This window comes from Bacillus sp. REN3 (genome assembly GCF_017912555.1).
GTDB lineage: Bacteria > Bacillota > Bacilli > Bacillales > Cytobacillaceae > Mesobacillus.
The window spans coordinates 57,672-107,125 of the sequence record NZ_JAERSD010000016.1; the positions used below are offsets into that span (position 1 = coordinate 57,672).

The 49,454-nt window shown below is 46.6% G+C and carries 48 protein-coding genes, 1 other RNA gene and 2 other annotated features (1 of these 51 only partly in view); of the genes, 44 read left to right on the plus strand and 5 right to left on the minus strand.

Annotated elements, in window-relative coordinates:
- The 19 genes from JJQ88_RS14415 to pheA form a co-directional block, all read left to right on the plus strand.
- On the plus strand, nucleotides 1-45 hold the end of the coding sequence (locus JJQ88_RS14415) for a hypothetical protein (protein WP_210366747.1). 765 nt of this gene lie to the left of the window's left edge; the window shows 45 of its 810 coding nt (coding positions 766-810); its start codon lies beyond the left edge, outside the window; its stop codon occupies nucleotides 43-45.
- Between the two features lie 119 nt (nucleotides 46-164).
- Entirely contained in the window at nucleotides 165-1,184 is a 1,020-nt protein-coding gene (locus JJQ88_RS14420) for an SPOR domain-containing protein (RefSeq protein ID WP_210366748.1), read from the plus strand.
- 168 nt (nucleotides 1,185-1,352) lie between these two features.
- Nucleotides 1,353-1,925: a Maf family protein gene (locus JJQ88_RS14425; RefSeq protein ID WP_210366749.1), complete on the plus strand. Its 573-nt coding sequence runs from the start codon at nucleotides 1,353-1,355 to the stop codon at nucleotides 1,923-1,925.
- An 85-nt stretch (nucleotides 1,926-2,010) separates the two neighbouring features.
- Complete coding sequence (gene radC / locus JJQ88_RS14430; RefSeq protein WP_210366792.1) at nucleotides 2,011-2,682, plus strand: RadC family protein; 672 nt, start codon at nucleotides 2,011-2,013, stop codon at nucleotides 2,680-2,682.
- A gap of 159 nt (nucleotides 2,683-2,841) precedes the next feature.
- Nucleotides 2,842-3,864, plus strand: a complete 1,023-nt coding sequence (locus JJQ88_RS14435) for a rod shape-determining protein (RefSeq protein ID WP_210366750.1) — start codon at nucleotides 2,842-2,844, stop codon at nucleotides 3,862-3,864.
- Between the two features lie 64 nt (nucleotides 3,865-3,928).
- Entirely contained in the window at nucleotides 3,929-4,810 is an 882-nt protein-coding gene (mreC, locus tag JJQ88_RS14440) for a rod shape-determining protein MreC (RefSeq protein ID WP_210366751.1), read from the plus strand.
- Nucleotides 4,807-5,328, plus strand: a complete 522-nt coding sequence (gene mreD / locus JJQ88_RS14445) for a rod shape-determining protein MreD (protein WP_210366752.1) — start codon at nucleotides 4,807-4,809, stop codon at nucleotides 5,326-5,328. The genes mreC and mreD overlap by 4 nt, the downstream gene beginning before the upstream one ends.
- Nucleotides 5,329-5,643: 315 nt before the next feature.
- Nucleotides 5,644-6,324: a septum site-determining protein MinC gene (gene minC, locus JJQ88_RS14450; RefSeq protein WP_210366753.1), complete on the plus strand. Its 681-nt coding sequence runs from the start codon at nucleotides 5,644-5,646 to the stop codon at nucleotides 6,322-6,324.
- Nucleotide 6,325: 1 nt separating this feature from the next.
- Nucleotides 6,326-7,129 carry a septum site-determining protein MinD gene (gene minD, locus JJQ88_RS14455; RefSeq protein ID WP_210366754.1) on the plus strand — a complete coding sequence of 268 codons (804 nt, stop codon included), beginning with the start codon at nucleotides 6,326-6,328 and terminating at the stop codon, nucleotides 7,127-7,129.
- Between the two features lie 154 nt (nucleotides 7,130-7,283).
- Entirely contained in the window at nucleotides 7,284-8,060 is a 777-nt protein-coding gene (locus JJQ88_RS14460) for a M23 family metallopeptidase (RefSeq protein ID WP_210366755.1), read from the plus strand.
- Nucleotides 8,053-8,925: a M50 family metallopeptidase gene (locus JJQ88_RS14465; RefSeq protein WP_210366756.1), complete on the plus strand. Its 873-nt coding sequence runs from the start codon at nucleotides 8,053-8,055 to the stop codon at nucleotides 8,923-8,925. Before JJQ88_RS14460 ends, JJQ88_RS14465 begins: the two co-directional genes overlap by 8 nt.
- A gap of 196 nt (nucleotides 8,926-9,121) precedes the next feature.
- Complete coding sequence (locus JJQ88_RS14470) at nucleotides 9,122-10,597, plus strand: Rne/Rng family ribonuclease (RefSeq protein ID WP_210366757.1); 1,476 nt, start codon at nucleotides 9,122-9,124, stop codon at nucleotides 10,595-10,597.
- Between the two features lie 76 nt (nucleotides 10,598-10,673).
- Nucleotides 10,674-10,751: a sequence feature (ribosomal protein L21 leader region), on the plus strand.
- 15 nt (nucleotides 10,752-10,766) lie between these two features.
- The gene (gene rplU, locus JJQ88_RS14475) at nucleotides 10,767-11,075 is read left to right on the plus strand and encodes a 50S ribosomal protein L21 (protein ID WP_023627147.1); all 309 of its coding nucleotides are present in this window, start codon (nucleotides 10,767-10,769) and stop codon (nucleotides 11,073-11,075) included.
- A gap of 14 nt (nucleotides 11,076-11,089) precedes the next feature.
- Nucleotides 11,090-11,422: a ribosomal-processing cysteine protease Prp gene (locus JJQ88_RS14480; RefSeq protein WP_210366758.1), complete on the plus strand. Its 333-nt coding sequence runs from the start codon at nucleotides 11,090-11,092 to the stop codon at nucleotides 11,420-11,422.
- Between the two features lie 12 nt (nucleotides 11,423-11,434).
- Entirely contained in the window at nucleotides 11,435-11,725 is a 291-nt protein-coding gene (rpmA, locus tag JJQ88_RS14485) for a 50S ribosomal protein L27 (protein WP_079509900.1), read from the plus strand.
- A gap of 142 nt (nucleotides 11,726-11,867) precedes the next feature.
- A complete protein-coding gene (locus JJQ88_RS14490; RefSeq protein ID WP_210366759.1) occupies nucleotides 11,868-12,407 on the plus strand; it encodes a sporulation initiation phosphotransferase B in 540 nt (179 codons plus the stop codon).
- Between the two features lie 94 nt (nucleotides 12,408-12,501).
- Nucleotides 12,502-13,794: a GTPase ObgE gene (obgE, locus tag JJQ88_RS14495; protein WP_210366760.1), complete on the plus strand. Its 1,293-nt coding sequence runs from the start codon at nucleotides 12,502-12,504 to the stop codon at nucleotides 13,792-13,794.
- Between the two features lie 309 nt (nucleotides 13,795-14,103).
- On the plus strand, nucleotides 14,104-14,559 hold the full coding sequence (locus tag JJQ88_RS14500; RefSeq protein ID WP_210366761.1) for an ACT domain-containing protein: 456 nt from the start codon (nucleotides 14,104-14,106) through the stop codon (nucleotides 14,557-14,559).
- A gap of 58 nt (nucleotides 14,560-14,617) precedes the next feature.
- Nucleotides 14,618-15,460, plus strand: coding sequence for a prephenate dehydratase (gene pheA, locus JJQ88_RS14505; protein ID WP_210366762.1), 843 nt, complete (start codon nucleotides 14,618-14,620; stop codon nucleotides 15,458-15,460).
- A 175-nt stretch (nucleotides 15,461-15,635) separates the two neighbouring features.
- Here the strand turns inward: pheA and JJQ88_RS14510 are convergent, their stop codons facing one another.
- Together JJQ88_RS14510 and JJQ88_RS14515 are read right to left on the minus strand one after the other, a co-directional pair.
- Entirely contained in the window at nucleotides 15,636-16,178 is a 543-nt protein-coding gene (locus JJQ88_RS14510; RefSeq protein ID WP_210366763.1) for a transcription repressor NadR, read from the minus strand.
- Nucleotides 16,179-16,239: 61 nt separating this feature from the next.
- On the minus strand, nucleotides 16,240-17,373 hold the full coding sequence (locus tag JJQ88_RS14515; protein WP_210366764.1) for an IscS subfamily cysteine desulfurase: 1,134 nt from the start codon (nucleotides 17,371-17,373) through the stop codon (nucleotides 16,240-16,242).
- 418 nt (nucleotides 17,374-17,791) lie between these two features.
- Here JJQ88_RS14515 and nadC point away from each other — a divergent pair, with 418 nt between their 5' ends.
- The 12 genes from nadC (at nucleotide 17,792) to yajC (ending at nucleotide 29,104) form a co-directional block, all read left to right on the plus strand.
- Nucleotides 17,792-18,628 carry a carboxylating nicotinate-nucleotide diphosphorylase gene (gene nadC, locus JJQ88_RS14520; RefSeq protein WP_210366765.1) on the plus strand — a complete coding sequence of 279 codons (837 nt, stop codon included), beginning with the start codon at nucleotides 17,792-17,794 and terminating at the stop codon, nucleotides 18,626-18,628.
- Nucleotides 18,629-18,642: 14 nt separating this feature from the next.
- A complete protein-coding gene (nadA, locus tag JJQ88_RS14525; RefSeq protein ID WP_210366766.1) occupies nucleotides 18,643-19,749 on the plus strand; it encodes a quinolinate synthase NadA in 1,107 nt (368 codons plus the stop codon).
- A 178-nt stretch (nucleotides 19,750-19,927) separates the two neighbouring features.
- Nucleotides 19,928-21,778 (plus strand): SafA/ExsA family spore coat assembly protein, encoded by a 1,851-nt coding sequence (safA, locus tag JJQ88_RS14530; RefSeq protein WP_349237141.1) that lies wholly within the window; start codon nucleotides 19,928-19,930, stop codon nucleotides 21,776-21,778.
- Nucleotides 21,768-22,742: a phosphotransferase gene (locus JJQ88_RS14535; RefSeq protein ID WP_210366767.1), complete on the plus strand. Its 975-nt coding sequence runs from the start codon at nucleotides 21,768-21,770 to the stop codon at nucleotides 22,740-22,742. The genes safA and JJQ88_RS14535 overlap by 11 nt, the downstream gene beginning before the upstream one ends.
- Nucleotides 22,743-22,848: 106 nt before the next feature.
- Nucleotides 22,849-23,529: a YhcN/YlaJ family sporulation lipoprotein gene (locus JJQ88_RS14540; RefSeq protein ID WP_210366768.1), complete on the plus strand. Its 681-nt coding sequence runs from the start codon at nucleotides 22,849-22,851 to the stop codon at nucleotides 23,527-23,529.
- A 307-nt stretch (nucleotides 23,530-23,836) separates the two neighbouring features.
- On the plus strand, nucleotides 23,837-24,382 hold the full coding sequence (locus JJQ88_RS14545) for an intercompartmental signaling factor BofC (protein ID WP_246861198.1): 546 nt from the start codon (nucleotides 23,837-23,839) through the stop codon (nucleotides 24,380-24,382).
- A 135-nt stretch (nucleotides 24,383-24,517) separates the two neighbouring features.
- On the plus strand, nucleotides 24,518-25,120 hold the full coding sequence (gene ruvA, locus JJQ88_RS14550) for a Holliday junction branch migration protein RuvA (protein WP_210366769.1): 603 nt from the start codon (nucleotides 24,518-24,520) through the stop codon (nucleotides 25,118-25,120).
- Between the two features lie 217 nt (nucleotides 25,121-25,337).
- Entirely contained in the window at nucleotides 25,338-26,339 is a 1,002-nt protein-coding gene (gene ruvB / locus JJQ88_RS14555) for a Holliday junction branch migration DNA helicase RuvB (RefSeq protein WP_210366770.1), read from the plus strand.
- Complete coding sequence (locus tag JJQ88_RS14560) at nucleotides 26,336-26,542, plus strand: DUF2905 domain-containing protein (RefSeq protein ID WP_210366771.1); 207 nt, start codon at nucleotides 26,336-26,338, stop codon at nucleotides 26,540-26,542. The genes ruvB and JJQ88_RS14560 overlap by 4 nt, the downstream gene beginning before the upstream one ends.
- Before the next feature lie 33 nt (nucleotides 26,543-26,575).
- The gene (gene queA, locus JJQ88_RS14565) at nucleotides 26,576-27,604 is read left to right on the plus strand and encodes a tRNA preQ1(34) S-adenosylmethionine ribosyltransferase-isomerase QueA (RefSeq protein ID WP_210366772.1); all 1,029 of its coding nucleotides are present in this window, start codon (nucleotides 26,576-26,578) and stop codon (nucleotides 27,602-27,604) included.
- A gap of 38 nt (nucleotides 27,605-27,642) precedes the next feature.
- Nucleotides 27,643-28,782: a tRNA guanosine(34) transglycosylase Tgt gene (tgt, locus tag JJQ88_RS14570; protein ID WP_210366773.1), complete on the plus strand. Its 1,140-nt coding sequence runs from the start codon at nucleotides 27,643-27,645 to the stop codon at nucleotides 28,780-28,782.
- Nucleotides 28,783-28,819: 37 nt separating this feature from the next.
- A complete protein-coding gene (yajC, locus tag JJQ88_RS14575; protein WP_210366774.1) occupies nucleotides 28,820-29,104 on the plus strand; it encodes a preprotein translocase subunit YajC in 285 nt (94 codons plus the stop codon).
- A gap of 159 nt (nucleotides 29,105-29,263) precedes the next feature.
- Here the strand turns inward: yajC and JJQ88_RS14580 are convergent, their stop codons facing one another.
- Entirely contained in the window at nucleotides 29,264-29,650 is a 387-nt protein-coding gene (locus JJQ88_RS14580) for a TIGR04086 family membrane protein (protein WP_210366775.1), read from the minus strand.
- 185 nt (nucleotides 29,651-29,835) lie between these two features.
- Between JJQ88_RS14580 and JJQ88_RS14585 the strand changes: the two genes are divergently transcribed.
- Entirely contained in the window at nucleotides 29,836-30,489 is a 654-nt protein-coding gene (locus tag JJQ88_RS14585; RefSeq protein ID WP_210366776.1) for a DUF421 domain-containing protein, read from the plus strand.
- A 25-nt stretch (nucleotides 30,490-30,514) separates the two neighbouring features.
- Here JJQ88_RS14585 and spoVB read toward each other — a convergent pair whose 3' ends face one another.
- Nucleotides 30,515-32,077, minus strand: a complete 1,563-nt coding sequence (gene spoVB / locus JJQ88_RS14590) for a stage V sporulation protein B (protein ID WP_210366777.1) — start codon at nucleotides 32,075-32,077, stop codon at nucleotides 30,515-30,517.
- Between the two features lie 124 nt (nucleotides 32,078-32,201).
- On the opposite strand from spoVB, the gene JJQ88_RS14595 reads away from it, so the two are divergent.
- From JJQ88_RS14595 to dtd, 8 genes are all read left to right on the plus strand, one after another.
- Nucleotides 32,202-32,498 (plus strand): post-transcriptional regulator, encoded by a 297-nt coding sequence (locus JJQ88_RS14595; protein ID WP_210366778.1) that lies wholly within the window; start codon nucleotides 32,202-32,204, stop codon nucleotides 32,496-32,498.
- A gap of 114 nt (nucleotides 32,499-32,612) precedes the next feature.
- A complete protein-coding gene (gene secDF, locus JJQ88_RS14600) occupies nucleotides 32,613-34,877 on the plus strand; it encodes a protein translocase subunit SecDF (protein WP_210366779.1) in 2,265 nt (754 codons plus the stop codon).
- A gap of 131 nt (nucleotides 34,878-35,008) precedes the next feature.
- Nucleotides 35,009-35,932: a cation diffusion facilitator family transporter gene (locus JJQ88_RS14605; protein ID WP_210366780.1), complete on the plus strand. Its 924-nt coding sequence runs from the start codon at nucleotides 35,009-35,011 to the stop codon at nucleotides 35,930-35,932.
- A gap of 18 nt (nucleotides 35,933-35,950) precedes the next feature.
- Nucleotides 35,951-36,262 carry a LapA family protein gene (locus JJQ88_RS14610; protein ID WP_210366781.1) on the plus strand — a complete coding sequence of 104 codons (312 nt, stop codon included), beginning with the start codon at nucleotides 35,951-35,953 and terminating at the stop codon, nucleotides 36,260-36,262.
- A 473-nt stretch (nucleotides 36,263-36,735) separates the two neighbouring features.
- Nucleotides 36,736-39,102: a single-stranded-DNA-specific exonuclease RecJ gene (gene recJ / locus JJQ88_RS14615; RefSeq protein ID WP_210366782.1), complete on the plus strand. Its 2,367-nt coding sequence runs from the start codon at nucleotides 36,736-36,738 to the stop codon at nucleotides 39,100-39,102.
- On the plus strand, nucleotides 39,093-39,605 hold the full coding sequence (locus JJQ88_RS14620; protein ID WP_210366783.1) for an adenine phosphoribosyltransferase: 513 nt from the start codon (nucleotides 39,093-39,095) through the stop codon (nucleotides 39,603-39,605). The genes recJ and JJQ88_RS14620 overlap by 10 nt, the downstream gene beginning before the upstream one ends.
- A 579-nt stretch (nucleotides 39,606-40,184) precedes the next feature.
- On the plus strand, nucleotides 40,185-42,377 hold the full coding sequence (locus tag JJQ88_RS14625) for a RelA/SpoT family protein (protein WP_210366784.1): 2,193 nt from the start codon (nucleotides 40,185-40,187) through the stop codon (nucleotides 42,375-42,377).
- A 12-nt stretch (nucleotides 42,378-42,389) separates the two neighbouring features.
- Entirely contained in the window at nucleotides 42,390-42,827 is a 438-nt protein-coding gene (gene dtd / locus JJQ88_RS14630) for a D-aminoacyl-tRNA deacylase (protein ID WP_210366785.1), read from the plus strand.
- 72 nt (nucleotides 42,828-42,899) lie between these two features.
- Here dtd and JJQ88_RS14635 read toward each other — a convergent pair whose 3' ends face one another.
- Entirely contained in the window at nucleotides 42,900-44,660 is a 1,761-nt protein-coding gene (locus JJQ88_RS14635; RefSeq protein WP_246861199.1) for an N-acetylmuramoyl-L-alanine amidase family protein, read from the minus strand.
- 187 nt (nucleotides 44,661-44,847) lie between these two features.
- Between JJQ88_RS14635 and JJQ88_RS14640 the strand changes: the two genes are divergently transcribed.
- From JJQ88_RS14640 to ssrS, 4 genes are all read left to right on the plus strand, one after another.
- On the plus strand, nucleotides 44,848-45,024 hold the full coding sequence (locus tag JJQ88_RS14640) for a hypothetical protein (protein ID WP_210366786.1): 177 nt from the start codon (nucleotides 44,848-44,850) through the stop codon (nucleotides 45,022-45,024).
- A 61-nt stretch (nucleotides 45,025-45,085) separates the two neighbouring features.
- Nucleotides 45,086-45,326 (plus strand) — a binding site (T-box leader).
- A 318-nt stretch (nucleotides 45,327-45,644) separates the two neighbouring features.
- Nucleotides 45,645-46,931: a histidine--tRNA ligase gene (hisS, locus tag JJQ88_RS14645; RefSeq protein WP_210366796.1), complete on the plus strand. Its 1,287-nt coding sequence runs from the start codon at nucleotides 45,645-45,647 to the stop codon at nucleotides 46,929-46,931.
- Nucleotides 46,931-48,706, plus strand: coding sequence for an aspartate--tRNA ligase (gene aspS / locus JJQ88_RS14650; protein WP_210366787.1), 1,776 nt, complete (start codon nucleotides 46,931-46,933; stop codon nucleotides 48,704-48,706). The genes hisS and aspS overlap by 1 nt, the downstream gene beginning before the upstream one ends.
- A 62-nt stretch (nucleotides 48,707-48,768) precedes the next feature.
- A non-coding RNA gene (gene ssrS / locus JJQ88_RS14655) (6S RNA) lies at nucleotides 48,769-48,956 on the plus strand.
- Nucleotides 48,957-49,454: the final 498 nt, after the last annotated feature.

A 49,454-nucleotide genomic window follows, 5' to 3' on the forward strand; every position in this document is an offset into this window, starting at 1 on the left:
CCCGCTGAAATAGAACGGTCTTTCGATGAAGAGGAAGATGAGTAATCTTCAAGTGAAAAAATTGACGAAATCATTCTATAACAAGACGACAAAAGTCTTGTTATTTTTTTTTGGCCATGTGATAGGATGAAGCAAGACTAGATCGGCAGGAGGAGGGATGTACGTTGGACAAGCAGGGAAAGACGATCACCATCAAAATAAATGGCAAGGACCGCCTGTTAAAAACAGATAGGCATGTCGAAAAGGAGAAGAACGGCGGGGAACTATTAGGAAACAGAGATGAAACATTGCTGGAAACGGCAGCTGCAAAGGAAACAGCAGAGGACAGCTTTGATTGGATTCTGCCGGATCCAGTTGCAGGGGAACCTCCGAAGGAATATAAAATTGCCCCAAAGCCGGCCAAGAAACTGAAGGGAAAAGTTGCGATATCTGTCTGGAATAAGAAAGGCAGCCAAAGCAAGCATTTCTATACAAGGATATTCCTTACCGTCTTTTTTGCGATTTTGCTGGGCTCCGCTTTTGGGGTCACGATCCTCAAGCTGGTCACCTCCGAGGAACCGAGTGCCCTGCAGGGAGCTTTTGAACCTGCAGAAAAAAACACCGAAAATCCTCCAGCTGGAAGTGAATCGCTAGATTTAGCCAGCCTAAAAGCCTTTATTGTCCAGAATGGTGTGTTCACAACAGAGGGTGCGGCCAAAGCAAGGCTTGACTTGCTAAGGGAGAAAGGCGTGGGCGCGCAAATTTTTACATTTGGGGGCCAATATGCGATTTATATGGGGATAGCCGGATCGATTGAGGAAGCCAAAAAAAACAGCGAGGAAATCCAAGCGAAAGGGATTGAAGTATTCGCGAAGCCTGTTGAGGTTGCAGGAGGGAAAGTTTCCAGTCTTAATGAAAGTGAAGCGGATTTCCTCCGGAAGGCGCCTGAAATCTATTCAATCTTAACAGCCGGGATTGTTGGGACAGCGGAGGATCTGAAAAAGGTAAAGGACTATCATTCGATGGTTGCCGCCATTGCCGATAAAGATATCAAGGATAAAAATATCCGGAAGGCAAAAGCCGGCATTGAAAATGCAAGCAAGGCATTCATTGCATATCAGTCAACCAAGGATGAAAAGCTACTTTCTGAATCAAGGAACGGGCTGTTGTCATTTCTTTCTGCCTATCAGGCAATCGGGAATTGACCCTTTGAATGTAAAAATATTTTCCGGGAAATTGTACAAATTAGGATGGTCTGCCAATCGTGAGGCGGACCATGTTTTTTGTCGACAAATCATTGTTTGCGGGGAGGAAGTCTGTTACGATTAGCTTGTATCTCCCTAAGATGCAAATCGATTTAGAAAGGTGATCATATGCAGCGCCTCATTTTAGCCTCTTCTTCTCCACGGCGAAAAGAACTTCTGGAAACACTCCGCTTACCATTTGAAATTTCCAGCAGCGATGCAGACGAAAGTTTCAGCGATGAGCTTACGCCAGCTGAAGCAGTGATGGAGCTTGCTTCAAGGAAAGCCAGGGCGGTAGCTGGAAACTATCCTGATTGTTTCATCATCGGTTCGGATACAGTTGTCGTCCACGGCGGCACGATTCTTGGGAAACCTTCAGATGAACAGGAAGCAGCTTCCATGCTAAGAAAGCTGTCCGGGAACACACACGCTGTCTATACTGGGGTTTCCATCCACTCCCCCTGGAAGGAAGAACGGTTTTACGAAAAAACAGATGTGACGTTCTGGGAATTGTCAGATGAAGAAATCGACACCTATATAAAGAGCGGTGAACCATTTGATAAAGCAGGCGGCTACGGAATCCAGGGTTTTGGAAGCATGCTTGTCAAGCATATCAGTGGTGATTACTTCACAGTTGTTGGACTTCCTGTATCAAGACTTATCAGGGAGCTCAAGAAAATGGGTTTCATCCTTCCTTATTGATTTAGATTGCCACAGAAACTTCTTCTACACTTCCCTCGTCATAAATATATGACCGGGAGGAATTCATTTGGTTTCAAATCCATTGATGATAAAAGATTATCCACAAAATGAGCGGCCAAGGGAACGTTTTATCCAAAATGGCCCCCAGAGCCTGTCAAATCATGAGTTGCTTGCCCTGCTGCTTGGGACAGGCACACGTGAAGAATCCGTCCTGCAGCTGGCCAACCGGATGCTTTCCCAGTTCGAGGGACTGCGGCTGTTAAAGGATGCTACACTTGAAGAACTGACCCAAATTAAAGGTGTGGGCAAAGCGAAGGCAATCCATGTCCTCGCAGCAGTGGAAATCGGCAGGCGCATTGCCAGCCATACACTTGAAGAACGCTATGTGATCCGTTCCCCTGAAGATGGAGCGAAATATTTGATGAACGATATGCGTTTCCTGACACAGGAGCATTTCGTCTGTCTTTATTTAAACACGAAAAACCAAATCCTCCATAAGCAGACGATTTTTATCGGCAGCCTCAATGCTTCGATTGTCCACCCGCGCGAGGTATACAAGGAAGCTGTTCGCCGTTCGGCAGCTTCGCTCATCTGCGTCCATAACCATCCTTCAGGAGACCCGTCTCCAAGCAGGGAGGATATCGAGGTCACCAAACGCCTGGCAGAGTCAGGAAAGATAGTCGGCATTGAACTGCTCGACCACTTAATCATCGGCGAAAACAAATATGTTAGTTTGAAGGAAAAAGGGTATGTATGATACTAGGATTTTGTTGAACCTTAAGATATAATATATTTTATGGTTTTTGCTGGCTTTTTGAAGAAATGTCAAAAAAATCTGGTATGACAATCATTCTTATTTTCTTAAATAGATTGCTTGTTCTTTAATTGATTTATGCTGAGAAAGGGAGATACAACAATGTTTGGAATTGGGACTAGAGACCTCGGAATCGATCTGGGGACAGCTAATACACTTGTATATGTAAAAGGAAAAGGAATCGTTCTAAGGGAGCCGTCGGTCGTGGCTCTTCAGACTGATACTAAAAGTATCGTTGCTGTCGGAAATGACGCGAAAAACATGATCGGACGGACACCAGGCAATGTCGTTGCTTTAAGGCCAATGAAGGATGGGGTCATTGCCGATTATGAAACAACAGCGACAATGATGAAATATTATATTAAGCAGGCGACCAAAAGCAAAGGCTTGTTTGCGGGCAAGCCTTATGTCATGATTTGCGTGCCTTCAGGAATCACGGCTGTCGAAGAGCGTGCGGTTATCGACGCGACTCGCCAGGCGGGGGCAAAGGATGCCTTCACGATCGAGGAACCATTTGCGGCCGCCATAGGGGCAAACCTGCCTGTATGGGAGCCGACAGGCAGCATGGTTGTAGATATTGGCGGAGGGACGACAGAGGTTGCGATCATCTCGCTTGGAGGCATCGTGACTTCCCAATCGGTACGCGTCGCGGGTGACGACATGGATGACGCGATCACCAATTATATCCGCAAGACATACAACCTTATGATCGGAGAAAGGACCGCGGAAACAATCAAGGTTGAAGTCGGTTCTGCTGGCGCTGCAGAGGGAATCGAAAATATGGAAATCCGCGGCCGCGACCTGCTGACCGGACTTCCGAAAACGATTGAAATCACGGCTGCGGAAATCGCGAAAGCCCTGCATGATACAGTGTATGCCATTATCGATGCTGTCAAATTGACGCTTGAGAAAACACCACCCGAACTCGCTTCAGATATCATGGACCGCGGCATCGTCCTAACTGGAGGGGGAGCTTTGCTGCGCAACCTGGACAAGGTAATCAGTGAAGAGACAAAAATGCCCGTATTGATCGCAGACGATCCGCTTGATTGTGTCGCTATCGGAACAGGAAAGGCATTGGATCACATCGATCTATTCAAAAATAAGGCAAAAGAATCAAGATAAAAGGAGTAGGGAATGGCGCGCCCATTTCCCTTCTTCTCGTTACTAATACGGAGAGGTGTAGATCATGCCACAGTTTTTTTTGAATAAACGCCTGTTAATGCTGCTCGTAAGCATTATAGTCCTCGTGGCATTGATTGGTTTTTCTTTAAGGGAAAGGGAAGAATTGACCTGGCCAGAGCAGTTTGTCAAAGACTCTACAAGCTGGGTGCAATCCCTTGTATCCAGGCCAGCACACTACGTGGCCGGCTGGTTTGAGAATCTTCAAGACTTGCAAAATACATATCAAGAAAATAAAGAACTGAAAAAACGGTTGGATGATATGGCCCGACTTGAAGCGAAAGTATATTCCCTTGAAAGAGACAACGAGGAGCTTCAGGAAATCCTGGATAAGAAAGAGTCCCTTTCAAAATATGAACCAAAGCAGGCAATCGTCGTTGCCCGCAACCCGGAGCGATGGAATGAACTGATTGTCATCAACAAAGGAAAAGCGAATGGCATTGAGAAGAATATGGCCGTCGTCACGTCGCGGGGACTGATTGGAAAAGTCAAAAGCACGACCCCGTTTTCTTCCACTGTTCAGCTTGTAAGCGCCCTGGATCCGGCAAACAGGATTTCTGCCATCCTCCAGGGTGAGAAAAAACTTCATGGGACGATTGAGGGCTACGATAAGGAGAAAGAACTGTTATTGATGAAAGGACTTCCTTATGACGCCAAGGTTAAAAAAGGGGAAAATGTCGTGACTTCAGGAATGGGCGGTGTTTTCCCTAAAGATTTGCCAATCGGGAAGGTTGTGAAGGTTGTTCCGGATGAATTCGGCCTGAACCAGACAGCCTATGTGAAACCTGAAGCGGACCTGTATGATCTGGAGCATGTAATGGTTGTGAAAAAGGTCATGGATTCTGTTGAATTCCCTGATGAGTCGGATGGAGAGGAGGAAGGGAAATGACCCGTTTCCTCCTCCCTGCTCTATTCGTGTTCCTGTTTATCCTCGAGAGCCTTTTTGTGGAATTTCTCCCTGCAGAGCTTTTCAATAGTGATCGTATTCTGGTCCCCCACTTCCTGATGGCTGGAATACTTTTTCTGACAGCATATGTGGGGCAAAAGCAGGGAATTCTTTATGGACTTATCTTTGGTCTGCTCTTTGATCTTGTCTATACAGAAATAATCGGGATCTATCTTGTCCTGTTTCCTTTGATCGCTTATCTATTCGCTTATATGATGAAGATGCTCCAAACGAACATTCTGATTGTCTCTTTACTCTCCCTGATCGGCATTGCATTGCTTGAAATCAGCGCTTATCAGTTTATGCACTTGATCAAAGTGACGGATCTGGAGTTTGCAGTGTTTTTAAAAATCAGGATGTATCCGACCTTGATTTTAAATCTTGCCTTCATCATCCTGGCTGCCTATCCATTCAAAAGGCAGTTCGAGAATGCTGCCGAAAGATTGCGCAATGCGCAATGACCAAGAAATTTCTTGGTCCTCACCAATCTAATTAAAGGAATCTGATACATGCTTGTCGAATTTCTTTTAGCGGGGATCATGGACCAGCTTCTCTATGCAGAATATTGTCAAGTTGCAGTTCCTGGGCCCACATGGATAGCCATGCCTTCGGAAGGAAAGGGCGAATGGCTTCCGTAGGTTCCTTTCAGCCTTTCGGTTATGGACCGGGCAAGACGGACCTTTCGTTGTTTTTAGAAGGGAGGATGCCGTTTTCCACCGAGAAGGCGTCTGGCTTTAACAGGTGCCTGCACTTTTCTTACGAGGTGAACATCCAGTATGAAGAAAATACAAAATGTGACAATTAAAGGGACAAAGGATGGTTTGACGCTCCATTTGGACGATACTTGTTCCTATGAAGATTTGAAAAAAGAGCTGGACAGAAAGCTTTCCAATTCAACACGGGTGAACGACGATCAGCAGCTACTGTCCGTCAAAGTGAAGGCGGGGAATCGCTACCTTAGTGATGAGCAGCAGGAAGAACTGAAGGAACTGATCCGGCAAAAGCGCAACTTGATTGTCGAGGATCTTGAAACGAACGTGATGACCAAGGCTGAAGCCGAGCGGATGATACAGGAGTCGGAAATCGTCACAGTAGCACGCGTCATCCGTTCGGGACAGGTACTTGAAATTGTCGGGGATTTACTTCTTATCGGCGATGTGAATCCCGGAGGAACAGTCAAGGCGACAGGGAATATCTTCATTATGGGTGCGTTGAAAGGGATTGCCCATGCTGGATGCGAGGGAAATGCGGATGCAGTGATTGCGGCATCCATGATGAAACCATCCCAGCTCCGGATCAACGACTGTATCAATCGTGCGCCAGATCAGCCGCAGGATGATGAGAACAGGATCATGGAGTGTGCGTACATATCGGATAACCAGCAGATTGTTGTTGATAGATTGCAAGTTTTGATGAAGAAAAGACCTAATTTAACGAGATTTGAAGGAGGCCGCTAACATGGGAGAAGCGATCGTCATTACATCCGGAAAAGGCGGAGTTGGAAAAACGACAACTTCTGCCAATATAGGTACGGCTTTGGCACTCCAAGGAAAAAGGGTCTGCCTCGTCGATACTGACATTGGCTTGCGCAACCTGGACGTCGTCATGGGGCTTGAAAACCGTATTATATATGATTTAGTGGATGTCATCGAAGGCAGGTGCAAGATCCATCAGGCGCTGGTGAAAGATAAACGCTTTGATGATCACTTGTATCTGCTGCCTGCCGCACAGACAAGCGACAAGACCGCTGTGCAGCCGGAACAAATGAAGGATTTGGTCAATCAGCTGAAGCAGGATTATGACTATATCATCATCGACTGCCCGGCCGGAATCGAACAGGGATATAAAAATGCGGTGGCAGGGGCGGATAAGGCAATCGTGGTGACGACTCCTGAAGTTTCAGCTGTCAGGGATGCTGACAGGATCATCGGATTGCTGGAGAAGGAAGAAAACGTAGAGTCCCCTAAGCTTGTCATCAATCGGATCCGCAGCCATATGATGAAAAATGGCGATATGCTTGATGTCGATGAAATCACAACCCATCTTTCAATCGATTTGATCGGGATCGTTGCCGATGACGACGAAGTCATCAGGGCATCAAACCATGGCGAACCAATTGCCCTCAATCCAAACAGCAAAGCAGCGATTGCCTATCGGAACATTGCAAGGAGAATCCTTGGCGAGTCAGTTCCGCTGCAGCAGCTTGAAAATGAAAGCAAAAGTGTATTCTCCAGGATAAAGAAATTCTTTGGAGTCAGATAATAACCGCGCCTGCCCCTGAACGCATCGGGGCAGGCATTTTTTTGTTTGCCCTTGGAGACAGTTGCCTTTTGCTTCCCTTATTTCAGCATATTCGCAATGGACAGGTCATACACTTGTACTAACTGAGAGTACAAGGGGATTGGTGGGGGATGCGATGAACTCGAGAACTGAGGAAATGCGGAAAAGGATGTTGAAGAGGAAGAAAGAAAGAGAGCGGATGGAGAAGTTGAACGATCGGCGTTTTCTCTTTTCCGAGGAAGAGCGCCACGGCTTTGAACGGCTGCCGTCCTATGATTCAGGGCCAGGAGACGGGGGGCATCCACTATTCCAGAAGGAAATTTTTCTTTTCAAGATACTGGCTTCAGCCTGCCTTGTTTTGATTGTTGCGATTTTGTTCCGCAGCCCTGCCGAAAAAGCTGTAACAATCCAGGGCCATATCAAACAGGCAATGGGGCAGGAATTCCAGTTTGCGGCAGTATCAGACTGGTACGAAAAACAATTCGGCAAACCGCTCGCCCTGCTGCCGGCCAAAAAGGACGCTTCTGAGGATAAACATCAAGTGGAAGATGATAATCAATACGCTCTGCCTGCCTCCGGGAAAATCCTTGAGGACTTTGGCGATAATGGTCAGCGTATCATGATTGAAACCGGGAAGGGCGCTTCTGTCGAGGCAATGGATGAAGGTCTAGTCCATTTCGTCGGCAAGAAAGAAGGTTTCGGGAAGACTGTCATTGTCCAGCATGCTGACAAAAGCGAGACATGGTACGGGAACCTTGACGGCGTAGAAGTGAGCCTGTATGAATATATTGCGAAGGGCGCAAAAGTTGGGACGGCAATGGATCGCGCGGATGGAACGAAAGGTTCCTTCTATTTTGCGATTAAAAAAGGAAATGACTTCATTGACCCGGTACAGGTGATCAAATTTGAATAAGGCAGCCGGGCTTTTACGGAAAATACAAATCCATCCTTTACTATGGGTTGCCATCGCCCTTGCTGTCGCTACGGCGCATTTTATTGAACTATTGATGATGCTGCTGATTATTTTTGTCCATGAGCTGGGGCATGGTGCAGCGGCTTCTTTTTTTTCCTGGCGAATAAAGAACATCGCCCTCCTTCCTTTTGGCGGGGTGGCTGAAATGGATGAGCATGGAAACAGGCCGGTCAAGGAGGAACTTGTTGTCGTATTATCGGGCCCGCTTCAGCACCTCTGGATGATAGCTGCGGCTTATATTTTGATGCTTGCCGGCAGTTTTCCGGAAAAATGGGCTACTCTGTTCATTGAATATAATCTGATGGTCCTTTTTTTTAATCTGCTTCCAATCTGGCCGCTCGATGGCGGAAAGCTCGTTTTTATCCTCTTATCGATGAATGAGCCATTCCCGGCAGCCCATCTGCGTACCATTTATTTTTCGGCCGGCGCTCTGGCTATTTTTTCTGCCATCCTCCTCTATTTGGCCCCATTGACCTTGAATGCCTGGATCATCATCATCTTCCTTGCCATCTCACTCTATTACGAATGGAGACAGCGCCGATTCATTTTCATGCGCTTCTTGATGGAAAGGCATTACGGAAAGCAAGCAGACTTCCGCCAGCTCAAGCCATTGAACGTCGACGAGAACGAAACCGTCGGGAAGGTGCTGGAGAAATTCCAGCGGGGATACAAGCACCCGGTCATCGTCAGGAAGGACAATGGCCATGAAACGGTCATGGATGAGAACGAATTGCTCCATGCTTTCTTTACAGAGAAAATGATGTCAGCCAGAATAGGAGATTTGCTTTACACCTATTCTCCGTAGGATAATAACGGGAGCGGGGTATCGAATTCACCCGCACCGTCTTTTTTATTTGCTTTGGTTTTTCATTTTTTACATAGGCTTTAAAAGAGCATGGGATGGGAAATAATCGATTGTTTAAAGTGCAGACGCCATAAAGAAAACAGCAATTATTGTTAGATGAAGCATTTCCGATTTCAACACTAGCAAGGAGAAGAGTATGGAACAGTTAATCATCAATACGGTATCGCGCGAACGGCGATTCGCCCTTTTGAAGGATGGGCTTCTCGAACGGATTTATATTGAACAGCCAGGGCATCAATCACTTGTAGGGAATATTTACCTTGGGGTTGTGGAACGGGTAATCCCTGGGATGAACGCTGCATTCGTCGACATTGGCGAAGAAATGAGCGGATTTCTTTCAATAGACAAGCTGCCGGGATTTGTGCTGTCCAGAGACGGGCAAAAAGGATCTGGATCGATTTCATCCTTCCTTCATCAAGGAGAAAGGGTGCTTGTCCAAGTCGAGAAGGACGCAGCCGGCACGAAAGGGGCAAGGCTTACAGCGGTTATTGAAATACAAGGCCATAATCTGGTTTACATGCCCAATGGAAAATACATCGCAGTTTCGAAGAAAGCTGAATCGCATGAAGTTAGGGATAAGTGGAGGCAGTTTGCAAAAACACTGAAAACAGCAGAGGAAGGCCTGATTTTCAGGACGGAAAGCCTGAGTCAAACTGAAGAAAAGATCAAAGCGGAACTTGAGCAGCACCGCGAAACTTACAAGCACCTGCAGCAGAACAGCAGCTCCATGAAAAAACCAGGGGTCCTTTACAGGAGAGATGCCTTTTTTGAAGAGGCGTTGGCTGTCATTGCAACTCTTGACCAAGGAACAATCGTCACGGACAGCCTGGACTCCAAGAAAAAAATTGATACCTTTGCAGGAAGCATGGATGCAGACCTTGTGGCAAGTGTATACAACGGAAAGGAAAATATCTTCTCTGCCTATCAGATCGAACATGAGATTGATAAACTTGGCAAACGGATTGTCTGGCTCGATAAAGGCGCTTACCTTGTCATAGACGAAGCCGAAGCCCTGACAGTCATTGATGTGAATACCGGAAAATTCTCGGGAAAGAACAGCCTGGAAGAAACGGTCCTGAAGACGAATATCAGCGCTGCAGCCGAAGCTGCGCGCCAAATAAGGCTAAGGGATCTAGCTGGCATCATCCTCATCGATTTTATCGATATGAAGGCCAGTAAAAGCCGTAACAATGTATTGGATGCATTGCGTAAAGAACTTCAAAGTGACGGGCGCAGGACGAGAATTGTAGGTTTTACCGACCTGGGTATCCTTCAGCTGACAAGAAAGAAAACGAAGCTGTCGATTTCGGAAGCGCTGACCGAAAGGTGCGGAACGTGCGGCGGTACGGGACGCGTTCTTGGCGCTGAAACCATGGCATACCGGCTTGAGCGGAGCTTATGGGAATACAGGAATTCGGATTACGAAGCTGTTTTGGTCGCAGCATCGAAAGACGTGATCGGCCATTTTTCAGGAGAAGGCGGCATCCATAAAACCCGGCTTGAAGACGTACTTGGTTTCAAGATTTGCTTCAGGGTGACAGAGACGGTGAAGCCCAGCTATGAAATCCTGAAATTCGGCGCTTTCAGTGAAATGCCGGAAGGCTCATGCTGAGGGAAAGAAACGTCGATAATTCGGTTGACACCTTTGGTCGGCGTGTGGTAGTATTTTAATGTTATTGTTTGTAGCACCCGTGCTACAACCGCTCACGACAGGTAGTAAGTGTTGCTTCGGCAGCCGCCTGCTGATGGCGAGTCTGAGTCTTTAGAGGAGGTGCAATGGAATGTACGCAATTATCGAAACTGGCGGCAAGCAAGTGAAGGTAGAAGAGGGACAAGCGATCTACATCGAAAAGCTGAACGCTGCCGAAGGCGAAACTGTAACTTTTGATAAGGTTCTTTTTGTAGGTGGCGATAACGTGAAGGTGGGCAGCCCTGTAGTTGAAGGCGCCACTGTAACAGCTAAAGTCGAAAAGAATGGCCGTCAGAAGAAAATCATCGTTTTCAAGTACAAAGCGAAGAAAAACAATCGTAAAAAGCAAGGTCATCGTCAGCCTTACACTAAAGTTGTGATCGAAAAGATCAACGCTTAATAAGGCGGATCGCTATGATTCGAGCAACGATCAACCGTACAAAATCCGGCAGCATCCGTTCGTTTACAATCAGCGGCCACGCTGGATTCGCCGCCCATGGGAGCGATATTGTCTGTGCAGGAGCATCAGCTGTATCGTTTGGGGCAGTGAACTCGATCATTTCATTGACAGGAATCACTCCTGAAATTGAGCAGGGAGCAGACGGTTTTCTCCGCTGTGTCATACCGGACAATCTGCCTGAGGAAACACACGAGAAAGTCCAATTGCTTCTTGAAGGCATGGTCGTTTCATTGCAAACGATGGAGAGAGATTACGGAAAGCACATAAAATTAACCTTCAAACAGTAGGAGGTGGAACAAATGTTAAGATTGGATCTTCAGTTTTTCGCATCCAAAAAGGGAGTAGGTTCTACTAAGAACGGACGTGACTCAATCGCTAAGCGTCTTGGCGCAAAGCGTGCGGACGGTCAATTCGTAACTGGTGGTTCTATCCTTTACCGTCAGCGCGGAACTAAAATCTACCCAGGTGTAAACGTGGGTAAAGGTGGAGACGACACTCTTTTCGCTAAGGTGGACGGCGTAGTTAAGTTCGAACGCTTAGGCCGCGACCGTAAGCAAGTAAGTGTTTATCCTGCAGCTCAAGAAGCGTAAGCCTTAAGAGAAGCCCTAACCACTGCGGTTAGGGCTTTCTTGTCTTTGTCAGCGGAAACTTAGTCTTCCATATTAAATGCACACGTTTGTAAGGCTTTTTGTTATACTTGAAGCAAGCAGTCTTACGAGTAGGAGTTTGGTTATGAAAAAAGAGTGGGATACAATCGAAGTTTTGCGCCATGCACGCCATGATTGGATGAATAAGCTTCAATTAATTAAAGGCAATTTATCTCTGGATAAAGTGGATCGGGCTAAAGATGTCATTGAAGAAATCATCATGGAAGCCAGGCAGGAAGCAAAGCTATCCAACTTACATCTTCCTCAATTCGCCTCTACGCTTTTAACCTGCAATTGGGAGAATCATTTTTTTCAGCTGGAATATGAAGTCATGGACTCCCAGACCTTCCACCGATTGGATGATCAGCAGCTCGTGCGCTGGACAAGGCTCTTGTTTGAAACACTGGATGCTTCAATCGAGCCATTCCAAGAAAATCATCTTTCAGTCACGATTGATCCACATGAAAAAGGAATCGTGTTCTTTTTTGATTTTAGCGGTATAATAAACGATAAAAATCGGATAGAAAGCTTTTTAGCGGAACCTTACGGAAAGGGCATGGAGATCCGTTCCGATGGGATAATCGATGGAGAGCTGACAATAGAAGTTTCCGTGGTTCCTCTCTAGGGAATCATGGGAATATGCTTGGAAGTATGACTGAAGCTTCCCGATATTCCAGACCAAAATACTTAACAACAATTTGACAGGTGGGAGTGACATAATGTTTGTCGATCAGGTGAAAATTTATGTGAAAGGCGGCGATGGAGGCGATGGGATGGTCGCTTTCCGCCGTGAAAAATACGTGCCAAAAGGCGGTCCGGCCGGCGGTGACGGAGGGAACGGCGCGAATGTTGTCTTCCAGGTGGATGAAGGGCTCCGTACCCTGATGGATTTCAGGTACCAGCGTCATTTCAAGGCGCTCCGCGGGGAACACGGGATGTCGAAGAACCAGCATGGGAAGAACGCCAAGGATATGATTGTAAAAGTTCCTCCAGGCACGGTCGTTACTGATGCAGATACCGGTCAGGTCATCGCTGATTTGACAGAGAATGGACAGCAGGCCGTCATCGCAAAAGGAGGACGGGGCGGACGCGGAAATTCGCGCTTTGCGACCCCGGCGAACCCTGCGCCGGAGCTTTCTGAAAAAGGGGAGCCAGGGCAGGAAAGGGAAATCACCATGGAATTGAAGCTCCTTGCCGACGTCGGGCTTGTCGGTTTCCCAAGCGTGGGAAAATCCACGCTGCTATCGGTTGTTTCGGCGGCGCGGCCCAAAATTGCGGAATACCACTTTACGACGATCGTTCCAAATTTAGGAATGGTTGAGACAGAAGATGGAAGGAGCTTCGTGCTCGCTGACCTCCCAGGCCTGATAGAAGGCGCTCATTCAGGGGTCGGCCTTGGACATCAGTTCTTGCGCCATATTGAACGGACCCGTGTCATCGTCCATGTCATTGATATGGCTGCAACAGAGGGGCGGGACCCATATGAGGATTATGTCACCATCAATAACGAGTTGAAGGAATATAATCTCCGGTTGACCGAAAGGCCGCAAATTATTGTTGCCAATAAAATGGACATGCCGGATGCTGAAGGGAACCTCAAGGATTTCAAAGAAAAACTGGAGGATGATTATCCAATCTTCCCGATTTCGGCATTGACAAGGGAAGGCCTTCGTGAACTGGTCTTCGTGATTGCCGATCTCCTGGAACAAACTCCGGAATTCCCGCTGATCGAGGAAGTGGAGGAAGAATCGGATGTGAATCGTGTGATGTACAAGCATGAAGCGGAGGAAAAAGGCTTTGCCATCTCACGTGATCCTGACGGCTCGTTTGTCATTTCTGGTGACAGTATTGAAAGGCTGTTCAAAATGACGGATTTTTCAAGAGAAGAATCTGTCAGAAGGTTTGCCCGCCAGATGCGAGGCATGGGGGTCGATGAAGCCCTCCGCGAAAAAGGAGCGACAGACGGCGCTACCGTCAAAATTCTTGACTATGAGTTTGAGTTTGTTGAATAAGCCAGTCAAGGTGTTTTCGATTTTTTGCGTAAATAATTTTTTTACTAAGATTACTGTCTAGCTCCGGCGCCTGGACTAAATGTCCATAAGCTGACCTACTTAAAGCGGCAAGGGAGTTGCTTCTCAGTCGACTGTCTGCACCAGTCGGAACGTCAGGAGCAGCTTTCCCTGACCGTTGCAGCAGACAGGGAAAGCCCGGCATCGGAGGCACCATGCGGCCGAAAAACGGCTGCTTGAGACGTGTCAATCCTGTTCGACGATCATTTTCATTTTCATAAGGCGCTTGCGCTTTTCATATGGGGTGTGGATATGAAGCAGAATCAAATGGATAAGAAATTTTTCCTTGTGAGGGAAGATGTCTTGCCGGAAGCAATGAAGAAAACGCTTGAAGCAAAAGAGATGATCGAACGAGGGAAAGCGGATTCTGTATGGGACGCGGTCCAGCGAGTCGATCTCAGCAGAAGCGCATTTTACAAATACCGCGATACTGTCTTTCCATTCCATACTGTGGTGAAGGAACGGATCATCACGCTTTTCTTCCAGCTTGAGGACAGGTCCGGTACATTATCGGAACTGCTGGCCACTGTTGCCTATTCCGGCTGCAATGTGCTTACTATCCACCAGACAATCCCATTGCAGGGCAGGGCAAATGTGACCTTAAGCTTGAATGTGACGGAAATGAAAGTGGAGATGGATGAATTGCTTGGAAAACTAAGAAGGCTCGAATTCGTTGAAAAGGTGGAAGTGCTTGGATCGGGTGCCTGATGATTTTCCAGTGATCATTAGAGAGAAAAATGCGGTTGGCTGAAGGGGAGGATTTAGCTTGAAAATAGGATTTCTTGGTCCAAACGGGACTTTTACCGATCTGGCTGCCCGCCATCTGTTCAAGGATGAAGAAAGGATTCCTTATGTAAGCATACCGGCTTGCATGGACGCGGCAGCGGAGGGTGAGATCGATGCGGCGATCGTTCCGCTTGAGAATTCGATTGAAGGATCTGTGAACATTACGATTGATTATTTAGTCCACGAAGCCGTACTGGAAATAGCAAGTGAAGCAGTTGTCCCAATCAAGCAGCACTTACTTGTCCATCCGGAAAATATGGACTCCTGGCAGGAAGCTGAACTGATATGCAGTCATTCCCACGCACTCGCACAATGCCATAAATTTTTGCACAAACACTTTAAGACGGTACCAGTTGAAAGTATGGCTTCAACTGCAGCCGCAGCAAAATATGTGAAGGATCATCCTGGCGTGAAGGCGGCTGCGATCGCCAACAGCCTGGCAGCTGATGAGTACGGGCTTGCAAAGGCAGTCGAGGATATCCATGATTTCGGTTATAACCATACCGTTTTTGCCATCCTTACAAGGCCGGGCAGGGAGTTAAGTTTTGGGAATTCCGAGGAATATAAAACGACGTTGATGATCACGCTTCCTTCAGACCGTGCTGGCGCGCTCCATCAGGTACTATCGGCTTTTTCCTGGAGAAAGCTTAATCTTTCCAAAATAGAATCAAGACCGATGAAGACTGGACTGGGTAAATATTTCTTCATCATCGATATTAACTTCAAATTGGATGAGGTACTTATCCCAGGCGCTATTGCGGAACTGGAGGCGCTAGGGTGCAGCGTAACACTTCTCGGCAGCTACCCAACATATCATATTTAAAAACAGGATCCATCGCATGATGGATCCTGTTTTATTCGTACCTGAGAAAGTAAAGGGCGGACGTTTCCGCCATACTGACTGGGAAGAAGGATAAAGAGCCGGGAATTTTTGATAGGATCGTTCCGGAACTGACCGCTTGCCTTTTGCGTGCCACTCGCAAAACCTTCAGGTTCCCTTATTTATCGTTATCGACGAGGAAGTTTGCTTTCCTTAATGCTTCTTCCGCTTCATCCAGCACTCTTTCCGATGAAGCTGAAAGGGTGTGCAGGTGGATGCCATCAGTAAGCTCTGATAGGTAGGCAGCGTTGGTGGAGCGGATTTTTTCCATGAACTTTTTTACTTCATAGCGGTTCGATACCATGATCGAAGCAGTCAGGTCGCCATAAACCGGATGTTCGATCTTTACGTCCATGACCGTGGCTCCATGGTCGACTAGAAGATTCAATTCTTCTTCCGTCTCTTCAGGTGCATGGGCACACGCAATCGTTCTCTGGGCTCCTGCAGGATTGGACGAATACATATACAGGTACCCCTGACTGGTAGCGATGATCGGTTCGTTCCTCGCTTTCAAAAGCGTAATATCACCGACAATCACCTGTCTGCTGACATTTGTTTCAGAAGCCAGCTCGCTGCCAGTAATCGGTTCTTTACTCTCCCGGAGACGCTTCAAGATATAGGATCTCCGTTCATCCCCGAGAATTTTAGTGGGTTCGCTCATAAATCCGATCCTCTCCTTATAACTCTTCATTCGCAAATTCTATCATAAAAACGAATAAAAGTTAAACAGCAGGATGGGGCAACCGAAGTTCGGAAAGCGTGATGGCAAGGTTTCTGGCATCCTCCATGCTTGTTTCTTTTCCGAAAGAAATCCTGATAAATTCTTTCGCCTCCTTTCCTTGGATTCCCATTGCCATCATCGTATTAGAAGGTTCATGCATCCCGGTATGGCAGGCTGTCCCCGTAGAAATGGCGAACCCCTTACGGTTACATTCCAGGAGGATGTACTGGCCTTCGATTCCCTTGAGAGATAGTCCGACAATCCCTGGCAGCTGGCCGCTGCCTTCCGATCCGAAAAAATTTACCCTTGCATCAGATATTGTTTCAATGAGTGAGTTTCGCATTGTTTCCATCCGCCTAGCTTCCTCATGCATGTTCTGAACGGATTTTTGCGCGGCGACAGTCATGGCAGCGATTCCTGGTATATTGACAGTCCCAGGCCGAAACCCTTTTTCATGGACGGTTCCTGGTAAAAATGGACTCCAAGCGAGCATTGGGTTTACATAAGCAACTCCAGTTCCTTTCGGCCCGTAAAATTTATGGCCAGAAATCGACAGCGCGTCAACAGACCTGGCAATTTGGCCGAGTGGAACCTTTCCGAAGGTCTGGACGCAATCTGAATGGAGCAGGATATTCTCACTGCGGCAAAACGAACTGATTTCCGCAATTGGCTGGATGGTCCCGATTTCCGGATTCCCATGCTGGATGGTGATGAGGATTGTGTCAATGCGTACGGCATCGATTACGCTGACAAGTTCGATTTGCCCGTTCCTGTTCATAGGAAGGTAAGTGATCTCCCAGCCTTCCATTTCTAATTTTTTCATCAGATTCAGGATTGACGAATGCTCGGCTGCACTTGTAATGATATGTTTTCCCGCTTTTTTGGCGGCTGGAAGAAGAGCCATGATTCCAAGGAAGTTCGCTTCAGAGCCTCCACTTGTAAAATAAACTCCCGCCTTTTCTATCCCCAGCATCCTGGCGAAATCTTCCCGGCAGCTCTCCAAAATGTTTGCTGCAATGCTTCCTGCATCATGGAGACTATGGCTGTTTCCATAGTATTTAGTAGCTGTTTTGATATACACCTCAGCAGCCTCCTGATCGAGCGGTGTAGTAGCTGCGTAATCAAAATACTTCATCGGCTGCCTCCTCTTTTTAAAATTTGTCGGTTTAAAAAGTTCTTGTCAACAGTGTAGAACTATGTAAACATATATGTCAAGACACCTGTTAACCCGAGAGGTGACAAAGCCATGAAACAGGCTGAAGTATTATCTATCGGCGATGGTGCTGCAGGGCGAACACAGCCGGATCATGCCCAAACGGGGATTTGGAAAGGCGAAATGGGAACCATGCAGTGCGGATCTTCCCTAAGTTGAGTTTCCGTCGTTGTTTTCAAATTGATTTAGAATATTTGAAGCTGAGAAAGCAAATCTTTCTTCATATTCACCGATAAGGGAATTTCTGTGTCCGCTTTCCGACCGTCAGCCAGCTTTGCTTGGATAATGGAATCGGTAAAAAACATCATCCACAACAGGAAGAAAATAAAGGGTGGGACAAATGAATACAATCAAACTGCGTTTGTTACTAGAACAGTTTTTTCTTGAAGATCTTGGAGACCGTGATGTTACGAGTGATCTTATTTTCTCTGAAAATGATAAAGGTATTCTCACGCTGATTGCCAAGGAAGAGGGCATTTTTTGCGGTGAAGAAGTAATCGCTGCTGGCTTTAAGCTGATGGATGAAGAAAGCAATGTGGAAATGGCAGTGAGAGATGGAGAAAAAGTGGCTATGGGCCAAGAACTTGGCTTGGTTTCGGGGAAGGTTTCTGGCCTGCTGAAAGCAGAGAGGGTTGTTCTAAATCTTGTCCAGCGAATGAGCGGAATCGCGACAATGACAAATAGAGCAATTATCGCCATAGGAGGCGGAAAAACAAAAATTTGCGATACGCGCAAAACGACACCAGGATTGAGGATGCTGGAAAAATACGCTGTCCGCTGTGGGGGCGGATATAACCATCGTTATGGACTATATGATGCAGTCATGCTCAAAGACAACCATATTTCTTTTGCGGGATCAATTGCGGAGGCTATCCAGAAGGTGAAATCCCAGCTTGGCCATATGGTGAAAATCGAGGTGGAAATTGAAACAAAAGAACAGTTGGCAGAAGCAATCGAAGCGAAAGTGGATGTCATCATGTTCGACAACAGGACACCCGAAGAAATAAAAGACTGGATTACCTTTGTACCTTCAGGTATCATGACCGAGGCTTCGGGAGGAATCACTCTTGAAAACCTTGCAGGCTACAGGGATTGCGGTGTCGATTTCATTTCCCTCGGTTTTCTTACCCATTCCGTAAAAACATTGGATATCAGCGCAAAAATCCTTGCAAAATAGAAAGGAGATAAACAATGAACCTTTTGGAAGCACTTGAATCAAAAGCGATGCTCCTTCCGGGAAAATATCGGGAAATGCCGGTCGAAGAGCTGGAGGAGCGGATCAGCGCCATAAAGAAAAAGTTAGGCAGAAAACTTTTCATTCCCGGGCATCACTATCAAAAGAATGAAGTCATCCAGTTCGCGGATGCGACAGGTGATTCGCTTAAGCTTGCCCAGTTAGCGGCCGAGAACCGTGAAGCCGAGCACATCGTATTCTGCGGTGTCCACTTCATGGCGGAAACGGCGGATATTCTAACGGATGAAAATCAAAAAGTCTATTTGCCGGATATGAGGGCGGGCTGTTCGATGGCAGACATGGCAGATATCCAGCAAACAGAACGATGCTGGGAACTCCTTCAACGGGAGTTCGGCGATACGATCATGCCATTGACCTATGTGAATTCGACAGCAGCCATAAAAGCCTTTGTCGGGGCAAATGGAGGAGCGACAGTCACCTCCTCGAACGCTGAGAAATTGGTGAGATGGGCTTTTACCAAAAAAGACAGGCTGCTATTCTTACCGGATCAGCATCTTGGAAGGAATACAGCTTTCAATATAGGCATCAGCCTCGATGAAATGGCGGTCTACAATCCAGTCACCAATATGCTTGAGTTCGATGGGCCACTTGATAAAGTGAAAGTCATCCTCTGGAAGGGGCACTGCTCTGTCCATGAAAATTTCACTGTCGAAAACGTCTCAGAGGTTCGAAGCAAATACCCTGGGATGAAAATCATTGTCCATCCTGAATGCAGGCACGAGGTTGTGGAGCTTTCGGATGAAGCAGGTTCCACAAATTACATTATTGAGGCCATCAAGGCTGCATCACCAGGTTCCGGATGGGCCGTCGGAACGGAAATGAACCTTGTGAACCGTTTGATTTCACAGCATCCTGACAAACATATCATTTCACTCAACTCACATATGTGCCCCTGTTTGACCATGAACAGGATCGATATCCAGCACCTTGCCTGGTGCCTTGATTCGATTATGGATGGCCATGACCGCAATATTATTTCAGTTGACGGCCAAACAGCCCAAAATGCCAGGCTTGCTCTTGAAAGGATGCTTGGCCAAACGTGACCTTCAAGAATCCTCCTCTATCCATCAGAGGAGGATTTTTTTATATTGGAAAAGCTTAATCTTTCTTATTGGAACATAATTATATAAAGAAAAGCATAAGTTTTTTTGAAGATTGATGGCAATTTGCCCACACCCACATACAATATATGGACTTATGCCATAGTAGGAGGGAATCAGAGTGAAAATCCATATCGTACAGAAAGGGGATACTCTTTGGAAGATCGCCAAGAAGTACGGCGTGAACTTTGAAGAGCTGAAAAAGATGAATTCCCAGCTCAGCAACCCTGATTTGATTATGCCCGGTATGAAAATAAAAGTTCCGACTGGCGGAGGGACCATAAAGAAAGAAGCCCCTCAGGGAAAAATCAATTTGGGTGGTAAAAAGGAAATGCCGATTACTGAACATCCTTTTGCCAAAGAGAAGCCTAAGCCTCTTCCTGAAAAGGAAGCAGTAGCGCCTAAACAGGAAGCGCCAAAACCGGTGCCTGTACAGGAGCAGCCTAAAAAAACAATGCCAAAACAAGAAATGCCAAAACCGGTTAAGAAGGAAGAGGCTGTCAAGCCATACACTCCTAAAATGCCGAAACCTATCATGCCAGAAATCGACATCCATAATTATTATATGATGAACATGGCGAACATGCAGCAGCCAGCCCAAACCCCGCCTAAGCCAAAGCTCCCGCCTAAACCAGACAATATCTTCCCGGAAATCAAACCAGTGAAGCCGGAAGTGAAACCCGAGGCCAAACAGCAAACAAAATCACAGGCAAAAGCCGAAATAAAACCTAAATCGGAAATCAAATCCGATATAAAAATCGAGAAAAATGATTTCATGGAAGAGTCGCCATCCATGATTCCATTTATCCAAGGAGGTTACCATCAGCCCATGATACCTTATCCTCACAATTGTTATCCAGGTGTTCCTGCCATGCCAGGATCGGTTTATCCTGGCGGACAGCAGATGATGCCATACCCTCAAGTACAAGGTGCAATGGATTTCCCAGGCCAATATCCGGGCATGATCCACGGAATGAGTGAAATGGAATCCTCATCCTACGCCCAGCAAATGCATGCCCCATTAAGTCCAGCAATGGGTGAAAACATGCCAGCGAATATCCAGCCACAGGTCTCGCCGGAAATGACAGGTCCCACTTATTATGGAGTTCCAATCTCTCCAGTATTGCCAGGGTCGGGCTATTGCCCTCCAATGGGGCATATGCCATACAGCCACCATCAGCAGCAAATGGGTTATATGCCTCAGGCAGGCGGCATGATGGACAATAAAATGCCGCAAGTAGGCGGGATGATGGAGGATGAATCATCAGAAATGATGCCGCAGATGCCGCAGATGCCGCAGATGCCTCATGTGGGGGGCATGATGGAAAATATGCCGCAGATGCCTCATGTGGGGGGCATGATGGAAAATATGCCGCAGATGCCGCATGTCGGGGGCATGGCAGGAAATATGCCGCAAATGCCGCATGTCGGTGGCATGATGGAAAACATGCCGCAGATGCCGCATGTCGGGGGCATGGCAGGAAATATGCCGCAAATGCCGCATGTCGGTGGCATGATGGAAAACATGCCGCAGATGCCGCATGTCGGTGGCATGGCAGGAAATATGCCGCAAATGCCGCATGTCGGTGGGATGATGGAAAACATGCCGCAGATGCCTCATATGGGGGCAATGGCAGGAAATATGCCGCAGATGCCCCATGTCGGTGGGATGATGGGGAAAATGCCGCATGTCGGGGGCATGACAGAAAATATGCCGCATATGCAATATGTGGGAGGTATGCAGCAGCCTCCGATCATGCCGATGCAACCTGTTCAGGGTATGGGCACAGGATGCGGCTGCGGTGGACCAATGGGTCCGATGTGGGGCCATCATTGGGGCGTTCCATACGGATGGAGGGATCCGGCATTCCAGAATTCTCTGAATTTTGGTTATCAACAGCAGTTCTTGAACCCGTATGGTCCTCCAGGTGAAGATCTGCCAGGCTACAATGATGAGAGCAATGAATATTAACTTCATTAAAAGCGGAGACGATTTGTTCCAAAATCGTCTCTTCGTTTATTTATCAAAGGAACTTGACAGGAAAATTGATCAAATCGTTCCACTGAGAGAAAATGTCTTCTTGATTCATGCCGGATGTTCACGCTTTGTCTTGAAAGGCTTCCGTGATTTGCGGAAGCTTAAGGTACAGGAAGCTTTTACCTTTTCTCTTCATCATTCAGGCTTCAGGAAAACTTATCGCTTCTATCCAATCGGGAAAATATTGTATTTTCGTGGTATGTACTATGGCTGTATAGAATTTATTGAACCCGATATCATTTCCTTCCATTATTCATGTGAAACTGACAGGCTTGAGGGGGTAAACCTGTTGGATAATTTCCATGCCATCTCGAAACGGCTTGCCCCGGCTTATGATTCTTTGCTGCCGAAGGCGGATACAGTAGGGAAATGGAAAGAACGGAAAGAAGAATTTGTCGCTAACAAAGAAACCATCCAACGTTTTGCCGGCAAGAAAATCTTCGCTGAATACGAGAGATGGGGCGATTCAGCACTGGCTGGATTAATGAATAACGAACGAAAGATTGATGAAAAAGAAACGACTGTGCTGCATGGGGATGTGGCGCACCATAATTTTTTGCGGGCTACTACTGGGGAACTTTACCTAATTGATTTTGATTTGATCAGCATTGGTTCACCTTTTCATGATTTGCTACAATATGCTAATCGAATTCTGCCGTTCATCAGCTGGAAACTGGAATCGCTGGAAGAACTCGGGACTTTTGTGCATTGGTTGGAGAATGATGCTTTTTTGTATGGGCTTCTATATCCTTCCGATGTATTCAGGGAATGGAACAGGGCGCTTCGAGGGAACAGGAATTTGGATGAACATACGATCACAAGACTTGTCGAGCTGACTGTAGGCCAATTTCAGCAGAGAAAGCAATTCATTGAAAATGTGAAGTCATTCGTCGAATAACTGTGCGGAAGATTGGGCTTATCTGTCAGAATGAAAAAATAACTCCAACCGCAAGCTATTAAAGAGCATCCAAAATGCTCAAACAGCTACGGATGGGGGTCTTGCATTGGATAAAAAATTTTTGATGCTTCCCTTTGCTTCTATCCTGGTCGCTGCTATGGCCGGCTGCACAGGCAACCAGGGAGCGGAACAGCCTTTGGGTTATTATTCGAATGATAAAGGAAATGAAGTGGACGTCATGGATGATCGGGAAGGCCCTGTTACCGAAATGATGGATCACTCATTCGGGAAGGAAGCCCGTGTTTCCGAGGAGCGCAAGAGAGCGATGCTCCAGTCACGAGATGAAAATGGAAACCCGCCAAATCCAACAGTACCAAGGTCAGATCATGACCATAATTTTTTTCAGCGTGATAATCGATACAGCCGCGGAGATGTCAATTATCACGGCCATTTGAATGAGAACAGGGACAATCCCAGGATTTACAAAAATACAGAGGAAGACAAGCAAGACGCCAAAAGGGTAGAACAGGCAGTAGAAGCAATCGATAATGTCGATAAGGTCCGTTCAGTCATGTACGGGCGGGAAGTGGAAATTGCCGTGGACCTGAAAGATAAGTCCCTTGAAAAAAAGACCAAAAAGGAAATCGAAAAGGCGGTTACGCCGATGATTGAAGGCAGGGAACTGCGAATTTCCACTGATGAAGGCACATTCAGCCGATCAAGGGATATTGATTATAACAGGAAGAATGGCAATCCGCGAGAAAGCATCAATCTAAACGGGAAATAAAGGCAAAGCACCGGCTTTGCCTTTATTTTTTCATGTGCTGAAGGAAGCACGGACAAGGAGTTGCGTGTCCGCTCCGTGCAAACCCACCATGATCAGCCAATCAATCTGAGGGCCAAAGAGCAGCTTTTCATACAGACTGTAGCCGGTACTGTCATCATACTTAAACAGTTTCTAATTTTCCACTGTATCAGGCTTATTTGCGCCATCATAAATCGAAGGATAAATAAGATTATTTTGGCTAAACTATGAATGTATAAGACATGGCTGGCAAGGGTTAGCCGTGTTTGAAAAGGAGAGGTGGACAGCGATGGGTTCAATGCAACGATCGTTTTCAATCAGCATGGCAGCACTGTTGCTTATAAGTGTTTTTAGCTTTTGGCTGGCAAGGAACACAGAACCTGCTTTTGCTGAGAAGCCTGAAGGGAACGTCCAGGAAATCAATGAACCTCTTGAGATCACCATCACTTTACAAAGGGCGTACCTCGATGGTGAAATGAGTGAGGAAAAAGTCAAAGAAAAGATTTGGTCGATGGAAGATTTTTGGGCAAAATATGACGATTGGCAGCTTGTTGATCTGGATAACGGGAAAGCAGTATTCAGGATGGAGATTGATGATATTTCCCCACTGCTCAAGGGTAATGGCTATTTTGGGCTGTCGCAAGAAGGAGTTTTGACGATTTTCAACGGAAGGCCGGATCGTTCGAATATCATTCAGTCATTCTTCCAAATCGATCTCGGAAGGCTGGAGAGCATCAAACGCGACCAGCTGGAAAAGGGAATCAAGATTAAAGATAAAAAACGTTACGAACAAGTTCTTGAAACGTTTAAACCATATACTTTGCAGGAGCAATGAACGAGAGCCGGGAACTCCGGCTCTTGTTTTTGCCAAAAAATGATCATACGTTCGCTTTTTTGCAACATTTTCTTCGTGCCAGTAAAAATTGTATGTTAAAATGAGGTACAGCAAAGCAGAGGAGCGAGAAGATCATTGTTTGAATTTATTAAAGGCACGGTCGACTTTGTTGGTCCTGAATATGTCGTCATAGAAAATAATGGGATAGGATATAAGATATTGACGCCGAATCCGTTTCTATTCTCAAAGGAAACAGGAAAAGTAATACGTGTCTATACATACCATTATGTACGAGAAGATATCATTTCCCTTTATGGTTTCATGACAAGGGAGGAAAAAGCTCTCTTCACGAGGCTGCTGAATGTTTCGGGAATCGGCCCGAAAGGCGCTTTGGCGATTCTGGCCTCAGGTGAGCCGGAGCAGGTCGTCCAGGCAATCGAAAATGAAGACGAAGCATTCCTTGTTAAGTTTCCTGGTGTCGGTAAAAAGACAGCAAGGCAAATGATTCTAGATTTAAAAGGGAAACTGCACGATCTTGTGCCTGATTTTTTCCCGGATTTGTTCAATGCGAATGAATCAGCTGCAGCTGATTCCGTGGATTTCGATGAAGCGCTTCAGGCTCTTCAGGCGCTTGGCTATTCAGAAAAAGAAATCCGCAAGATTACCCCGGAGCTGAGGAAAGAAAAGCTCTCCACCGAGCAGTATATAAAAAAGGCGCTTCAAAAGCTTTTAAAATAGTAAGGTCGATACTTTTAAATTCGAGATTCCTCCACACTCCTGGCGCAAGTGCCGCTCTAGGGGGACCAGAAGGCGCGAATAACATCTGGTTAAAGCCGGGCTGCATGGGAGAACTGATGCCCGAAGAGGAAATAAACAGGCATATGCAGATATCTAGGGGAAATCGTACCTGACTGATGGAGTTAGAATAACAAGATGGATAAAGGGTGATATACAGATGGAAGAACGCATCATTTCCAGTGAAGCGGGCGATCAGGATCTTTCATTTGAACAAAGCCTGCGTCCCCGGACGCTCAAGCAATATATTGGCCAGGATAAGGTGAAAGCCAATCTGGAAGTGTTCATCGAGGCAGCGAGGATGAGGCGGGAAACGCTTGACCATGTGCTGCTTTATGGTCCGCCTGGTTTAGGGAAAACGACGCTGGCAGCCATCATCGCAAATGAAATGGGCGTCCATATGCGGACGACTTCAGGGCCGGCAATTGAAAGGCCGGGGGATTTGGCAGCCATCCTTACGGCACTTGAGCCTGGCGACGTGCTGTTCATTGATGAAATCCACCGGCTCCCTAGAACAATCGAGGAAGTCCTTTATCCTGCGATGGAGGATTTTTGCCTAGATATTGTCATCGGGAAGGGGCCGAGCGCTCGTTCAGTCCGGCTGGATTTGCCGCCATTCACGCTGGTGGGGGCAACGACACGGGCGGGTTCACTGTCTGCTCCGTTAAGGGACAGGTTTGGAGTCCTGAGCAGATTGGAATACTATAATGAAAGCCAGTTGACCGAAATCATCGCAAGGACAGCTGATTTGCTTGAAACAGAGATTGATTGGCTTGCGGCCCAGGAACTTGCAAGAAGGTCAAGGGGGACGCCAAGGATCGCCAATCGCCTGCTCAAGCGTGTCCGGGATTTTGCCCAGGTGCGCGGCAATGGGGCAGTAGAGGAATCCATGGCAAAGGAAGCCTTGGAATTGATGCAGGTCGACCGTTTAGGCCTGGATCATATTGACCATAAATTATTGAAGGCCATTATTGAAAAATTCCGGGGCGGTCCAGTTGGCCTAGATACGATCGCAGCAACGATCGGGGAAGAATCGCAGACGATCGAAGATGTTTATGAGCCTTACTTACTTCAGATTGGATTCCTTCAGAGGACTCCGAGGGGAAGGGTGGCGACTCCGGCCGTTTATAAGCATTTCAAAATGGAGGTGCCTGCAGAATGACAGGTGCGGCAAAGTTCGTGATGATCGCGGGGGTCATCATTTTTGTAATCGGATTTATCATGCAATTTGTCAACTTGGGAAGGCTCCCCGGTGATGTGATCATCAAAAAAGGAAACACTACGTTTTATTTTCCGATTGTCACGTCCATTGTTATCAGCATTGTCCTGTCGGCAATCTTTTATTTTATTGGACGGCTTCGGTGATAAATAAAAATTTGATTTTTTAAGGGTGACATCATGAAAGTAGAATTATTTGATTTCCATCTGCCGGAGGAGCTGATTGCCCAGACTCCGCTCGAGAATCGGTCCGAAAGCAGGTTGATGGTGCTCGATAAGCAATCCGGAAGGGTCGAGCATACTGTTTTTAAGAATATAAAGGAGTATCTGAATCCCGGAGACTGCCTTGTCTTGAATGATACAAGAGTTCTTCCCGCCAGGCTGTTTGGGCTTAAGGAAGACACAGGGGCAAAAATCGAAGTCCTCCTTTTGAAACAATTGGAGGGCGATGAATGGGAAACACTCGTCAAACCCGCCAAACGTGTAAAAACGGGTACAAAAATCACTTTCGGAGGCGGCCTCCTGACAGCGGTCTGTACAGGCGAAGCGGATCATGGAGGAAGGAATCTGACATTCTCGTACGAGGGTATCTTTTACGAAGTGCTTGACCAGCTTGGTGAAATGCCGCTCCCTCCATATATCAAGGAGCAGCTGGAGGATAAAGACCGCTACCAGACTGTTTTTGCCAGAGAGCGGGGCTCTGCCGCAGCCCCGACAGCAGGCTTGCACTTCACGGAAGAATTGCTTGGGGAGATCAAGGATATGGGTGTCCACCTGGCCTTCATCACGCTCCATGTGGGGCTTGGCACGTTCAGGCCTGTCAATGTTGAATCGGTCGATGAACATGAAATGCATTCGGAATTCTATCAGGTCACCGAAGGAACCGCTCTGCTCCTGAATTCCATCCGAGGACAGGGAGGAAGGATCATTACAGTCGGGACTACTTCCACAAGGACGCTCGAAACCATTGCATCTGCCAATGATGGCCTATTTGCCGCGGAAAGTGGATGGACAGATATATTCATCTATCCAGGATATGAATTCAAGGCAATAGACGGGATGATCACGAATTTCCACCTGCCGAAATCAACATTGATCATGCTGGTAAGCGCCCTGGCAGGAAGGGAAATTGTCCTGAACGCTTATAATGAAGCGGTAGCACAGAAGTATCGCTTCTTCAGCTTTGGGGATGCGATGCTGATCCTTTGACAGCAGAGATTTTAACGATGGAAGGGAGCTAATGACAATTGTCAGCAATCCGTTATGAATTAATCAAGACCTGCAAGCAGACAGGAGCCAGGCTGGGTAGGGTGCATACGCCTCATGGATCGTTTGAAACACCAGTTTTCATGCCAGTAGGGACACTTGCAACTGTAAAAACGATGTCCCCGGAGGAACTGGTCGAGATGGGGGCAGGAATCATCCTGAGCAATACTTATCACCTATGGTTGCGTCCTGGCCATGAAATCGTCAGGGAAGCCGGGGGACTCCATAAGTTCATGAATTGGAATCGCGCAATTCTCACTGATTCGGGAGGCTTCCAGGTATTTTCCTTAAGTGAATTCCGGAAAATCGAAGAAGAAGGTGTCCACTTCCGTAACCACCTGAACGGGGATAAGCTGTTCCTTTCACCTGAAAAAGCGATGGAAATCCAGAATGCCCTCGGTTCGGATATCATGATGGCATTCGATGAGTGCCCTCCATATCCAGCTGAATATGACTATATGAAAAAGTCTGTGGAGCGTACTTCGCGCTGGGCCGAACGCTGCCTTGCCGCTCATGCCCGGCCGGGGGACCAGGGACTGTTTGGAATCGTCCAGGGGGGTGAGTACGAGGACCTTAGAAAGCAAAGTGCGAAGGACCTTGTATCAATGGATTTCCCTGGTTATGCGGTTGGAGGATTGTCGGTCGGTGAACCGAAGGACGTCATGAACAGGGTGCTTGAATTTACGACACCTTGGCTGCCTGCGGATAAGCCAAGATATTTGATGGGGGTTGGTTCACCTGACTCCTTGATTGATGGCGCAATCCGGGGTATCGACATGTTCGACTGCGTCCTGCCAACGAGAATTGCCCGAAACGGTACATTGATGACTAGCCAGGGCCGTCTCGTTGTGAAGAATGCCCAATTTGCCCGTGACTTTGGGCCGCTAGATCCGAACTGTGATTGCTATACTTGCCGGAATTACAGCCGAGCGTATATCCGCCATTTGATAAAAACAGATGAAACCTTTGGAATCAGGTTAACTTCTTACCATAACTTATATTTTCTGATAAACTTAATGGAGCAGGTCAGACAGGCTATCCGCGAAGATCGCCTTGGTGACTTCAGGGAAGAATTTTTTGAGCAGTATGGTTTCAATAAGCCAAATGCGAAAAACTTCTGATAATCTTGCTATCAAAACGTGAAAGGAGGGGAAAAGGATGGAAGGTTTAATAGGTACAGTGTTTCCGCTGCTGCTGATGTTTGTATTGTTTTACTTTTTGCTGATCCGCCCTCAACAAAAGAGGCAAAAAGCGGTCCAGCAAATGCAAAGCGACTTGCAAAAGGGCGATAAGGTAGTGACAATCGGCGGTCTCCATGGAATCGTCGATGCGCTTGACGAAGGGACAGTTGTCATCAAATGCGGCGATGGAAGCCGGCTTACATATGATCGCGCTGCTATCCGCGATGTAGTCGAATCTGCAGGCGACTCACTCATGAAGTAACAGAAAAAGAAGCGGGATATTTTCCGCTTCTTTTTTATGCTTTAAGAAAGCATAAATTGTCTGTAAAAGTAACTCACCCCAATTGGGATTGTAGGAATGAACTGTAAGTGCAACTGTGCCTCTGTTTTTGCCGTAAGGACTGCCAGTCGCGAATTTTCCTTATGCGTTTTTTGTGCCGCCGGCAATATTCACTCCAAGGATTCCTCCCATCATCGCTGTTAGGATATAACATACATGGTAGATGACCTGCTCGATAGAGAATGTATGGTCATAGCCGAGGAACTGGAACAGGAAAATAATCAGAGTATAGAAAAGTCCTGTTGCCCCTCCAATTAGCCAGCCTTTTTGCTTTCCTTTCCCCCCAGTGATGAACCCCCCGACAAAAATGGATAAGAATGAAATGGTACTCATGACATACTGCAGTGAGGATTCCTGTAATGATGTGAACCTCAATAGAAGAGAAAATATCAAACTGCTGACGATCGCCAACGCAAATATTGCCATGACACCATAAAGAATGGACTTTCCCAAATTACGTGATTCCATTAACCCTTCTCCCCTCTCACTAAATGATCCCTTCGCCGGGAAATCCCTAGTACAAGCATATTCATGCCCTTTTTAAAATAGAATCCATTTTTGGCTGATTAAATAAATTGGAAAAAAAACGGTGTATTTTTTTCTTCCATGGTTGAAGACTATGAGAGATTGAGTACAGAAGGGCGTGGGTTTTCTTGGAAGATTATCTGGTGATTTTGTCAAGGACATTGTTGTTGTATGTTGTCATCCTGGTGATTTTCAGGTTGATGGGAAAAAGGGAGATTGGCGAGCTAAGCATCCTTGATTTGGTCGTGTACATCATGATTGCCGAGATTGCCGCTTTGGCCATCGAAAATACGAAAGCACCGTTCATCAATACACTTCTTCCAATCGTTGTCCTGGCAATCGTGCAAATTTCGCTGGCAATGCTGTCATTGAAAAGCAAAAAGTTCCGTGACCTTGTGGATGGACAGCCGACAGTGATCATCAATAACGGAAAGATCGATGAAAGGGCAATGAAAGCGCAGCGTTATAATTTTGATGATTTACTCCTTCAGTTAAGGGAAAAGGATGTGGGGAATATTGCGGATGTCGAGTTTGCGATCCTGGAGCCTTCAGGAAAACTGTCCATTTTCCAAAAAAACAAGAGTGGCCGGCAGGATGAAGGTATCCTGGCGCTTCCGCTTATTATTGACGGGAACATCCAGGAGGAAAACTTGAAGCGGATCAATAAGACAATCCCATGGATACAAAAAGAACTAAAATCAAAAGGATATCCCGATATTAACAGAATTTCTTTTTGCAGCTATGATAATGGGGAATTTTTCATAGACATGAAAGATCAGTAAAAAACGTGGAATGCTCCACGTTTTTTTACATGATTGGTTTCCTGAAAACTGATTTAAGGATGGCGGATATCCTTAGGAATTCTTGCTTCCTGACCAGGCCGGTTACTAGGGACAGCAATAAATAGACTGTGGATATTGCCGCAATGGAAATCAGGACCTTAAAAGCCAAGGATTGGTCATTGCCGACCCTGTCCCAAAAAAGGAAGCCGAACGAGCCGGACAGGACGATGACTGCGAAGGTTTTAAGATAGTCTTTAACATAAAAAGTAAAGGAAATGGCTTTCAGCATCGTGGCAAAATGCAGCATCGTGACAAGGACAATACCTGTGACAATTCCAAGGGCAGCTCCGTTTATTCCAAAGGCCGGCTGGCTCGCCAACAGGAAGATGACGGTGATTTTCGCAATATTTCCAATCAGGCTGTTTACCATGGCTGCCCTTGCGAGGTCAAGTGCCTGGAGTACTGCCTGCAGCGGGCCCTGGAAATAATAAAACAGGAAGAAGGGAGCCATCAGCTTCAAGAAATATGCTCCGTTGGAGGTGCCGTACATCAGGCTCATCAATGGCTCTGCCAGGACATACAAGATAACGACTGAAAGGCCGCCTGTCAACAGGGAGAATCGGAGTGATTGCTGCAAAAGGTGCTCGATCACTTTTCCATTTTTTATTGAATTTGCTTCACTTATCGCCGGGACAAGCGAAGTAGATAGGGAGTATGTGATAAAGGAAGGCAGCATCAGCAACGGCATCGCAAACCCGGTAAGGGCACCATATTGCTTTGTTGCAGCAACGGCAGCCACGCCAGCGAGCGCAAGGCTGTGGGCGACGACAATCGGTTCGAAAAACCATGATACCGATCCAATCAGCCTGGAACCTGTTGTTGGCAGGGCAATGCCCATCAGCTCATTGAAGGTTGACTTGCCTGAATGGACGTATTGGAAAAAATTTTTCCGCAGCCTGAATTTTTTCTTAAGCTTGAAGGTTGCGATTAAATACGCCAGTGAAACGAGTTCGCCAATCACGGATGCAACCATCGCTCCGGCTGCTGCGTATTCAATCCCATATGGCAGGAATGTTTTCGTAAGGATAGCGATAAGCGTGATTCTTGCAAGCTGCTCAATAACCTGTGATATAGCTGAGGGCTTCATGTTCTGCCGCCCTTGGAAATAGCCGCGCAAAACGGAAGAAACGGCGACGATTGGAACGATTGGCGCAATAGCGAGAAGTGGCAAGTGAGTCCTTGGGTCTGTGAATAATGTCTTTGACAGATAAGGAGCAAGCAGCAGAAGGGCTGGAGTGAAAATAATGGATAAAGAAATAGTCGTTGCCAGAGATACGACAAGGATTTTCTTGATTTTAGCAAAATCACCCTTCGCTTCAGCTTCGGCGATATTTTTTGAAATCGCCACCGGCAGCCCCAATTGAGTGATTGTCACGACGAGAATCAGGGTAGGAAACGCCATCATATATAAACCGACACCCTCTTCACCAATGAAACGGGCAATGACAATCCGGTTTATGAAACCCAGTATCCTGGTGACAAGACCGGCTAACAGCAAAATAAATGTACCTTTTAAAAACTTCGACATTCGTCTCCCTGCCTTCTCAAAAAAGCTTATTTCATATACAATTAACTATATGCTTGAAAGTGGACAAAGCATGACAGGTTAAGCAATTTTATCCGGCATGAAAAATGGACAGGGGGGATAGCAAATGGAGAGAAGCCATCAGTATGGACGCTTTTATGAGGAAATCAAACCGGCTTTAAAGAGCAAGCTGGAGGAATTCAGGCTATTTGGGTACGAACGGGTGACGGAGAAGGAGCTTTGGGATTACCTGACAAAGAAAAAGTGGAAGAAAGTAAAAGAAGACATCCATCTATATGAAGTTGTCGCCGATGTTCTCTCGGTCCAGGCTGGGGAATTGATGAATCATGCAACGGTTGAAGCTTTCAAATTGGGAGATTTTTCGTTAGAAGATGAAGAAGAAAGACAAAAATTGCTCAAATAAGTGAAATTGACAGTTATTTCATTCTGTTACATAATGATAATGCTATCGAATTCATAGTTTTTATGCCTGGCAGCATGATTTTTTCGTGCCCTATTTAAGGAGGATTTGTACATAATGGTAAAACGCAGCCGCATCGTGGCCTTCTTTTTGCTGATCTTGCTGATCGGAAGCGCCATGGGTGCAACGACCCAGAATATCCTGAACAATATCAAACTTGGTCTTGACCTGCAGGGGGGATTCGAGGTCCTGTATGAAGTCAGCCCCTTGAAGAAAGACCAGAAGATTGACAAAAAAACATTGAAAAGTACCGCCGAGGCACTCGAGCGAAGGGTTAATGTCCTTGGTGTCAGTGAACCGAACATCCAGATAGAAGGTGACAATCGGATCAGGGTACAGCTTGCCGGGGTAAAGGACCAGAACAAGGCCAGGGAAATCCTGTCCACTGAAGCGAACCTTACCTTCCGTGATGTCAATGACCGCGTGATGATGGATGGCAGTGACCTTGCGGAAAATGGCGCGAAGCAGAGCTTCGACCAGAATAACAAGCCGAATGTATCAATCACATTGAAGGATGGAGATAAATTCGGGGAAGTGACCAAGGAAATCCTGAGCATGGCCCCGGATAACCAGCTTGTCATCTGGCTGGATTTCGAGGAAGGGAAGGATTCCTACAAAGAGGAACGGATGAAGGAAGATCCGAAGTTTATTTCCAACCCGAATGTTGACCAGATTCTCAACCAGAAGAATGTCCAGATTACGGGAAACTTCACGATTGAAGAAGCCCAGCAGCTTGCATCACTTTTGAATGCCGGGTCGCTTCCGGTCAAGTTGGACGAAGCTTATTCCACATCCGTAGGAGCCAAGTTCGGTGAACAGGCGCTCGATGAAACGATTTTTGCCGGGATTGTTGGCGTGTTGGCCGTATTCGCCTTCATGATTTTCTATTATCGCTTGCCTGGAATCATTGCAACGGTTACCCTATCGATTTATATTTATCTCATCCTGCTGATTTTTGATTGGATGAATGGGGTATTGACACTCCCTGGCATCGCAGCGCTCATCCTTGGTGTCGGCATGGCGGTCGATGCCAATATCATCACGTACGAGCGGATCAAAGAGGAGCTGAAGGTTGGAAGGAATATCAAGGCTGCTTTCGACGCCGGCAGCAAAGGATCGCTATCGACCATCCTTGACGCGAACTTAACGACCATACTAGCGGCAATCGTACTATTTTTATATGGCACAAGCTCAGTGAAAGGCTTCGCGACCATGCTGATCATCAGTATCCTCGCCAGCTTCATCACTGCTGTCTTTGGCTCACGCTTTTTCCTTGGCTTATGGGTGAACAGCGGCCTGTTCAAGAACAAGCCAGGATGGTTCGGCGTTAAAAAGGAAGATGTCCACAATATTGCCGAAGGGCTTGATCCATTGGATCTTGCTACGAAGTTCGATCGTTTCGATTTCATTAAGCATCGGAACAAGTTTTTTGTTGCTTCAGGTATACTTATTGGAGCTGGACTGATCGTCCTCCTCATTTTCCGTCTGAATCTTGGCATTGATTTCTCGAGCGGTACCAGGGTGGAAATCATGTCGGATAAGACGCTAAAAGCCGAGCAAATAAAAGAAGAACTTAAAGCAGTCAACTTGGACACCGATGATATCGTCATCTCTGGGGAAAATGGCGAAATCGGCGTGGCTAGATTCAAGGGTGTTCTAAGCAAGAATGAGATTTCAGAACTCAAATCCCACTTCAAAGAGGAATTCGGTGCCGAACCGAACGTAGGTACCGTTTCACCAACAATCGGAAAAGAACTGGCAAAGAACGCGATGATTGCATTGCTGATTGCTTCGATCGGAATCATCATCTATGTCACGATCCGTTTTGAAATATACATGGCATTGGCAGCGATCATTTCGCTTCTGCATGACGCTTTTTTCATTATCGTTCTTTTCAGTATTACGAGGCTTGAGGTGGACATCACCTTCATTGCGGCGATTTTGACGATTGTTGGTTATTCCATCAACGATACAATCGTTACCTTCGATAGGATGCGTGAAAACATGGCGAAGAAGCGCCGTCTGAAGACTTCTGCGGATATTGCTGACGTCGTGAATTCATCCCTTCGCCAAACGCTGGGACGTTCAGTGAATACCGTACTAACAGTTATTATCACGGTAGCCGCACTTCTTGTTTTTGGCAGCGATTCGATTTGGAACTTTTCTTTCGCGCTGCTTGTCGGTTTGATTTCCGGAACTTATTCTTCCGTCTTCATCGCAGCACAGCTGTGGTATGTGTGGAAGAATAAGGAACTTAAGAAAAAGGGAACAATCAAGACATACAAAGAAAAGAAGGTTTATTCGGACGAACCTCAAGTATAGGTTTTTTTGCGGAATACCACGGTGGAATCCGTGGTATTTTTCTTGATGCGGTTAAGAGATCCCCTCTTCAGGACAAAATAAAAGATAAGCATTTCTTGAATACATGATACTGAAGCAGGAGGATATTGCGATTGGAGAAGGATATACGATTTAAAAGAGCAGAATTTGCCGCCATGGTTGGCGTAGTCGGCAATATAGCCTTAGCAGCAATGAAGTGGGGAATAGGCATTTATGCCAACAGTAAGGCGCTGGTTGCGGACGCTGTGCACTCAGCATCCGATGTCGCGGGCTCACTCGCGGTCTATTTCGGGTTGAAAGCAGCGAAACAGCCGCCTGATAAGGATCACCCTTATGGACACGGTAAGGCCGAATCGATAGCGGCAATTATCGTTGGGGTACTGCTGTTGCTGGTTGGAATCGAGATAGGCAGATCCTCGATAAAAGCTTTTTTCGAACCAATCGAACCGCCGAAGACTATCGCAATTCTTGCGGTAATCGTTTCAATCATTGTAAAAGAGGGAATGTTCAGATATAAATATCGGCTCGGAAAGAAGCTGAAAAGTGACGCATTGATTGTGAATGCCTTTGAGCACAGATCCGATGTCTATTCATCCATCGCCGCGCTTATCGGAATCAGCGCTGCCGTAGCCGGAGGTATGCTGGGCCTTGATTGGCTTGTCTATGCCGATCCTGTAACAGGGCTGCTCGTTGCCTTATTTGTCATAAAGATGGCCTGGAAGCTTGGCAGGGAATCGATCCACAATGCTATCGACCATGTCCTTCATGAAGATGAAACAGAAGAATTCAGGACGGTGGTACAGTCCATTCCAGAAGTCAAAAAGCTGGACGAGCTGCACGCAAGGGAGCATGGGCATTATGTCATCATCGATCTGAAAATTTCGGTCGATCCCCATATTACTGTTGAAAAAGGACATTCAATCGGAAAGAACGTGAAAAAGAGGCTGTTGGAAATGAAAAATGTACAGAATGTTTTCGTCCATATCAATCCATACCATGAAGAAAGAAGGTACGAAGACAATTTGCAAATTGAGTAGTAGAAGGAGTGGGGAAACATGAAATTTCAGTGGGCACTGCTACTGGGCATTGCATTTGCACTCATTGTCTCTGTTTTTGCCGTGATAAATGTAGAGCCAGTGGCGGTCAACTATCTTTTTGGCGAAGCAGAATGGCCGCTCATATTGGTGATTCTTGGATCTGTCCTGATGGGCGGCATCATTGTCGGTTCTGTTGGGCTGTTCAGGATGTACATGCTCAAGCGAGAGGTCCGGGCATTGAAAAAGCAGAACAGGGCTTTAGAAGAAAAGCTCGCTGGCGAGGAGGAAGCGAGGGAAGGGCCGCCCCCTCAAATTGAAGATATTCATTGATCAGGAGCAGCATATTGCATGCTGCTTCTTGCTGTAGGGGAGTGTTGCCAGCCTCCAATATGTGAGGGGAGCCAACTCCAAATTGGAGCATTGTTTGATTGTTTTTTTTGAATGGTTACTTCTCTTTTGGAACCTCATCTCAATTACCGGGAAAAATCGGCATGCCAGAAATTTATCTTTGTTATTTTGAGGAAAGCAATCCTTACGGTGAAATTCAATCAAAAAAAACGGTGTGAGGGGAACCAATTTGAAAGCATAAAATTTTTGAGAGTGATAAAATAAACTTTGGGACAACCAATATGGCGAATTGCAAGCTTAAAAAATGGGAAAATACCATCTCTCTTAGGAACCCATTGCACCAATCGTCCCTCTCTGCATTTCCTGGAGACGGCAGTTTCAAAGAATTACACCGAATTCGTTGATTGAAACGGAAACTGGGCTTTTGTATAATAGAAAGGCTGAGAGGTGAACGTATGTTAAAACCAAAAACAAGGTGGATTGTTAAACAATCGGACCAGTCGAAAACAGAGTCGCTTGTAAGGGAACTCAATATCAGTCGTTTGACAGCTTCTCTTCTCGTCAATCGCGGATTGGATACCGTGGAAGATGCCCGGTATTTTTTATTTGCCCGGAAAAATGAATTCCATGATCCTTTTTTGCTGAAGGATATGGATAAGGCAGTAAACCGCATCAAGCGCGCTGTGGAAACACAAGAACCTGTGCTGGTGTTTGGAGACTATGATGCAGACGGTGTCAGCAGCACGACTGTCATGATGAAAGCCCTTCAGGAATTGGGGGCGAATGCAACTTATTACATACCAAATCGCTTCACAGAAGGTTACGGTCCTAACGAAACGGCCTTCAAAAAAGCAGCTGAACAGAGAATCAGGCTGATCATTACTGTCGATACGGGTATTTCTGCACTGCATGAAGCGGATGTTGCGAAAGAACTTGGCATCGACCTGATCATTACGGATCACCATGAACCAGGCCCTGTGCTGCCGGATGCTTTTGCCATCATTCATCCGAAGCTGCCTGGAAGCGTTTATCCTTTTAAGGACCTGGCTGGTGTGGGAGTGGCTTTCAAGGTTGCCCATGCCCTGCTTGGAAAGCTTCCCGAGCATTTGCTCGAATTCGCCGCGATTGGCACAATCGCCGACCTTGTGCCCTTGCTTGATGAAAACCGCCTGATTGCCCTCAATGGCATCGAGCAGCTGAAAACAAGCAGCACTCCAGGACTGCATGCTTTATTGAGGGTAACCAAAACAAAACGTTCGGCAATAGATGAAGAAACGATTGGGTTCCTGATCGGACCGCGGGTGAATGCAGCAGGTCGCCTTGGCAGTGCGGATCCCGCCGTCAAGTTGATGATGTCTTCTGATCCGGAGGAAGCGATGATGCTTGCGGAGGAAATCGATTCTTTGAACAAGGAACGGCAGGCGCTTGTCGCCGAGATTGCTGAAGAAGCCATCCAGGAGGTCGATAGCCGCTATCCAGTTGATGAAAATCCGGTTCTGGTTGTCGGCAGGGAAGGCTGGAATCCTGGGGTGATCGGAATTGTCGCCTCTAAGCTTGTGGAAAAATATTATCGTCCGGCCATTGTGCTGAGTTTTGACGAAGAAAAAGGCGTAGCAAAAGGTTCGGCAAGGAGTATAGCCGGATTCGACTTATTCAGGAACCTGTCGGCATGCCGGGACATCCTTCCTCATTTTGGTGGGCACCCTATGGCCGCAGGGATGACACTGAAACTTGAGGATGTCGACGGGCTCAGGGACAGGCTGAATGCCCTCGCAAGGGAACAATTGACAGATGAAGATTTGATCCCGGTCTCGTACATTGATGCGGAAGTTGATGTAAAGGAAATCAATATCGAGTCTATTAAGGAACTTGGTCTCCTTTCCCCCTATGGCATCAGCAATCCGAAACCTAAGGTACTGATCGATGATGCAAGCATAGCGGCATTGAGGAAGATCGGGTCAGACAAATCACATTTAAAGCTGTCTCTTGAGGAAGATGGTGCTGCCATTGACGGGATTGGCTTCGGGTTCGGATATTTGCAGGACCACATTTCGCCGAGTTCGAAGCTGTCTGTCATTGGCGAACTGGCAATCAACGAATGGAATAACATCAGGAAGCCGCAAATCTTCCTGAAAGACGCAGCGGTGAAATCGTGGCAACTTTTTGACTTCAGGGGATTGAAGAAAATCGAAAAGATGCCGGGAATGATTCCGGCTGAAAATCGGAAATGGATTCTTTTCAACCATGGATTGAAAGATAAATTTTCTTCTATTGTGGATGATTCATTGGAAGTGGCAGCAACAAAGGAGGAAGCAGAGAAAATCGGGGTTGATTCCAGTTTCATTGTCCTTCTTGATCTTCCGCCAACCAAAGAAATCCTGCATGCTTTATTTGCCGGTAAATCTCCTTGCAGGGTCTATGTCCATTTTTACAAGGAGAACAGCGACTTCTTCACGACGATGCCCACGCGAGAGCATTTCAAATGGTTCTATGCGTTCCTTGCCCAAAAAGGCCCATTTGATTTAAAAAAATACGGGGACGAGCTAGCAAGGTATCGAGGGTGGACAAAAGAAACTGTCGATTTCATGTCACAGGTGTTTTTTGAACTGAATTTTGTTAAAATAAACAATGGATTTATTTCACTCGAACGAAATGTACCGAAAAGGGATTTATCCGAATCGAAAACATACCAGCACAAAGTGCAAGCATTCACTCTTGAAAATGAGTTGCTCTATTCGTCATATGAGCAATTGAAGGGCTGGTTCGACCAGGTGATTCAAGGGTCGGTGAGAAATGAGGAGGCAATTATAGAATGGATTTGAAACAATATATCACCATCGTTCCCGATTGGCCAAAGCCGGGAATTAAGTTTAAAGATATCACCACTTTAATGGACAATGGCGATGCATATAGATATGCGACGGACCAAATCGTCGCTTATGCACGTGAAAAAGAAATCGAGATTGTAGTCGGACCCGAAGCACGCGGCTTCATCATCGGCTGCCCGGTGGCTTATTCCCTCGGAGTAGGGTTCGCTCCTGTCAGGAAAGAAGGCAAGCTGCCCCGCGAGACAATCAAGGTGAACTACGGCCTTGAATACGGCAAGGATGTCCTGACAATCCATAAGGATGCCATCAAACCAGGGCAGAGAGTATTGATTACGGATGACTTGCTCGCTACAGGGGGAACAATCGAAGCTACGATCAAGCTGGTAGAAGAGCTTGGAGGCGTTGTCGCAGGAATTGCTTTCCTGATCGAATTGACATATTTGGATGGACGCGAAAAGCTTGAAGGTTATGACCTTCTGACTTTGATGCAATATTAAAATAGCAGGGCGCTTCATTAAGAAGTGCCCTTTTACATTGGAAATGCTATGGGAATTTTGGACCAGCCGCAATACAGCTGCATTCATATGACAGGGTGTCCTATCCTGAAGGTAAGGAATCACGGTCCACAATCCAGGTCATTCGGCATAGCCTATATAAGCGGAAATCACCTTACATTCAGATATGGCTAATTACTTCATCTACTGCAGCCGTTTTTACGCTGGGGAACAGCGAGCGAGGGCCTCTGTCAGCGGATGCCTTGCGGACAAAGAACCAGCATTCCCTTCTTAAACATTAGCGAAGGAAATGCTCATGTACTGACGTGTGGCTCACGACTTCAGGACTAGTAAACATTGGGCTTTAAGACAGCCTTCAAAAATATTTTTCGACATTTTTCTTATTTTTGCTGTTTAAATATATTCCTATCCCTTTACATCTTTGCATTTTTCTTTGATAATAGTAACAATACTTTATAAGAATAATTCTAGTACTTATAGAGGAATGATGTATCTATCATTCATTTTTCGATAAATCCCGCAGGAAAATGCGGATTCTTATAATATAAATAAGGTGATCCTATGGCGAATGATCAGGTAATGACAGCAGAACAGGTCATTGACTGTACAAAAGCATATTTAAATGATGAGAATGTGGAATTGGTAAGGAAGGCATATGAATTCGCCAGACAGGCTCATCATGATCAATTCAGGAAATCCGGGGAACCGTACATCATCCATCCAATCCAGGTGGCAGCCATCCTTGCGGACCTCGAGATGGATCCAGCGACTGTTGCAGCAGGCTTTCTTCACGATGTCGTGGAAGATACAGATGTGACGCTTGATGATATAAGGGAAACATTCAATGATGAAGTAGCCATGCTTGTCGACGGGGTAACGAAGCTTGGGAAAATCAAATACAAATCCCATGAGGAACAGCAGGCGGAAAACCATCGGAAGATGTTCGTGGCGATGGCCCAGGATATCCGGGTGATTCTCATCAAGCTTGCTGACCGACTCCATAATATGAGGACATTGAAGCACCTGCCGCTTGAAAAACAACGGAGGATTTCGAATGAGACGCTTGAGATATTCGCTCCGCTTGCCCATAGGCTCGGTATCTCGAAGATCAAATGGGAGCTCGAGGATACAGCGTTAAGGTATTTAAACCCGCAGCAATACTACAGGATTGTGAATTTGATGAAAAGGAAGCGCGCTGAACGGGAGCAATATCTGGATGAAGTCATCGAAGAGGTTCGGGAACGGCTCAAAGAAGTTTCAATCAAGGCTGAAATATCCGGCAGGCCTAAGCATATCTATAGCATCTATCGAAAAATGGTCCTTCAAAACAAGCAATTCAACGAAATCTATGACTTGCTTGCCGTAAGGATCGTCGTCAAAAGCATTAAGGATTGCTATGCGATCCTTGGCATCATCCACACATGCTGGAAGCCAATGCCTGGCAGGTTCAAGGATTATATCGCCATGCCAAAACCAAATATGTACCAGTCGCTCCATACTACAGTGATCGGCCCAAAAGGAGATCCGCTGGAAGTCCAAATCAGGACAGAGGAAATGCACCGGATCGCTGAGTTCGGGGTTGCTGCTCACTGGGCTTACAAGGAAGGAAAATCAGCTGAGGGATCCAATTTTGAGACGAAGCTGTCCTGGTTCCGGGAAATCCTTGAGTTCCAAAATAATACAGCTAACGCTGAAGAATTCATGGAATCGCTCAAGATTGACTTGTTTTCTGACATGGTATTCGTGTTCACGCCAAAGGGAGATGTCATTGAATTGCCGTCCGGATCAGTCCCGATCGACTTTGCCTACCGTATCCACTCGGAGATCGGCAACAAGACGATTGGCGCGAAGGTGAACGGGAAGATGGTCACGCTTGATTATCAATTGAAGACCGGAGACATCGTCGAAATCCTGACATCCAAGCACTCCTATGGACCAAGCAAGGATTGGCTGAAACTTGCCCAGACGTCCCAGGCGAAAAACAAAATCCGCCAATTTTTCAAAAAGCAGCAAAAGGATGAAAACGTTGAAAAAGGCCGGGAACTGCTTGAGAAAGAAATCAGGAATATGGATTTTGATGTCAAAGAAATCCTTACTGGTGAGAACCTGAAGAAGGTAGCCGAGAAATTCAACTTTTCCAATGAGGAAGATTTATTCGCCTCGATCGGCTATAACGGCATAACAGCACTCCAGGTGGCGAACAGGCTGACAGAAAAGCTGCGGAAACAGCGTGACTTGGAGCAGGAGAAGGATATCGCAAACGCTGTTTCAGAAATGAAGGCCTTTGCCCCTGCAAAAAGACGGGAATCAGGCGTCAGGGTTGCGGGAATCGACAATCTGCTGATCCGTTTGTCGCGCTGCTGCAATCCAATCCCTGGAGACGATATCGTGGGATTCATTACAAAAGGAAGAGGCGTTTCTGTCCATCGGTCCGATTGTGTGAACATCCATTCAGAGGATGCACAGGCCCGGCTGATCCCCGTTGAGTGGGAAACAGGATTGAATGACCGGAAGGAATACAATGTCGATATTGAAATCAGCGGATATGACCGAAGAGGGCTCCTGAACGAAGTGCTGCAGGCAGTGAATGAAACAAAGACAAATATTACCGCAGTGTCCGGCAAATCGGACCGCAACAAGGTCGCAACGATCAATATGTCAATCGCGATCCATAATGTCAGCCATTTGCAGAAGGTCGTTGACCGGATCAAACAGATTCCTGACATCTACGCAGTCAGAAGGATGATGAGTTAAGGAGATTTGAGAATGCGATTAGTTGTACAGCGAAGCAAAGAGGCAAACGTAACGGTGGATGGGAAGATTACCGGCTCGATTACAAAAGGGTTTGTAGTTCTTGTCGGCGTCACTCATGAAGACCGTGAAGAGGATGCTGCCTTTCTCGCAGGGAAGGTCGCGAACCTCAGAGTCTTCGAAGACGATGCAGGGAAGATGAATTTATCCCTGATGGACGTGGGCGGAGAAGTCCTTTCAGTATCCCAATTTACCCTGTATGGCGATTGCAGGAAAGGCCGGAGGCCGAATTTCATGGAAGCGGCAAAGCCTGGCCATGCGAGCGCCATTTACGATGCCTTCAACCGATTTCTTGAAGAAAAAGGTGTGAAGGTGGAAACCGGGGTATTCGGAGCAATGATGGATGTCCAGCTCACAAATGACGGGCCGGTGACTTTGATCATCGAAAGTTGATAATAAAAAAAGAAGGCATTCCAGATATTCAGGGAATGCCTTCTTTTATTGCAAGCGATCCATAAAACCGCCTTAATTGTTTTTGAAATATCTCGCCAACCCCTCAGAGATGCCACTCGCCACTTTTTCCTGATATTGAGGGCTATTGACGAGCATTTCCTCTGCCGGATTGCTCAAGTATCCTAGCTCGATCAGCACGCTTTTTTGCCTGTTTTCCCTTATGACGTGGTAATCGCCAAACCGTGTACCCCGGTCCTTCAGCATGGTCCTGTTGATCACAGCCGAATGGATTTCCTTACCGAGGGGCTTTTGGCTGGAATGATAGTAATAAGTCGTCATTCCCCTTATGCTCCGGTCATTGATGCTGTCATAATGCAGGCTGATGAACGCATCTGCGTTATGATAGTGGGCCGTGCTGACCCGGGAGCCAAGCGATAGGTAGGAGTCATGGTTCCTGGTAAGGATGACGTTCGTGCCCGAAGCTTTAAGCTTGTCATAAAGGGACTGGGCAGTCTTTAAAGTCAATGTTTTCTCAAGCGTTCCCCTGACGCCTGTCGTACCATTATCCCTGCCTCCATGGCCGGGATCGATGATGACCGTCTTATTTTTTATATGTTTTTCAGCACCTGGCTTTTCAACCTGTTGGGCATTTCCAGCGACTGTGACGATCCAGCCGGCGACATAGCCAATCTTACCGTCAGGCAATGAAATTTCATACCAATCTTTCTTCAGGCTCCTGACCGGGTAGAGTTCGCCCTGATTTGCCCTCCGAATGACTGCCGTTGCGGTGCTTGGTCCTTTTCGGATATTTGTACCGTTCTCAAGGATTTTGACAATGCTCTTTTGGGTTGTCTGTTTTGGAGGAATAGCGGGCCCGCTTTGTTTCTTGTCAAAAAACCAGGCTGCTGCCCAGCCAGTTTTCCCCGGCCGGTATTCAATTTTCATCCAATTATTTTGTTCATCGAGGATTTGGAAGCTTTGACCCTTGGAAACCGAACCAACAATTTTGCTGTTGAGTGAATTTCGCTCACGGACATTCAAGGTGGAAGCTGTCACCATTCCTGTATACTGTCCCGATGATACTTTATCCTTTGTGCCTGTTCCTGCCTGATTCAGGAATTGGCTGCTTACCCACGCTTTCCTGCCAGAATAGGTAATGCTTGTCCAGCCATTGGACTGTTCGAATATTTCAACTATTGTCCCTTTCTTCAAACTTCCGATTGTCCTGGCATTCAATGAAGGGTGATCACGGACATTCAATGAGTCTGCAGAGATTGTGGCAGTGTTCTTTGTTTTGGTAGTGCTTGAAGATTTCCCCGGAATTTCAGTGCTGCTTGTTCGTAAATATTCACCTGAAACCCAGCCTTGTAGTGATCCGCTGCTGATTTGTATCCACTGCCCACTGGTACTTAGGATTTTAACAGATTGGCCATTATTGAGGGAGCCAATGATGCTAAAGTTCGTACCGGGACCTTTGCGGACCCTGAGACCATTTGCTGTTACTTTGCCGGTGTCGCTGTTGGAGATTGCTGAGCCAGGGGAAGGGTCATTTCCAAGCTTTTCAGTAAACCATTCCGCTACCCAGCCTTCTTTTCCCCTGCCAAGGCTGATCTTGATCCAGTCACCTGATTCTTTAAGAATCGGATACTGTTCTCCCTTCCTGACAGAACCGGCAATAGGATAGCTTAAGCCGGGGCCCTGTCTTACGTTCAGGCTGGTTGCTGTAATCTTTAGCTTTCCATTGGCCGCTTCTGCGCGATCATGGCCCGCTGGCAGGCTCGATAAGATCAGGAGCAAACTAAGGACGGCTGCAATCATGCTATTCTTGGACAATGCTAATGACCCCTCCCTTTCTTGTTTTCTATAAACCCTATATTACCTGAATTTACCGGTGAAATCACCCGATTCCTTTTACTTTTATCGGATTTTCCGCGAAAAATTTTAATGGATTGGTTGACGAATGTAACTTTTTCTTTATTCTGGGCAGAATATGCAGGAATAGAAGAGGGAAGGTGATTGCATGCGTAATAGCGAGAAAGGACAATTTTCTTCATTTGGCGAGAATCAGCTTTTTGGAGTGGACTTCCATGATTTTATCCAGAGAGAACAAAGTTCACATGCTGTTGAACTGGCGTCTGAATTCGGCCTGTCTCTCCGTGATGTGAAAAAATTAAAAAAGCAGCTTGGGCGTTCATGATTTGCCCTTGACAATCGCAGATCCACTCCGTATTATAATATAAATAAAATGCCATATTGGAACTGTACCGTTGATGGAGCACAGTAGCCGAGAGACACATGAAAAGAGAGGGGATGCCCTGGCTGAAAGCATTCCTGCATGATGACTTGGTGAATGAACACTCCGTAGGAATCCTCTTTGAACGTGGCATCAGCCATCATTAGGAGGGGACGTATTCAGGCGTTAACTGTCAAAGAGGAAGTGCGCTCAGGGGCGCCTTCAATTAGGGTGGCACCACGGGAATCAAAGCTCTCGTCCCTTGTTAGAATAGCAAGGGATTGGGGGCTTTTTTTATTTTTACATAGGCTGTTTTCTAAAAGATTGTTGTTTTCTGAATCAATTTTAAGAAAAATAAATCGTTTTCGATTGATTGCAACGGAAGGTGAGAGACTCCTGCGGATCAGCGGGTAAGTTGAGCCCCCACAGGCGCTTTTCCGACGAAGAGACTCAGCTCACCCCCCGCGGAAAGAGAGCAGCCTGAAGTGTAAATCAATCATTTATTAAAAAACAGCAAATTTTACGAAAACAGCTTTTACATAAGATAGAATCTTGATGACGATGGAGGAGGATGCACCGTGGCTATTAAAATCAATATTCCGCGGGGAACACAGGACATATTGCCGGGCCAGGCTGAAAAATGGCAGTTTATCGAAGAGAAAGCGAGGGAGCTTTGCGAAAGGTATCAGTACCGTGAAATCAGGACACCGATCTTCGAACAGACTGAATTGTTCCTGCGCAGTGTCGGCGATACGACGGATATTGTCCAAAAAGAAATGTACACTTTCGCAGACCGGGGGAACAGGAGCCTGACATTGCGCCCTGAAGGGACTGCAGCTGCCGTCCGCTCTTTTGTCGAGAATAAGATGTTCGGAAATCCGAACCAGCCGGTAAAGCTTTATTATATGGGTCCGATGTTCAGGTATGAACGCCCACAGGCCGGGAGATTCCGTCAGTTCGTCCAATTCGGGATCGAAGCAATGGGCAGCGCTGATCCTGCGATTGATGCGGAAGTGATTTCACTCGCCATGGCGATGTATCAGGAGTTGGGCTTGAAAAAACTGAAGCTTGTCATCAATAGCCTTGGAGACAAAGAAAGCCGCAAGGCGCACAGGGATGCCCTTGTTAATCATTTCGAGCCGCGGATCGGGGAATTTTGCAGCGACTGCCAGAACCGCCTGGAAAAGAACCCTATGAGGATCCTGGATTGCAAGGCGGATCGGGATCACGAGCTGATGAAATCCGCTCCATCAATCCTTGAGTATCTAAATGAGGGTTCCTCTCAATACTTCTCAAAAGTGAAACAGTACCTTACAGATCTTGGCATCGAATTTGAAGTCGATCCTAACCTTGTCCGCGGACTTGATTATTACAATCACACTGCATTTGAAATCATGAGCAATGCAGAAGGGTTCGGTGCGATTACCACGCTTTGCGGCGGTGGGCGCTACAACGGTCTTGTCGAAGAAATCGGCGGACCCGAAACTCCGGGAATCGGTTTTGCTCTCAGCATTGAAAGGCTGTTATCCGCCCTTGATGCTGAAGGGGTTGAACTTCCTTTAAAAGAAGAAATCGACTGTTATCTCGTCTCACTTGGTGACAAGGCTAAAGATTACACAGTCGCCCTGCTGCACAAGCTGAGGGTTGCAGGATTTTCTGCTGAACGAGATTACCTTGACCGAAAAATAAAAGCTCAATTCAAGGCAGCCGACAGGATGAACGCAAGATATGTTGCTGTATTGGGTGATGATGAGCTGAACGAAAACAAGATCAATCTCAAAACGATGGAAACCGGTGAACAGACCGAATTGCCGCTTGAAGATTTCATTGATAAGTTCCATGAGATTTCCGGAACAAGGGGGAGTATGTAATGTTTGGAAGAACGTATTTTTGTGGTGAAGTTACCGAAACAGCTATCGGAGAAAAAGTGACGCTAAAAGGCTGGGTGCAAAAGCGCCGGGACCTGGGGGGACTGATCTTCATCGATTTGCGCGACCGGACAGGTATCGTGCAGATTGTTTTCAACCCGGATGTCTCACCTGAAGCACTGGCGATTGCCGATAAAGTAAGGACAGAATATGTACTTGATGTGAAAGGAACCGTTGTCGGCCGCGGGGAAGGAACCGTCAACGAAAACCTCAAGACAGGGAAAGTCGAAGTCCAGGCGGAAGAACTGACCATCATCAATGAAGCGAAAACCACACCTTTCGTGATCGCTGATAAGACCGATGTTTCCGAAGATGTCCGTTTGAAGTACAGGTATCTTGACCTTCGCCGACCAGTGATGTTTGAAACGTTCAAAATGAGGCATCAGGTCACGAAAGCGATCAGGGATTTCCTTGACAGCGAGGGATTCATGGATGTCGAGACGCCGATCTTAACGAAAAGCACCCCAGAAGGAGCAAGGGATTATCTGGTGCCAAGCAGGGTGCATCCCGGTGAATTCTATGCGCTTCCTCAATCTCCGCAGCTTTTTAAGCAGCTGATGATGGTCGGAGGTTTCGAGCGTTATTACCAGATTGCCCGCTGCTTCCGCGATGAGGACTTGCGCGCTGACCGACAACCTGAATTCACTCAGGTGGACATTGAGGCAAGCTTCATGAGCCAGGAAGATATCCTGGGATTGACCGAACGCATGATGCAAAAAGTCATGAAGGATGTTAAAGGATTGGACATTCCTATACCATTTCCGCGCATGACCTTTGAAGAGGCCATGGATCGTTTTGGCTCAGACAAGCCTGATACCCGATTTGACATGGAACTGATTGACCTATCCGATACAGTCAAGGACTCAGGATTCAAGGTTTTCGCTTCAGCAGTGGCCGGTGGCGGCCAGGTAAAGGCAATCAATGTCAAAGGAGCTGCATCAAGGTACTCGCGGAAGGACATTGATGGGTTGACAGAGTTCGTTGCTGTTTACGGAGCAAAAGGGCTTGCATGGCTAAAGGCGGAGGAAGGCGGCCTAAAGGGGCCGATTTCGAAGTTCTTCGCCCAGGAGGACCAGGAAGCCCTTATTTCCAAACTTGATGCCGAAACTGGCGATTTGCTGCTGTTCGTGGCTGACAGAAAGAATGTTGTCGCCGACGCGCTTGGCGCTCTCCGCCTGAAGCTCGGAAAAGAAATCGGCCTGATTGACCAGAGCAAGTTCAATTTCCTCTGGATTACTGACTGGCCGCTGCTGGAGTTCGACGAGGAAGCGGGCCGCTTCTTCGCTGCGCACCATCCTTTCACGATGCCTGTACGCGAGGATTTGCCATTGCTTGAAAGTGACCCATCAAATGTAAAGGCACAGGCTTATGACCTTGTCCTGAATGGCTATGAGCTGGGGGGCGGCTCGCTGAGGATTTTCGAACGGGACGTTCAGGAAAAGATGTTTTCTGTGCTTGGATTCACGAAAGAACAGGCAAATGAGCAATTCGGTTTCCTGCTTGAGGCGTTCGAATACGGTACGCCGCCGCATGGCGGAATCGCTCTTGGCCTTGACAGGATGGTGATGCTGCTGGCTGGCAGGTCCAACCTGCGTGACACGATTGCATTTCCTAAAACGGCAAGCGCGAGCGACTTGCTGACAGATGCTCCAGGGGAAGTGAGCAGTGCCCAGCTCGATGAGCTTCATCTGTCATTAAATGTCAAGAAAGACTCGTGATATCCATTTCTCAATTACTTGAACTTCGTTTCTGTGTGTGATATTATACTAACAAAAGATAAAGAGTCCTGATGTGTTCGTTGTTAAACCTGAAGTTTTGACCTAACATTTTTCGTTCGGGAGCCTGAGTTTCCTGGCAGCGTAAATGCCTCTGGCTTGAGGACTTACAGAAACCTGGAACAGGGCACCCACCTGCTGAGAGCGGGTTCAAGACGAAGGCATCTAAAGCGACGGCACGATTGGGACTCTCTGATACATACTTTTAAAACCATGCCTTGCATGGTTTTTTTTCAAAGGAAAAGAAATTATAAAATTTTGTTCTCCACAGCATTTTGTGCTGTGGTATTTTTATTTTACGGAGCCCAACATTCTGAAGCGAATTTTTTCAACAGGGGAGCACATCCGTGCCTCTTTGATCTTTTTGTATCCGATTCTCTGTTATCTGCTGAAAAACGGAAAAGCAAAAAGAACGTTTTATAATTGCCTGACTATATATGAAAGAGTTGGACAGGCTGCGGCGGAGGGCCATTTTTTATCGGTGGGAACTGGTACAAATCATAGGTGATTTCAACAGTTGATTGTTGATTCCGACAAAGTTCCACTTAGTGGAATTGGATCCAGGCGCTACTTTATTTGCAAAAACCCAAACGGTTGTTTTTTAAAAAGAAAGACTGTGTTAAAGCTGAATGTTGTTTTTTAAAGAGTTGATTGGAACGGAAGGGACTGACTCCTCGAAAATGCTAATGCA

Bases quoted from the DNA above. Each gene is read 5' to 3' on its own strand.
- JJQ88_RS14425 (WP_210366749.1), top strand. From the start codon at position 1,353: ATGCAGCGCCTCATTTTAGCCTCTTCTTCTCCACGGCGAAAAGAACTT.
- radC (WP_210366792.1), top strand. From the start codon at position 2,011: ATGATAAAAGATTATCCACAAAATGAGCGGCCAAGGGAACGTTTTATC.
- JJQ88_RS14435 (WP_210366750.1), top strand. From the start codon at position 2,842: ATGTTTGGAATTGGGACTAGAGACCTCGGAATCGATCTGGGGACAGCT.
- mreC (WP_210366751.1), top strand. From the start codon at position 3,929: ATGCCACAGTTTTTTTTGAATAAACGCCTGTTAATGCTGCTCGTAAGC.
- mreD (WP_210366752.1), top strand. From the start codon at position 4,807: ATGACCCGTTTCCTCCTCCCTGCTCTATTCGTGTTCCTGTTTATCCTC.
- minC (WP_210366753.1), top strand. From the start codon at position 5,644: ATGAAGAAAATACAAAATGTGACAATTAAAGGGACAAAGGATGGTTTG.
- minD (WP_210366754.1), top strand. From the start codon at position 6,326: ATGGGAGAAGCGATCGTCATTACATCCGGAAAAGGCGGAGTTGGAAAA.
- JJQ88_RS14460 (WP_210366755.1), top strand. From the start codon at position 7,284: ATGAACTCGAGAACTGAGGAAATGCGGAAAAGGATGTTGAAGAGGAAG.
- JJQ88_RS14470 (WP_210366757.1), top strand. From the start codon at position 9,122: ATGGAACAGTTAATCATCAATACGGTATCGCGCGAACGGCGATTCGCC.
- rplU (WP_023627147.1), top strand. From the start codon at position 10,767: ATGTACGCAATTATCGAAACTGGCGGCAAGCAAGTGAAGGTAGAAGAG.
- JJQ88_RS14480 (WP_210366758.1), top strand. From the start codon at position 11,090: ATGATTCGAGCAACGATCAACCGTACAAAATCCGGCAGCATCCGTTCG.
- rpmA (WP_079509900.1), top strand. From the start codon at position 11,435: ATGTTAAGATTGGATCTTCAGTTTTTCGCATCCAAAAAGGGAGTAGGT.
- JJQ88_RS14490 (WP_210366759.1), top strand. From the start codon at position 11,868: ATGAAAAAAGAGTGGGATACAATCGAAGTTTTGCGCCATGCACGCCAT.
- obgE (WP_210366760.1), top strand. From the start codon at position 12,502: ATGTTTGTCGATCAGGTGAAAATTTATGTGAAAGGCGGCGATGGAGGC.
- JJQ88_RS14500 (WP_210366761.1), top strand. From the start codon at position 14,104: ATGAAGCAGAATCAAATGGATAAGAAATTTTTCCTTGTGAGGGAAGAT.
- JJQ88_RS14510 (WP_210366763.1), bottom strand. From the start codon at position 16,178: ATGAGCGAACCCACTAAAATTCTCGGGGATGAACGGAGATCCTATATC.
- JJQ88_RS14515 (WP_210366764.1), bottom strand. From the start codon at position 17,373: ATGAAGTATTTTGATTACGCAGCTACTACACCGCTCGATCAGGAGGCT.
- nadC (WP_210366765.1), top strand. From the start codon at position 17,792: ATGAATACAATCAAACTGCGTTTGTTACTAGAACAGTTTTTTCTTGAA.
- nadA (WP_210366766.1), top strand. From the start codon at position 18,643: ATGAACCTTTTGGAAGCACTTGAATCAAAAGCGATGCTCCTTCCGGGA.
- JJQ88_RS14535 (WP_210366767.1), top strand. From the start codon at position 21,768: ATGAATATTAACTTCATTAAAAGCGGAGACGATTTGTTCCAAAATCGT.
- JJQ88_RS14545 (WP_246861198.1), top strand. From the start codon at position 23,837: ATGGGTTCAATGCAACGATCGTTTTCAATCAGCATGGCAGCACTGTTG.
- ruvB (WP_210366770.1), top strand. From the start codon at position 25,338: ATGGAAGAACGCATCATTTCCAGTGAAGCGGGCGATCAGGATCTTTCA.
- JJQ88_RS14560 (WP_210366771.1), top strand. From the start codon at position 26,336: ATGACAGGTGCGGCAAAGTTCGTGATGATCGCGGGGGTCATCATTTTT.
- queA (WP_210366772.1), top strand. From the start codon at position 26,576: ATGAAAGTAGAATTATTTGATTTCCATCTGCCGGAGGAGCTGATTGCC.
- yajC (WP_210366774.1), top strand. From the start codon at position 28,820: ATGGAAGGTTTAATAGGTACAGTGTTTCCGCTGCTGCTGATGTTTGTA.
- JJQ88_RS14580 (WP_210366775.1), bottom strand. From the start codon at position 29,650: ATGGAATCACGTAATTTGGGAAAGTCCATTCTTTATGGTGTCATGGCA.
- spoVB (WP_210366777.1), bottom strand. From the start codon at position 32,077: ATGTCGAAGTTTTTAAAAGGTACATTTATTTTGCTGTTAGCCGGTCTT.
- JJQ88_RS14595 (WP_210366778.1), top strand. From the start codon at position 32,202: ATGGAGAGAAGCCATCAGTATGGACGCTTTTATGAGGAAATCAAACCG.
- secDF (WP_210366779.1), top strand. From the start codon at position 32,613: ATGGTAAAACGCAGCCGCATCGTGGCCTTCTTTTTGCTGATCTTGCTG.
- JJQ88_RS14610 (WP_210366781.1), top strand. From the start codon at position 35,951: ATGAAATTTCAGTGGGCACTGCTACTGGGCATTGCATTTGCACTCATT.
- recJ (WP_210366782.1), top strand. From the start codon at position 36,736: ATGTTAAAACCAAAAACAAGGTGGATTGTTAAACAATCGGACCAGTCG.
- JJQ88_RS14620 (WP_210366783.1), top strand. From the start codon at position 39,093: ATGGATTTGAAACAATATATCACCATCGTTCCCGATTGGCCAAAGCCG.
- JJQ88_RS14625 (WP_210366784.1), top strand. From the start codon at position 40,185: ATGGCGAATGATCAGGTAATGACAGCAGAACAGGTCATTGACTGTACA.
- dtd (WP_210366785.1), top strand. From the start codon at position 42,390: ATGCGATTAGTTGTACAGCGAAGCAAAGAGGCAAACGTAACGGTGGAT.
- JJQ88_RS14640 (WP_210366786.1), top strand. From the start codon at position 44,848: ATGCGTAATAGCGAGAAAGGACAATTTTCTTCATTTGGCGAGAATCAG.
- aspS (WP_210366787.1), top strand. From the start codon at position 46,931: ATGTTTGGAAGAACGTATTTTTGTGGTGAAGTTACCGAAACAGCTATC.